This is a genomic window from Nonomuraea sp. NPDC001831 (genome assembly GCF_042892035.1).
GTDB lineage: Bacteria > Actinomycetota > Actinomycetes > Streptosporangiales > Streptosporangiaceae > Nonomuraea.
In genome coordinates this window covers 1-55,316 of the sequence record NZ_JBIATU010000013.1, presented here as the reverse complement: position 1 = coordinate 55,316, position 55,316 = coordinate 1, and the positions used below count along the sequence as shown (strand labels likewise).

Genomic DNA, 55,316 nt, shown 5'->3' with positions numbered 1-55,316 from the left:
CGGCGCCGCCAAGACCATGGGCAAGGTCTTCTTCAAGTTCGGCGCCAAGCAGTACTGGTGCTCGGCCAGCGCGGTCGCCGCCCGCAACCGCAGCGTCGTGGCCACGGCCGGCCACTGCGCGTACGACTCCCGCCAGGCCAAGGCCGCCGAATACTGGATCTTCGTCCCCAATCCCGGCCCCAACGGCGAGACGCCCGACGGGATCTACGTGGGCGCCGCGCTCAGCATGCACGAGGACTGGTCCGGCAAGGGCGACTACGACTTCGACTACGCGTTCGTGACCGTGCACCGCGGGTTCGTCTGGGAGCAGGCCAAGGACGGCACGTACACGATGAAGGACGTCGGTCGGCTCCAGGACAACGTGGGCGGCCAGGGGCTGGAGATCAACAGGAAGCCGGCGACCGCCCCCATGACGGCGTTCGGCTTCCCGGCCGGCGCGCAGCCCGACGGCTCCCATCCGTTCGACGGCAAGACGCTGCGGACGTGCCAGGGCAGCGTCACGTACTGGACCGTGGCTCCCGCGCGGGACCTGCAGAAGGGCGTGCGGCTCCAGCCATGCGGCTTCAGCCCCGGCGCCAGCGGCGGCCCCTGGCTGGTCGGCTACGACGCGGCTCGCGGGCTCGGCAGCATGAACGGCGTCAACAGCCTGACCTGGAACACCGACGCCAAGGGCGCCTACGACGCGGTGTCGTCGCCGTACTTCGACACGACCACCGCTGAGGTCTACCGACGCGCCGCCTCGCTCACCACCCCGGGAAATGTGGCGTAAGTCACATGCAACCAGGTGATCACAAGACGTGATCAGCCGATCCATTGATCTCGGTACGGTAACGGGGCCGCCTGGGAGCGCTGACACGATCTACCGAAAATTTCCAATCGCCCTGTCAGCGTTATAGGTTCCGGGTCGTCCGTTTGCTGAATTTCGGGGTGCAAGAGGCGCCTCCTGTCAGCGCAACCTGGAGTTACCTTGAAGCGAATCCTCCTCCCCGTCGGCGGCGCGGTCGTGGCGACCGGCCTTCTGGCCGCCGGGCTCTCCGCCACCGCCCAGGCCGACGGCGGTGTCTCCCACGACCCGATGGCCGGCAGCAACTCCCAGGCCGCCTCGATCGCCTCCTTCTGGATCGCCTCCAACGGCGCCGCCCTCCGCCAGGCCACGCAGTACACCTGGGACTCCAAGGAAGTGCGGAAGGTCGTCTCCAAGGGCGGCTACGACCCCGACGGCCGTCCCGGCATGACCGCGCCGACCGGCGCCCAGAAGGCCGGCGCGTCCCAGAACGTGAACCTGCCCAAGAGCATCGGCAAGGTCTTCTTCGTCGACGGCTCCGGCAAGTTCCGCTGGTGCTCGGCCACCTCCATCCAGTCGGGCAACCGCAACCTGGTCGCCACCGCCGGCCACTGCGTGTACGACACGGACAGCAACCGCGACACGCTGTCCAACTGGGTCTTCGTCCCGGGCTACTACCAGGGCAAGGCTCCCTGGGGCATCTACGTGGGCAAGCAGGCCTTCACCCACTACGACTTCGACAACTACGAGGACTACGACCGCGACTACGCGTTCGTCACCGTCTACAACGGCATCCAGTTCGACGGCGTGAAGCAGGTGGACCGCAAGGACTTCGAGCGCTTCAGCGGCCCGAAGCGCGCCTGGGGCGGCCACTACTACATCCTGCTGTCCAAGGACGCCGGCCGGCTCGGCGACGCCGTGGGCGGCCAGGGCTTCGCCTGGAACCAGCCGACGGGCAAGTTCGTCCGCACCTTCGGCTACCCGGCGGCCCCGCACCCCGACGGCAGCAAGCCGTACAGCGGTGTCACGCCGAAGCACTGCTACGGCAAGACGACGGCCAAGGCCGTGGGCGCGTCCTGGCTCAAGATCGAGGAGCACGTCGGCCTGAAGTGCGCCGTCACCCCCGGCTACGACGGCGGGCCGTGGCTGCTGAACTACAGCAACGCCAAGCGCCTCGGTTACGTGAACGGCGTCACCAGCACCTTCGCGGACCAGGACGGCAACGACCGCATCGACTACATCACCTCGCCGTACTTCGACGGCGAGACGGCGGCCGTGTACAAGGCGGCCACCAACTTCCCGTCGGGGAAGATCGTGGGGCCTAACGGAGAGCTCTACAAGTAAGCCCTCACCAGGGGAGAGAGGGCCCCGGCGTTGCTCCTTGCCGCCGGGGCCCTCACCTGTCCCCACCGGAAAGCCGCGGTTATCCCGCCAAGGACGCCATGGCCCATCTCCCGGCTCCGCGTTCTCGGCAAGAAGCCGTGACCCCCTGCGCCCGTTGTGCACCCCTCATGTGCCGGGCTTGCTGGGAGCCCATGCCCGACGAACCCGGATCTGGCCGCGACGGTCCGGGTAGCGCCTGTCGAATCTGCAGCGTTTCGGGGCGTGATTCGCCAGCCCTTGTGGCGCAAGATGTCGGTATGACCGAGGACCAGGACGAGCCCGCGACCGCTCCCGCCACGACGGCCCCGGAGGTCACGATCACCCTCGACCCCCACGTCAAGGCGTACGTCGACCGAGCGGTCGAGGACGGTGAGTTCGCATCCGTGTCCGCGGCCTTCAACGAGGCGATGCTGGAACGCATGCGCCGCCGCCCCCGCGCCCGCAGCTGGTGACCACCGAAGACAGAACGAGCGGGCCGGACGGCTCGCCGTCGCTCCCGTAGCGGGCGCCGCAGCGCCAGGCCCACCTACGCGGAGCCACGCGACACGAACGTCCCCCGCCCATGGACGACGACCAGCAGGCCGCGCTCCGCCAGATCCTTGACCGCGCGCCGGACCGTCACCCGGGAGACGCCGTACTGGCTCGCCAGCTCCAGCTCGGCGGGCAGCTTGGCGCCGGGAGCCAGCGCGCCGGAGGCGATGTCGTTCTCGACGTCCTCGGCCAGTTGCCGCCACACCAGGTTCGGTCCGACATGGTCGATGCGGTCGCTTTTGTCCACCAAGGCCATAGAAAAACGCTAAGGGACGCAGAACCTACAAGGACAAATGACGACCTCGTTCAAGGTATGGGGAGGTCTTATCATGTCTAGTGCTTGTATCTTCCAGGCGATCCCCCCGAGGGCCGCTGACGAGACGAAAGGAAGCACTCATGACAGACCTGTACGTCGGCAACCTCGATGACGTGCCCTTCACCCAGCTTCGCGGCGGCGGTCCACAGGGCGAGCACGTGGAGACCTGCGTCCTGATCGCGCAGATCCCCGGCATCGACGACGCCTACGCGCTACGCGACTCCAAGAACCCCGACGCCGGGACGCTCCGCTTCACCGGCACCGAACTGCGCGCCGCCGGAATCGCCACCATCTAGCCGAGACCGCGACAGCCGGCCCCTGCCCGAAACCCCGGCCCAAGGACCGAAACGAGCAGGGGCGGCCCCGCCGACCACAGGCAAGCGTGCTGCACTGGCACGCCCACCTGTGGACCGGCAACGGCGCCGAACGCGGCAGAGAGTCCGGCTCCTCACGATCGGCGCGATCCGCTGCCCATCCCTGCCCGATCTACCGCCCCACGGACAAAGACCCCCTTCAGCCCCATAGCGCCCGATGTCTAGCATGAGACCCATGCTGATCGACGCGGTGACCGAGATCCTTCGCGAGACCGCCGAGATCGCGATCCTCCCCCGGTTCCGCGCCCTGTCCGCCGGCGACGTCTCGGAGAAGACCCCGGGCGAAGTGGTCACCGTGGCCGACCGCGAGGCCGAGGAGCTCATCAGCCGCCGCCTCCGTGCCCTCCTGGACGCCCCCGTCGTCGGCGAGGAGGCGGCCTCCGCCGACCCGGCGCTCCTGTCCGCCCTGCACGACGCTCCCACCGCCTGGCTGGTCGTCCCCCTGGACGGCACGGCCAACTTCGTCGCGGGCCGCCCGGAGTATGCGGTGATGGCAGCCCTGGTCCGGTCGGGCCAGACGGTCGCGTCCTGGATCGTGCGGCCGGCCGAGGACGACGTCTACGTCGCCGAGCTCGGCTCCGGCGCCTGGCGGAACGGCATCCCCGTCCACCGCGCCGCGCCTCCCGCCGACCCCGCCCGGCTGCGCGGCGCCGTCCTCACCCGCTTCCTGGACGACGACGCCAAGGCCCGCGTGGCGGCGGCCGAACCCCGCTTCGCGGCCCTCACCCCGGGGACGAAGTGCGCCGGCGTGGACTATCCCCGCCTCCTGAACGGCGACCAGGACTTCCTGCTGTTCCACCGGACGCTCCCCTGGGACCACGCGCCGGGCGTCCTGCTGCTGACGGAGGCCGGCGGCGCCGCCCGCCACCTCGACGCCACCCCGTACAGCCCGTCCGCCCCCAAGCTGGGCCTGCTGAGCGCGGCCGACGCAGCCTCCTGGCGGACGGTCCGCACCATCCTTCTGCCCTGACCCTTCAGGTCCCCCAGCGCCACCCGCCCTGGCTTCGCCATGCCCAAAAGCGACAAACACCCCAAACGGCCATACACCACGCAGGGCAAGCAGGACCTCAGAGCCCTACGAAATCGGGCAGATTGTCGAAACCTGAAGGTTTCTGCGGCGAACCTGAAGATCACCTGTGAGCGGCGGGCCGATTTAGACGGATGGGGCCCCAATCTGGTTCCTGTGATCCGAGTCACATTCATCCGGTCACAGAGAGCAACAGATCCCTAACGGAACTTTCGTCCCAGTCCACAGATTCCCTCCAGGGCCAGCGGAAACATCTCTTTCCGGTAACATCACGCCAAAGCCTCTGACAGATAACAGCACGGTAACGGCGAAACGGGCCCTTACCGATCCCCTCAGAACGGCTTTCACCTGCGGAGATCACTGGCTATGTTCCTTGCTATCCCTTTACTGACGCATGGGACACCTGTTGCGTCCCACGACAGACCAAGGAGCAGTTCCCTTGAAGCGCATCCTCATCCCCGCCGGTGGCGCCATCCTGGCTACCGGCCTCCTGGCCGCCGGCCTCGCCGGTACGGCCTCGGCCGACAGCGACATCTCCACCGACGCGATGGCGGCGAGCGCGGCCAACGCGAAGGCCATCGCCCAGTTCTGGGCCGAGAGCAACGGTGCCGCCCTCCGGGCCGCCACCGAGTCCAACGTCTGGGACAAGGCGGACGTCGCCAAGCTGCAGAGCAAGGGCGGCTACAGCGCCGACACCAAGCCGGGCACCACTGCCCCGATTGGTGAGGAGAAGAAGACCACCGCCAAGACGCAGAACGTCAACATGCCGAAGACCATCGGCAAGGTGTTCTTCGTCAACGGCAAGGGCGAGAAGAAGTGGTGCTCCGCCACCTCGCTCCAGTCGAAGTACCGCAACCTGGTCGCCACGGCCGGTCACTGCGTCTACGACACCGGCGCCAACGCCGACGTCATGTCCAAGTGGGTCTTCGTCCCCGGTTACTACCAGGGCAAGGCTCCGTGGGGCATCTACGTGGGTAAGCAGGCCTTCACCCACTACGACTTCGACGTGTACGAGGACTTCGACCGCGACTACGCGTTCGTGACCGTGTACAACGGCGTCCAGCTCGGCAGCGGCACCTCCAAGCAGGTCTCCAAGGCCGAGTTCGACAAGTACCAGGGCGTCAAGGACGCCAAGGACGTCGAGATCAGCCGCGAGGAGTTCCGCAAGGGCAAGCTCGACCCGACCTCCACCGAGGCTTTCTGGGTCAAGCGGGGCACCGCGCCTGAGGCGACCGGCCCCGACTTCCCCGGCGCCGAGGCCGGCAAGGTCGAGGTCAGCGAGAGCACCTACCGGGCCGCTCGGGTCGGCAAGGGCAACGGTTTCAAGTTCGGTGAGCCCGTCACCGAGATCGTGACCGACTCGCAGGCTTCCACCTACCTGGAGAACCAGAAGAAGGACGCCGCGAAGTACCCGGCCAAGGTCGTCAAGGACGCCCGCGGCAACTGGACCATCACGCACTTCTACGTGCAGCAGTGGTACAAGCCGGGCTCGGACACCAAGTACTACAAGACCGTCTTCTTCATCGTCGAAGGCTTCGCCAAGGACGCCGGTCGCCTCGGCGACAACGTCGGCGGCCAGGGCTTCGCGTGGAACCAGCCCACCGGCAAGTACGTCCGCGTGTTCGGCTACCCGGCCGCGCCGCACCCCGACGGCCACAAGAACTACACCGGCATCACGCCGAAGTGGTGCTACGGCAAGACCACCAAGAAGCTGGTCGGTTCGGCCGCCAAGAAGATCGAGGAGCACGTGGCGCTCAAGTGCGCCATGACCGAGGGCGCCGACGGTGGTCCCTGGCTCCTCAAGTACAGCAACGCCAAGCGCCTGGGCTACCTGAACGGTGTCACCAGCACCTTCAACGACCAGGACGGCAACAACCGCGTGGACTACATCTCCTCGCCGTACTTCGACGGTGAGACGAACGTCGTCTACAAGGCTGCCGCCAACGTCTGGTCCGGCAAGATCGTCTGAATGACGGCTTCCGACGACCGGTCCTGACCGTTCGTAGGTACCGTCAGCGACCGAAGGGCCCGGCATCCGCCGGGCCCTTCGGCGTTTCCGGGCCGGAAAGTGAAGGCGTTTGGACGCATGCGACGCCGAATCGGTGCCATCAACCCAATGTGATCTGCGTCACACTGCCCGAGTGAACCGGATCAAGGGCAGCCGCCGGGCCCGCCGAACCGGCTCACACCGTCTTTATGTTGATCAGGGCAAACAGCCGGAAGCCCGACTTCTACCGACTCCTACGCACCAGGGACCTAAACATCACAGAACGATAACGCCCGGCTTGTCGCATCTTTTCCTCTCAAAGCGGCTACCCGAGTTCAAGATCGACACTGTATGTTCCTGGCTATCCCTTTACTGACGCATGGGACGCAAGAGGCGTTCCACGACAGCGCAAGGAGTTACCTTGAAGCGCATCCTCCTCCCCGCCGGTGGCGCCCTGCTGGCCACCGGTCTGCTGGCTGCCGGCCTCGCCGGTGCCGCCCAGGCCGACCCGGACGTCGACGCCGCCGCTCTCGCTGCCAGCGAGCAGAAGGCCGCTGAGGTCCTGGACTTCTGGACCAAGTCCGACAACGCTGCCCTGAAGGGCGCTACGGCGTACTACTGGGACAACAAGGACGTCAAGAAGATCGTTCAGAAGGGTGGGTACGTCGCTGACGGCAAGCCCGGCCAGTCTGAGCCGATCGGCGCCGAGAAGACCACCACGGTCAAGTCCCAGAACGTGAACCTGCCGAAGTCCATCGGCAAGGTGTTCTTCGAGGGCCGCGACGGCAAGCTGTACTGGTGCTCCGGCACCTCCATCCAGTCCCAGTACCGCAACCTGGTTGCGACCGCTGGTCACTGCGTGTACGACATCGCCGCCAACGACGAGGTCGTCTCCCGCTGGGTCTTCGTCCCGGGTTACTACCAGGGCAAGGCTCCCTGGGGCATCTACGTGGGCAAGCAGGCCTTCACGCACTACGACTTCTCGAACTACGAGGACTTCGACCGCGACTACGCGTTCGTCACCGTTTACAACGGTGTCGGCGGCGTCCTCAACAAGGCGAAGCAGGTCACCAAGGCCGAGTTCGACGCCTACAAGGGCGAGAAGGAGCCCAAGGTCACCCAGGTGACCCGGGAAGAGTACGTCAAGGGCAAGCTCGACCCGAAGACCACCGAGTACTACTCGGTCGACCCGGGCAGCCGCGCTGAGAAGGTCGGCCCCGACTTCCCCGGCGCTGTTGTCGAAAAGGTCGAGGTCAGCAAGTCCACCTGGTGGAGGGCTCCCGTTGGCAAGGCCAACGGCGCCAAGTACGGCGAGCCGGAGACCTCGCAGGTCACCAAGCACGAGTACCTGCAGTACCGTGGCCCGGGCGAGAAGAACGTGGACTCCGCCGGCAACTACACCATCACGCGTTACTACACGCAGCAGTGGTACAAGCCGGGCACCGAGTTCAAGTTCCTCCGCACCGACTTCTTCATCTACGTTCACGAGATCAAGGACGTCGGCCGCCTGGGCGACAACGTCGGTGGCCAGGGCTTCGCCTGGAACCAGCCGACCGGCAAGTACGTCCGTACCTTCGGCTACCCCTTCGCCAAGCACCCCGACGGTTCGAAGCCCTACTCCGGCGTGACGCCGAAGTGGTGCTACGGCAAGACCGGTGCGAAGGCCACCAAGGTTCCGAGCCTGAAGATCGAAGAGCACATCTCGCTGAAGTGCGCCGTCACCGGCGGCTACAACGGCGCCCCGTGGCTCCTCAAGTACAGCAACGCCAAGCGCATGGGCTACGTCAACGGCGTGACCAGCGTTCTGTACGACACGGACGGCAACGACCGCTGGGACTACATGTCCTCGCCGTACTTCGATGGTGAGACCAACGCGGTCTACTCCTCGGCGGCGAAGGTGTGGTCGGGCAGCCTCATCCCGAAGGCCGACAGCTGATCTTCGGTATGACACCGGGCTGAGGGTCCAAACCTCCGCTCAACCCCGCTTTACCCGAAGGGCTCGGCATCTGCCGGGCCCTTCGGCCTTTCCGGCGACAAACCGAGAAGAACCCTTACCAGAGTGACTTAAGGGTCGATAGGGTTTTGACGCCCTTCTTGACAACCCGTGTGGAGCCTCCCTTGAAGCGCCTGCTCATCCCCCTCGCTGCTGCCAGCTTGAGCGCCGCCGCGCTTGCCGTCCCCGCCGACGCCAACCCCCATTGGGTCACCGACGACCTCACCGCCAAGCCCTCGGACGCCTACAGCGCCGCGTACTTCTGGCTCGACGCCAACGGCGCCGCGCTGCGCAAGGCGACCGAGTACCAGTGGGACGCCAAAGACGTCACCAAGCTGGTCGCCGCCCGCGGCGAGGAGAACGCCGCGCCCGACGGCAAGCCCGGCCTGACCGCCCCCACCGGCGCTCCGAAGCCCAGCGCGAGCAAGAACGTCAACCTGCCCAAGACCATCGGCAAGGTCTTCTTCGTCGACAGCGCCGGCAAGTACCGCTGGTGCTCGGCGACCTCGATCCAGGCGCGCAACAGGAACCTGGTGGCGACCGCCGGCCACTGCGTCTACGAGACCGCCAAGGACGTCTACAGCAAGTGGGTGTTCGTACCCGGCTACTACCAGGGCAAGGCCCCCTGGGGCGTCTACGTCGGCGCCTACGCCTTCACCGCCTACGACCTCGACACCTACGACGACTACGACGGGGACTTCGCCTTCGTCGCCGTCCACAACGGTTTCGCCCTGGCCGGTGAGAAGCAGGTGGAGGCCAAGGAGTTCAAGGCGTGGGGCGGCGACAAGTGGATCAAGCCGCGCGAGATCGACGCCAAGGAGTTCGAGAAGTGCCTGCTGAACCTGGGCGACTGCTGGTCGGAGGGCGAGGACAAGCCGGCCGACGTCGTCGGGCCTGACTATCCGAACGCCGTGCTGGAGAAGGTCGAGGTCGGCGAGGAGGCGTACAAGGCCGCCAAGGTCGGCAAGGGGAACGGCTACAAGTTCGGCGAGCCGGTCGTCGAGCAGGTCACCAAGACCCAGCTGGACGCCTACAAGGGGCTCGGCAAGAAGGGCACCGACAAGTTCGGCAACTTCACGATCACCCACTTCTACACGCAGAAGTGGGTGAAGCCCGGCACGTCGCGCAAGTACTTCATGCCGGAGTACGTCATCGGCGTCGCCAAGGACATGGGCCGGCTCGGCGACGTCGTCGGCGGCCAGGGCTTCGCGTGGAACCAGCCGCGCGGCCAGAAGGTCACCGTCTTCGGCTACCCCGCCGCCCGCCACCCCGACGGCGACAAGCCCTACACCGGCGTGACCCCGAAGTGGTGCTCCGGCAAGACCGGCACCAAGACGTACCAGGTCAACACCTTCCGGGTCGAGGAGCACCAGGTGCTCAAGTGCTCCATGACCGGCGGCGCCGACGGCGGCCCCTGGCTCATGAAGTACGACAACGGCAAGCGCACCGGTTACGTCAACGGCGTGACGAGCCTGTTCCACGACCAGGACGGCAACGACCGGATCGACTTCATCAGCTCCGCCTACTTCGACGGCGAGGTGGCCGACGTCTACAACAAGGCCAACTACGCCGAGACCAAGAGCGTCGTCGGCCCGAACGGCGAACTGCTCAAGTAGGACCACCCGCGAAGCCCCGGACCGCCGCAGAGGCGGCCCGGGGCTTCGCCCGTCCCGAAGCGTCGCGAAGCCGTCCGGAAGCCCTCCGGGAAGCCGTCCGGGAGCTGTCCCGGGGCCGTCACACGGACGTGAGCTCGCGCGTACGCTCCCGCAGCGCCATGACGGCCCGCTCGTTCTTGTAGGGCTCCAGCCGCCGCCGCAGGTCGGCCGCGTACGACCGGGACCGCGCCGACTGCAGCTCCCCCGCCAGCGCCAGCGCGTTGCCCGCCGCCTGGCACGCCTCCTCCAGCTCGCCGCACTCCAGCAGCCCGGCAGCCAGCAGGGACAGGTTGAACATGCGCCCCCGCACGTACCGGGTGTCCATGTCGAGGGAGCGCCGCGCCAGCCGCACGGTGCGCTCCCCCTCCCCCAGGTCGCGGAAGCAGTGGGCGAACTTGGCCGACAGGTAGGCCTCGTCGAAGTAGCTGAGCCAGCGCGGCTCCTCGGTGGGCCTGCGGGCGTCGAAGGCCAGTTCGGCCTGGTGCAGGGAGGCCCCGCAGGACCTCGGGTCGCCGAGGCCCGCGTGCGCGTGGGCCTCCAGGACCTGCGCGGAGGCCAGCAGGGTCTGGACGCCGGCCCGCCGGGCCGCGAGCTGGGCGGCCCTGGCCAGGTCGAGGGCGTGGGCCGGCTGGCCCATGTAGATGGCCTGGTGGGCCATGCCGGCCAGGATCTCGCCGCCCAGGGTGTGGTCGTCGGCGCCCCTGGCCAGGCGGAGGGCCTGGATGAGGTAGCGCTGGGCCAGGCCGTGCTGCTCCATGTCGTAGGCCATCCAGCCGGCCAGACGGGTGAGCTCGGCGGCCGCGGCGGCCAGCTGCTTGCCGGTGGACTCCCCGTAGCTGCCGTCCTTGAGCAGCGGGGAGACGGCGGTGTCGAGGTACTTCACGACGGAAGAGCGGACGCGGCCGCTGCCGAAGCGGTTGTCGAGCTCGCCGAAGGACCGGGTCACCTCGTGGATCGCGGCGATGTCGGCCCTGCCCACCCGGCGCGCCCCGGTGCCGTTGGGACGCCCTTCGGGAGGCGCCGTCAGCCAGCGGATGGCTCCGACGGATCCTGCCCCGATCGCGAAGGTGGAGTCGATCAGAAACCTCCGTCGCTCCACGTCGGCCCGCCACAACGCCGTCACGGTCGCGACCCCCTCCTGCCACGTGTGGGTGAACTCCTGACCGAGATCGAGGGGCGTGAGGTTGGTCGGCATGCCCAGGTCCTCCGAGCTCACCGGGCGGCCGAGCCGCAGCGCGAATATCTCCGTGAGCAGGCACGGGACGGGATCCCGTGGCTTCTGACCCCCGATCCACCGCAGCACAGAGCTGTGGTCGTACTTCAGACCCGGGGTGCCGCGCGCGGCCCCCAGGTCGTTGAGGCGCCTGGCCAATCCCTTGTGGGAGAAACCCGCCTCCGCGATGAGCTGCTGGAGCAGTCGGTTAGGCTCGCGTTCCATCGCTCTCCTCGTCACAGGAGTCGGCGCCCACATCCTTACAGAGAGCTATTTTTATAGCACGTTGCGTAAAGGCTTTTCGGCAGTTCCCAAAGGTCACGCGAACTCCATCGCAATCCCTTCGCCGGTCCTGCTCGGGATCAGGACCTGGACCCGGCTCACCTGGACGGGGAACTCACCTACCCATGCCGCGGGCGGGAAACCGCAATGTCGTCCGACCTGGGCGGATGCCAGAAAAGAACGAGCGGGGGCCGATCGGCCCCCGCTCGTGACGGCGGATCAGGCGCGCGCGACGCCGTCGGCGCGGGCCTGGGCGGCCACGGCGGCGGTCACCGCGGGGGCCACCCGCCGGTCGAACGGGCTCGGGATGACGTACGTGGCCGACAGGTCGTCGCCGACGACGGCGGCCAGCGCCTCGGCGGCGGCCACCTTCATGTTCTCGGTGATCGTCGTGGCCCGCACGTCGAGGGCGCCGCGGAAGACCCCCGGGAAGGCCAGGACGTTGTTGATCTGGTTCGGGAAGTCGGAGCGCCCGGTGGCGACCACCCTGGCGTGCCTGGCGGCCACCTCGGGATGGACCTCCGGGGTGGGGTTGGACAGCGCGAAGACGATGGCGTCGGGCGCCATGGACGCGATGGCCGCCTCGGACACGGTCGAGCCGGACAGCCCGAGGAAGACGTCGGCGCCGGCCAGGGCCTCCTCGGTGGAGCCGGTGCGGCCGGCCCGGTTGGTCTCGCGGGCCAGGGCCTCCTTGACCGGGTTGAGCCCTTCGCGGCCCTCGTAGATCATGCCCTTGGAGTCGGCGACCGCGATGTCGCCGATGCCGGCGCCCAGCAGGATGCGGGTGACGGCGACGCCGGACGCGCCGGCGCCGGCCACGACGGCGCGCAGGTCGCCGAGCGCGCGGCCGGTCAGGCGGGCGGCGTTGCGCAGGGCGGCCAGGGCGACGATGGCGGTGCCGTGCTGGTCGTCGTGGAAGACCGGGATGTCGAGCAGGTCGCGCAGCCGGTCCTCCACCTCGAAGCAGCGCGGGGCGCTGATGTCCTCCAGGTTGACGCCGCCGAACGACGGCGCGAGGCGCACGACGGTCTCGACCAGCGCGTCGACGTCGGTGCAGTCGAGGCAGATCGGGACGGCGTCGACGTTGCCGAACTCCTTGAACAGCAGCGCCTTGCCCTCCATGACCGGCATGGCGGCCGACGGCCCGATGTCGCCCAGGCCGAGCACGGCGGTGCCGTCGGTGACGACGGCGACCACGTTGGAGACCCAGGTGTAGTCGTTGACCAGCGAAGGATTGTCGGCGATGGCGGTGCAGACCCGGGCGACGCCGGGCGTGTAGGCGAGCGACAGGTCGTCGGCGTCGCGGACCGGGATGGTCGAGCGGACCTCCAGCTTGCCCCCGCGGTGGAGCGCGAAGGCCGGATCGAGGTCGAGCGGTTCGACGGAAGCAGAAGCGGGCGTGGCAGACACAGCGACCCCTGTATTCATCGGAGCGGAAGAGACCTTCGGCGTACGAGCGCGAGTGGGCTGGCTTCGGTAGCTGCCAAGCTCCCCCTCGTCGGTCGTCTCTGAGGGGTTACGGGGGTCACCCGTCTCCCCATAGTGCCACATGGTGAGATGGTCGATGGTGTCGGAGCCGACGCCGTTCCGTTGACGCATCGTTAAACGCGGGATGACGGACCGCAGCTAAACCCCATTTAAACTGCACAAAACGCAAGTTACGTGGCATAACTCTCTCGAGGAGGCCGTACATGGCCCTCAGCCCCAAGGGCCGCCGTGGCTACGCTGTCGGCGCGCTCGCCCTGACCGCCGCTCTCGCCCTCAGCGCCTGTGGCAGCGACACCGGAGGCTCCTCCGGCAGCACGACCGGCGCGAGCGCCTCCGCGGCCGGCGGCGTGAAGCTCGTCCAGCCCGGCAAGCTCACGGTCTGCACGAACATCCCGTACGAGCCGTTCCAGTTCAAGGACGACAGCGGCAAGATCGTCGGGTTCGACGTGGACATCGTCGACCTCGCCGCGAAGAAGCTCGGCGTGACCCAGAACATCGTGGACATCGACTTCGCGGTGATCAAGAGCGGCGCCGCCATGGCCGCGGGCAAGTGCGACGTGGCCGCCGCCGGCATGACGATCACCGACGAGCGCAAGCAGAACATCGACTTCTCCGAGCCCTACTTCGACGCCACCCAGGCGCTGCTGGCCAAGAAGGGCTCGGGCGCCAAGTCCCTCGAGGACGTCAAGGCCAAGAACCTCAAGCTGGGCGCGCAGGCCAGCACGACCGGCCTCGACTACGTCAAGAAGCAGGGCTTCAACCCCACCGAGTACGCCGACTCGGCCAAGGAGCTGCTGGCCCTGCAGGCCGGGCAGGCCGACGTGATCGTCCAGGACCTTCCCGTGGTGCTGACCTGGCTGAAGAAGCCCGAGATCGCCGAGAAGTTCGAGCTGATCGCCAGCCTGGACACCGGCGAGCAGTACGGCATCGGCCTGAAGAAGGGCGCCGACCCGACCCTGCTCAAGACGATCAACGAAGAGATCACCAAGGCCAAGCAGGACGGCAACTACGAGAAGATCTACGTGAAGTGGTTCGGCAAGAAGCCCGGCGAGCTGGGCTGATCCATGGCCGACCAGCCGACGACCGCTGAGCCCGGCCGGGCCGGGCTCAGCCCTCGGAAGAAACAGCGCATCACGCGGGCCGTCCAGTACGTCGTGCTGGCCGCCGCGCTCGTCGCTGTCGTCCTGTACGCCGACTGGGCCAGCCTCGCCCAGAACTTCGCCAAGGCCGACGTGGCCAAGCAGGCGCTGCCCGACCTGTTCACGATCGCGCTGCGCAACACGATCATCTACACGGTGGGCGGTTTCGTCTTCGCGTTCGTGCTCGGGCTGCTGCTCGCGCTCATGCGGTTGTCGCAGGTGCGGCCGTACCGGTGGATCGCGACCGTCTACATCGAGATCTTCCGCGGCCTGCCGGCGCTGCTCATCTTCCTGATGATCACCTTCCTGCCGCTGGCGCTGCCCGGGTTCGAGGTGCCGTTCGGCACGTACGGACAGGGCATCCTGGGCCTCGGCCTGGTCGGCGCCGCCTACCAGGCGGAGGTCTTCCGGGCGGGCCTGCAGGCGGTCCCCAAGGGCCAGACGGAGGCCGCCAGGTCGCTCGGCATGTCCGCGACCCGGGCGCAGGTGACGGTGGTCATCCCGCAGGCCATCCGCATGGTGATCCCGCCGACCACCAACCAGTTCGTGTCCCTGCTCAAGGACTCCTCGCTGGTGCTGTTCCTGGGCGTCTCGGGCGAGTACGTCGAGCTGGCCAAGTTCGGCAACGACCTGGCCTCCCAGTACGCCAACGCCACGCCCATCATGGTCGCCGGCGTGACGTACCTGATCGTCACGATCCCGCTGGGCTACCTTGCGTCCCGGCTCGAGGGGCGTAAGCGGAGGAGCCAATGACGCACGCCATCGAGCTACGAGGGCTGCACAAGTACTTCGGCCGGAACGAGGTGCTCAAGGGCATCGACATGACGGTCGAGCCGGGCCAGGTGGTGTGTGTCATCGGCCCGTCCGGCTCGGGCAAGTCCACGCTGCTGCGCTGCGTGAACCTGCTGGAGGAGCCCACCAAGGGCAAGGTGTTCGTGCAGGGCGTGGAGGTGACCGACCCCGACGTGGACATCGACGCCGTACGACGCCGCATCGGGATGGTCTTCCAGCAGTTCAACCTGTTCCCGCACATGACCGCGCTGCAGAACGTCATGATCGCCCAGCAGCGCGTGCTGAAGCGCGGCAGGCGGGAGGCCGAGGTCGTGGCCCGGGAGAACCTGGAGAAGGTGGGCGTCGGCGCCAAGTGCGACTCCTACCCCACCCAGCTCTCCGGCGGGCAGCAGCAGCGGGTGGCCATCGCCAGGGCGCTGGCCATGAACCCCGACCTGATGCTGTTCGACGAGCCCACCTCGGCGCTCGACCCCGAGCTGGTCGGCGACGTGCTCACGGTCATGCGCAAGCTGGCCGAGGAGGGCATGACCATGCTCGTGGTCACCCACGAGATGGGCTTCGCCCGCCAGGTGGCCGACCGGGTGGTCTTCATGGACGGCGGCGTCGTCGTCGAGGACGGCGAGCCCGCCCAGGTGATCGGCGACCCGCGGCACGAGCGCACCCGCACGTTCCTGCACCGGGTGCTGCACCCGGAGGAGTGAGCCGTCCGGGCCCCCGGTGGTGCCGGGGGCCCGGCGACTCGTGTAATACTCCCGCATGGACCTGACCTCTTACGCAGAGTGGGCGGTCCGCCTGATCAACGATCCCGCCCCTCCCCCGGAGCTGACCGCCCTGCGCGCCGAGCTGGCCGCCGTGTTCGACGTCGCGGGCGACGCGCGCGCCGTGGCCGAGCGCCTCAACGCCCTGCTCGTGCGCTATCCGGTGCACCCGCGGCTGTCGGACCACGACGGCCAGGGCTGGCACCTCCACCTGGCCGAGGACTCCGCCGCCAGCGCGGTGATGGGCCTGGCCGCCGTCGTCGCCGAGGTGGGCGCCGACCGGCTGGGCCGCTGCCACGAGCCGCGCTGCGCCCGCGCCTTCCTCGACACCTCCTCCAACCGCTCCCGCCGCTACTGCTCCCCCCGCTGCGCCACGCGCGCCAACGTGGCGGCCTACCGGCGCCGCAGGAGCGCCCAGGAGGGCTGAGGGGGCCTCCGGGAGGTCACCTGCGGCGCACCAGCGGCCAGTACCGCAGGACGACGCGCCCGACGATCTCCTCGACCGGCCCGAAGTCCCAGCTGTCGCGGCGCCCGCCGGCGCGCTGGTTGTCGCTCTCCAGCCACCAGCCGCCCTCGCCGTGCCACTGGGCGCGTTTCACGATGAGCTGATCGGGGTCGCCGGGCAGCCGGGCCACGACGAGGTCACCCGGATGGACGGCGGCTCCCCGGCGGACGAGGAGCCAGTCGCCGGGAACCAGCGCCGGACGCATCGAATCGCCCTCGACACGCACTCTCATGGGCAGAGACCCCCTACTCCACAGGCGTTGGGACCCGAGTAAGGTCGGTTGTGGACCAAGCTGATTCAGCATCAAGGAAGGACTTTCTGATGCTCGCACGACTGCTACGACCCAAGCATGTCGCCTCCGCCCACTGCGACCTGCCCTGTGGGGTCTACGACCCCGCCCAGGCCCGGATCGAGGCCGAGTCGGTCAAGGCGATCATGGAGAAGTACGAGGCCAGCGACGACCCGGTCTTCCGCACCCGCGCGCTCATCATCAAGGAGCAGCGGGCCGAGCTGGTCAAGCACCACCTGTGGGTGCTCTGGACCGACTACTTCAAGCCGCCGCACCTGGAGCAGTACCCCCAGCTGCACCAGCTCTTCTGGGAGGCCACCAAGCTCGCGGGCGCCGCGGCCGCCAAGGGCACCGTCGACGGCGGCAAGGCCGACGAGCTGCTGGCCAAGATCGACGAGATCTCCAAGATCTTCTGGGAGACCAAGGCCGCCTAAACGGCATAAAAGGCTCTGTGCGGTCCAGACCGCACAGAGCCTTTTCCGTTGATGGCGAGTCTGAATCCGCCAAGGACCTCCCGGGGACGGTAAGTTGCAGTTGGCGTCGGAAACGCGAGGAGGAACGTGACCGAGGAAACCGAGACGCGTGCGGAGGGTGTGGCGGGCATCCGCGATGTGGTGAGCATCAGGCTCCCCGCCGCGAGTGCTTACCTGTCGGTGCTGCGCACGGCCACCGCCGGCCTGGCCGCCCGGCTTGACTTCACCCTGGACGAGATCGAAGATCTGCGCATCGCGGTCGACGAGGCGTGCGCCATGTTGCTGAGCGAGGCGGTTCCGGGCACCGACCTGACCGCCGAGTTCGAGCTGACCGGCGACGTGATGAAGGTCGGCGTCGAGGTGGCCACCGTCGGCAGCTCCGCCCCCAAGCGCGACGACTTCGCCTGGATGGTGCTGACCGCCCTGGCCGACGACGTCGACGCCGTGACCGACTCCCCCGACCGCATGGCGATCGTCCTGCGTAAGCGCCGAGGCGCAGCGAGGCCGGCGTGACGGAAAGGACTGGAGCCATGGCCACCAGCGAACACGCCGTACCCGACAGGGTTCGTGCCCGCTTGCTCTTCGCCGAGCTGGCCGAGCTGGGTCCCGAGGAACCGCGACGCCAGCGCATCAGGGACGAGCTGGTCGAGCTTCACCTTCCGCTGGTCGAATACCTGGCCCGCCGCTTCCGCAACCGGGGCGAGTGGCTCGACGACCTCACCCAGGTCGCCACGATCGGCCTGATCAAGTCGATCGACCGGTTCGATCTCAAGCGCGGGGTGGAGTTCTCCACCTACGCCACGCCCACCATCGTCGGCGAGATCAAGCGGCACTTCCGCGACAAGGGCTGGGCGGTCCGGGTGCCGCGCCGCCTGCAGGAGCTGAAGCTCTCGCTGACGAAGGCGATCAGCGACCTGTCGCAGCGCGAGGGCCGCGCGCCCACGGTCGCCGAGCTGGCCTCCTACCTCAAGATGACCGAGGAGGAGGTGCTGGAGGGCCTGGAGTCGGCCAACGCCTACTCCACGGTGTCCCTCGACGCGCCCGACTCCGGCGACGACGACGCCCCCGCGGTGTCCGACTCGCTGGGCATCGTGGACGAGTCGCTGGAGGGCGTCGAATACCGCGAGTCGCTCAAGCCGCTGCTCGAACGGCTGCCACCGCGCGAGAAGCGCATCCTGCTGCTGCGGTTCTTCGGGAACATGACGCAGTCGCAGATCGCGACCGAGCTGGGCATCTCGCAGATGCACGTGTCCCGGTTGCTGGCCCGTACCCTCGCCCAGTTGCGTGAGGGGCTGACCGCGGAGGACTAACCGTCCCCGTAGAGAGCATGGGTGGTGGGGGGCGCGAGCAGCGCCACCAGCCCGGTCAGGGCGACCACGATCAGCGGCACGCCGATCAGTGGCTGGTCCGACTGGATGAGCGTGACCCCGACGGGCAGCAGGAAGATCTGTGCCAGCACGCCCGGCGACCTCCCCCACCGCTCCGCCCGCAGCAGGCCGCCCCAGGCGACCCAGAGCAGCCCGGCTCCGATGAGCAGCCCGAAGACCGACTCCGCGATGGCCGTGGTGAGACTGTCAGGCGTGCTCACCACCGTCTCCACCGCGACGTAGACGCCGAGCCCGAGCGCGACGAGCCCCTCCAGGGCCACGACGACGGCGGCGACGAGCAAACTCCACGGACGCTTCGACACAGCCAAACCCTATCCGCCCCCGGGTCCGGTCCCGCCGGTGATGTTCCCCCACCCCGAACGGGTCGGCGATCAGCGACTACGCTGGCGATATGCGCGCAATGTTGCTGGTCAATCCCAAGGCCACCACCACCAACGCCCGCACGAGGGACGTGTTGATCCGCGCGCTGGGCGCGGCCGTGGAGCTGTCGGTGGAGGAGACCGGCTACCGGGGGCACGCCGCGACGCTGGCGGCCACGGCCCGCGCCAAGGGCTTCGACGTGGTCGCGGTGCTCGGCGGCGACGGCACGATCAACGAGACCGTCAACGGCCTGCTCAACCCGGTCAACGGCCACGACGTCCCGCCGGCCGACGATCCGAGCTCCGGCCGTCCCGGACTGATCGTGATCCCCGGCGGCAGCGCGAACGTGTTCGCCCGCTCCCTCGGCCTGCCGAACGAGCCGGTCGAGGCCACCGGCGCGGTCCTGGAGGCGCTGCGAGAGGGCCGGCGCCGGACCGTGGGCCTGGGCCAGGCGCTCTGGGAGGGAGAGAGCCGGTACTTCACGTTCTGCGCGGGCATGGGCTACGACGCCGAGGTCGTACGGGCCGTGGAGGGCCTGCGGGGCACGGGGCGGAAGGCCACTCCTGCCCGGTACGTGAACACCGCTCTGCGGCACTATCTGGCCACGGACAAACGGCACGCCCCGATGACCCTGACGGGGCCGGGCATCCCGGCGGCCGAGGGCGTGTTCATGGCGATCGTCTCCAACACCTCGCCGTGGACGTACCTGGGGGCCAAGCCGGTGACGCCGACGCCGTGGGCGAGCTTCGAGACCGGGCTCGACCTGCTCGGGCTGCGGCGGATGGGACCCGTCCAGATCGCCGGGCTGATCCGGCAGATCCTCACGGAGAGTGACGCCGTCCCGTCCGGCAAGCACCTCGTCCAGCTGCACGACGAGGCCGAGTTCACCCTCGCCGCCGACCGTCCCGTGGCCTTCCAGCTGGACGGGGACTACCTGGGAGAACGCGAATCCGTAACGTTCCGGTCTACCCCGAACGCGTTACAAGTTCTGGTCTAGCTGGTTACATTCGGTCATTGTGTGACGCATCCGACATCCATAACCGCCAAAACTTCGCCCCAACCCTCTTGCGTGCACTCTCCGTGGCTGGAAGGCTCAAGACTGACGTCGGAACGTAGGACCTTTAACAACCCCAAGGCCCTCCGGCCGTCAGGCGGACAACCCCGGTCCAACACCTGGATTCGGGTAATTGTTCGCGCGAGTTAGTGAAACTCTTCACAAAGTAGTAGCCGCACGGAGCCGACCAAAGGTTCCATCTACTAAGGAGTGGACGCATGGACTGGCGCCACCGAGCTGCCTGCCGTGACGTGGACCCCGAGCTGTTCTTCCCGATCGGCAACACCGGCCCTGCCCTGAGCCAGATCGACGAGGCCAAGCAGGTCTGCCGGTCCTGCCCGGCCGTCGACGCCTGCCTGAAGTGGGCGCTGGAGTCCGGACAGGACGCCGGCGTCTGGGGCGGCCTGAGCGAGGACGAGCGTCGCGCCCTCAAGCGCCGCACCGCCCGCGCCCGTGCCCGCGCCTCCGCCTGATCTGCTTCACGTGATCTGCCCCGCCTGATCCCCCTCCGATCGACCCTGCCTTCCCCGCAGGAGCCGCCCAGCTTGGCGTGATCGATGTGTCCGCCAAGACCCCGTCGCGACGCGTACGCGGCGGCCAGGCTCGTACGGACCGGGCGCCGCCCTCGACGACGGTCGCCCGGCCCGGCGGACTCTCAGGCGGACGGCAACGGGATCGACAACCCGACGTGCGTGCCGCCGCCCTCCCGCGGCTCGATCGTGAGCTTGCCCGACAGCTCCCCCTCCACCAGCGTGCGGACGATCTGCAGCCCCAGACTGGTGGACTTGTCGAGGTCGAAGTCCGCGGGAAGGCCGCGCCCGTCGTCCCAGACGGTGACGTTGAGCCGGTCGGGGGCGGGCTCGACCAGCACCTCCATCCGCCTGGGACGCCCGTGCTGCAACGCGTTCTGCAGCAGCTCGGTCAGCGCCATGGCCAGCGGCGTGGCGATGAGCGAGGGCAGCACGCCGAACGCGCCCACCCGGCGCGGCGTGACCGCCGCCTCGGCCGCCGACACCTCGCCCGCCATCGCGATCACCCGGTCGGCGATCTCGTCGAAGTCGACGAACTCCTCCGGCGCGTGCGACAACGTCTCGTGCACGATGGCGATCGAGCCGACGCGGCGCACGGCCTCCTCCAGGGCCTCGCGTCCTTCGGGCACCTGCAGGCGCCGGGCCTGGAGGCGCAGCAGCGCGGCGACCGTCTGGAGGTTGTTCTTCACGCGGTGGTGGATCTCGCGGATCGTGGCGTCCTTGGTCATCAGCTCGCGCTCGCGCCGCCGCAGCTCGGTGACGTCCCTGATGAGGACGAGCGCGCCGATGCGGCCGCCGCCGACGATCAGCGGGATGGCCCTGAGCTGCACGATCGTGCCGCCCGACTCGACCTCGGTCTCCTTGGCCGCGCGCCCGCTGGCCACGATCATCAGGTCTTCGTTGATCGGCTCGTCGGAGTAGCACAGCGTCGCCGTCACCCGGCCCAGCTCGGCGCCGACCAGGTCGGCGTGCAGGCCCAGCCGCCGGTAGGCCGACAGCGCGTTGGGCGAGGCGTAGGTGACCCGCCCGGCCCGGTCGAGCCGCAGCAGGCCGTCGCCGACGCGCGGCGAGCGGACCAGGATCGGCTCCTCGCCCGAGAACGGGAAACGCCCCTCGGCCACCATCTGCGCCAGGTCGGACGCGCTCTGCAGGTAGGTCAGCTCCAGCCGGGACGGGGTGCGGGCCGAGGACAGGTTCGTGGAGCGCTGGATCACCCCGAGGAAGCGGCCCTCGCCGTTGTCGACCGCCCGGCGCACCGGGATCGTCTCCTCGCGCACCGGGACGCCCGTGGACCAGTCGGGATCGCCCTCGCGGCAGATGCGGCGCTCGTTCCAGGCCGTGTCGATGAGGTGGCGCTCGCCCTTGGCGGCCACGCTGCCGACGATGTCGTCGTGGTAGACGGTGGGGCCGGTGGTGGGACGCATCTGGGCGATGGCGATCCAGCCGTTCTCACCGAGCAGCGGCGCCCACAGGATGAGGTCGGCGAAGGACAGGTCGGCCAGCAGCTGCCAGTCGGAGACCAGCGAGTGCAGCCAGTCGAGGTCCGCCTCGTCGAGTGCGGTGTGGCGGGCGACGAGGTCGCTGAGAGTCGGCACGAGTGCATCATGCGTGCTTTCGCCGCCAACAGCCAAACCGACCCCCTGATCGAATGCGCAGCTCCTGGCCGGGGAAGGACTCCGCACGGCGGGACACGGGCGCGGCACGGGTGCGTCGTCGTGCACCCGGTGCGACTTTCGGGGAATCTCATACTGTGAGAACCGTCACACGGCGGGATCGCTCGATCCCCATGACGGGGCTTCACGGGCATTGCCGGAGGTGATCGACACGGGCGGGGGGCTCCTCGACGACGCGGGCCTGACACCGGCCTCGGTTGCGATCGCGCACGCTGCTGTGGATATCCTTCACAATCAGTCTGAGCTGCCCGGATTCGCGCGTACTTGGCGGTGTGCGCGCTCCGTGCGGATATGCCGTCCTCCCAGGTGGTTGACCGCTCGGGCCGATATGAGTTCCGATGATCTCGCGGTGATCAGACACGCCCTCACCGCCGTGCCAGAAGTGAAGGTGAGAGCGTGACCGACGACGGCCCCCGCGTTCCCAAGTACTACGACGTGAAACGCAGTCTTCTGGAGCTCACCAAGAGCCTGCCCGCGGGCACCGCCCTGCCTCCCGAGCGCACGCTGGCCGTGCGGTTCGAGACCTCGCGCACCACCGTCCGCCAGGCGCTGACCGAGCTGGTCGTGGAGGGCAGGCTGCTGCGCATCCAGGGCAAGGGCACGTTCGTGGCCCAGCCGAAGGTGGCGCAGGTGCTCCAGCTCACCTCCTACATCGGCGACCTGCGCACGGCGGGCCTGGAGCCGGACACGAAGATCCTGGAGATCGGCTACATCACCGCGGACGAGGCCCTGGCGCGGCGGCTGGCCATCAACCCCGGCGGCCGGGTGCTGCGCATCCACCGGCTCCGGCTGGCCAACGGCGAGCCGGTCTCGATCGACACCACCCACCTGTCCGCGCGGCGCTTCCCCCGCCTGCGCCGGGAGCTGGAGGTGCACGCCTCCCTGTACGAGACGCTGCACAACGCCTACAACGTACGGCTCACGGACGCCGAGGAGATCATCGAGACCGTGCTCGCCACCCCGTACGACGCCAAGGCCCTGGGCGTGGACGTCGGCCTGCCGATGCTGCTGCTGACCCGCCACGCCTTCGACGCCGACGGCCACCCGGTGGAGTGGGCGCAGTCCCTCTACCGCGGCGACCGGTACAAGTTCGTCACGCGGCTGCGGCGTCCCTGACCGGGATGGCGGGCGGCGGCTTCTAGGCTGGGACGATGAGCGTTCTCGTCGTGTCCGGCACCGACTTCGGCGTGGGCAAGACCGTCGTGACGGCCGCGGTGGCCGCCCTGGCCAGGGAGCGGGGGGCGTCCGTCGCCGTGGTGAAGCCGGCGCAGACCGGCGGCGGGCACGACGTCGACGAGGTGATCCGGCTCTCCGGGGCGAGCACCACGTTCGAGCTGGCGCGCTTCGGCGAGCCGCTCTCCCCGGCCGCCGCGGCGCGGGTGGCCGGGGTGCCGCCGGTGTCGCTGACGGCCGCCGCGCGGTTCGTCGAGGAGCTGGCCGAGAGCAACCGGCTGGTCGTCGTGGAGGGCACCGGCGGCCTGCTGGTGCGCTTCGACGAGGACGGCACAACGATCGCCGACCTGGCCCGGCTGGTGGGCGCGCAGGTGCTGGTCGTGGCGGGGGCCGGGATCGGGGCGCTCAACCACACGGCGCTGACCCTGGAGGCGCTGGCGCACCGGGGGCTCGACCCGGCGGGCGTGGTGATCGGGCGCTGGCCGCGGGAGGCCGGGATCGCCGAGCGCAGCAACGTCGCCGACCTGGAGATGCTGGCCGCGCGGCCGCTGGCGGGAGTGCTGCCCGAAGGGGCCGGGCGACTCGGCCGCGAGGCGTTCGCCCAGCTGGCGCGCGAGGGACTGGGCGCCACGCTGGGCGGTTCCTTCGACCCGTCCGCCTTCAAGCGGCGGGTGGGGGTGCTCTAGCAGGCGGCCTCGGGCAGCCGGCAGACCTTGACGGTCATCCGGCGCGCCTGGTCGATCAGCCCGCGGAAGCCCTTGAGCGGCAGGCTCTTCGTGGGCCAGGCCGACTCGCCGGCGATGTAGAGCGCCGCGCCGCGCCTGACCGCGATCGCGTGCTCGCCGCTCTCGAAGAACCGGCCGCCGGCGCGCAGGCCGTCGTCGCCGACGTCCAGGGGCTTGGTGAAGTAACGGTGACGGTTGACGCCCTTGCCCACGTCGGCGCAGCGCCTGAGGTCCGCGCGCAGGACGCGCATGGCGGCCTCTGCGTGCCGGACGCTCCGGTAGACGACGAGCTGCTCGTACTTCATCTCGTCCTCGCTGGAGTACAGGACGGCCCGCGCCGTCAGCCGGCCGCCGTCCCGCCGCCGGTGCGACAGGCACGGGTCGAGCTGGAGCGGCAGCGTGGCGGAGTTCTTGACGGTGTAGGTCTCCCACTGCTTGGCGGGCGGGTGCTTCTCCAGGAACAACATGCCGTGCGGTAAGCCGCCCAGGACCGTGGACGCGGCCGCCAGCGCGGCGACCCCTGCTGCGAACATCCGAACCTCCCCTTGGTCTGTTGGGGAGTGAGATGTTCGGTTTGCGGCAATTGTTCGAGGGTGGGGTTAGCTCTACCGTCCACCGGCACACCAGGCCCATTTCGTGGGGGTCTGGTGGGTCAATACCTTTGACGCATGAAAGTCCCCCGTCCCTGGTCGGCGCGTGCCTGGCTCGACACGTCCCACGTGATGATCGGGCTGCCGGTCGCCGTGGTGCTCGGCGGGCTCACGCTGCTGCTGGCCGTGGCCCCGCCGGTGCTGCGGCGCGGCATCCCGGTGTTCACCCGGGTGCAGCGGTCCAGGTTCGCGGCCTTCCTCGGCGTCCACATCCCGCCGCCGGTGGCGCCGGTCGGCTGGCGCAGGGCGGCCACCTGGCGGCAGATCGCCTACCACCTGCTGTCGCCCTTCGTGGGCGCGGCGGCGGCCGTCCTCGTCGCGCTGGCGTGGGGCGGGGCCGTGGTGGGGCTGCTGTCGTTCGTGCCGCCGCGGGTGCAGGCGCCGCCGCTGGTCTTCCTCGTCGATCTGCGCGATCCGGTCATCATGGGGATCACCACGGCGGCCGGCCTGGCGCTGCTGCTGCTCGCCCCGGTCCTGGCCAGGGGCATGGCGGCGCTCGACCTGTCGGTGGCGCGCACGCTGCTCGGGCCCAGCCGCACCGAGCTGGGGCAGCGCATCGAGACGCTGACCGAGAGCCGGGCCGGCGTGATCGACGCCGCCGACGCCGAGCGCCGCAGGATCGAGCGCGACCTGCACGACGGCGCCCAGCAGCGCCTGGTCTCGCTCGCCATGAACCTCGGCCTGGCCAGGGCCACCCTCACCGACCTGCCCGAGCCCGCCCGTGAGGCGATCGAGCGGGCCCACGAGGAGGCCAAGCAGGCGCTCAAGGAACTGCGCGACTTCGTCCGCGGCCTGCATCCGGCCGTGCTCAACGACCAGGGGCTCGACGCGGCGCTGTCCGGCGTCGCGGCCCGCGCCCCGCTCCCCGTACGCCTGCGCGTCGACATCGACCGGCGCGCCTCCCCGACCATCGAGGCGGTGGCCTTCTTCATCGTGTCCGAAGCACTGACCAACATCGCCAAACACGCCGCCGCGACCAGGGCCGAGGTGACGGTCCGGCGCGAGCGCGACCGCCTGCACGTGCTCGTCCACGACGACGGCTGCGGCGGCGCCCGGCTCGACGGCGGCACCGGCCTGCGCGGCCTGGCCCAGCGCATCGACTCCGTGGACGGGACGCTGCGCCTGTCCAGCCCGTTCGGCGGGCCGACCACGATCGAGGTGGAGCTGCCGTGCGAGTAGTGCTGGCCGAGGACTCCGTCCTGCTGCGCGAGGGGCTGGTCAGGCTGCTCGACGCGTCCGGCATGCGGGTGGTGGCGGCCGTGGACGAGGCCGAGGGCCTGCTGCGGGCCGTCGAGGAGCACCGGCCGGAGCTGGTGATCACCGACGTCCGGATGCCGCCCACGCACACCGACGAGGGGCTGCGCGCGGCTCTCGTGCTGCGCCGCCAGCATCCCGGGCTGGCCGTGCTGGTGCTCTCCCAGTACGTCGAGGAACGCTACGCCGCCCGGCTGCTGTCCACGGCGGCCGGCGGCGTCGGCTACCTGCTCAAGGACCGGGTGGCCGACGTGGCCGAGTTCATCGACGCCCTGCGCAGGGTCGCCGGCGGCGGCACCGCCCTCGACCCGGAGGTGGTCGCCCAGCTCCTGCTGCGCGGCGACAGCGACCCGCTGGAACGGCTGACGCCCCGCGAGCACGAGGTGCTCAAGCTCATGGCCGAGGGCCGCTCGAACGCCGGCATCGGCCAGGCCCTCGTGCTCAGCGAGGGAGCCGTGGGCAAGCACATCGGCAACATCTTCACCAAGCTCGACCTGTCCCCCGCGGAGGGCGATCACCGCCGGGTCCTCGCCGTCCTGCAGTTCCTCAAGATCAGGAGCATGCCGTGAGGACCATCTGGCTGACGGCGGGAGCCGTGACGACGGTGGCCGCCCTGCTGCTGTCCGTCCTGCTGGTCTGGGACGGGTTCGCCCGCGCCACCGCGCCGCAGGAGACACGGGCCAGGACGGTCCCGTTCGCGCTGGACACGCTGAAGGTCACCACGGGCAGCGGCGAGGTGAGCGTCGAGATCGTGCCGGGCCCCGCGGGAGAGCTGACGATCGCCCGGTCCGTGGCCTGGACCTCGATCGACCGGCCGGTGATCACCGAGGACTGGACCGGCGACACCCTGCGGCTGGACATCCGCTGCGGGACCGCGCGGCAGCCGGACGGTCCGGTGTGCCGGGCGGACTACACGCTGCTGGTGCCCTTCGAAACCGGCGTCGAGGCCCGGACGACCGTCGGCGCCCTCGGGGTCAGCAACGTGGTCGGCGACGTGCGGCTGACGACCGTGTCGGGGAACGTGCGGGCCGACGGCGTCACCGGCGAGGTGTGGGCCAGGTCCGGTTCCGGGTCCGTCTCCGGCAACGCGATACTCGGCGGCAAGGCCGACGTCGAGACCGGCTCGGGCGACGTACGGCTCGACTTCGCCAACCCGCCGCTCACGGTGAGGGCCGTCGCGCGGGCCACCGGCGACGTCGACCTGCGGCTGCCGCCGGAGACCTACGACGTGACGACCGAGGGCCGCCGCACCGAGGTGACGGTCGACGCGGTGAAGGGCGCGCCCCGGAAGGTCGAGGCGCGGTCGCCGCTCGGCTCGGTCCGCGTCTGCTGCGCGTAGGTCCAGGACAAGGCCGGACGCAAGCCTTGAGATCTGTTTACTCTTGTCACTGGTTGGTAAGTTCCCGGCATGGAGTCTGCGAAGCACGCCGGTGACGTCGCCGTCGCCGTGTCCAAGGCCTACGGCGTCGAGACCATGTTCACGCTCTCGGGAGGCCACGTCTTCCCGCTGTACGACGGCGCGGTCCACGAGGGCATGCGCATCCTCGACGTGCGCCACGAACAGAGCGCGGTCTTCGCCGCCGAGGCGACGGCCCGGCTGACCAGGAAGCCCGGCCTGGCCGTGCTGACCGCCGGGCCGGGCATCACCAACGGCGTCAGCGGCATCGCGACCGCGCACTTCAACGGCTCGCCGGTGGTCGTCATGGGCGGCCGCGCCCCGCAGTCGCGCTGGGGCAGCGGCGCCCTCCAGGAGATGGACCACCCGCCGCTGCTCGGCCCGATCACCAAGCTGTCGTTCACCGCCTCCGGCGCCGACTCGATCGGCCAGGACGTCGAGTCCGCCTTCCGCACCGCCGTCGCGCCCCAGCGCGGCCCGGTCTTCCTCGACTTCTACATGGACCACCTGTTCGCCCCCTCGCCCGCCCACGAGGTGCACACGCAGTCGCCCTCGCCGCTGGAGCCCGACCCCGACGACCTGGCCGCCATCGCCCGGCTGCTGTCCGAGGCCGAGCGTCCGGTGCTGGTCTACGGCTCCGACGTGTGGATGGACCGGGCCGAGGAGGCCGCGCGCGACTTCGCCGAGACCTGGCGGCTGCCGGTCATCCCCAACGGCCAGGGCCGCGGCATCCTGCCCGCCGGGCACGAACTGCTCGTCACCCGCGCCCGCAGCGTGGCCTTCTCCCAGGCCGACCTGGTCATCGTGATCGGCACCCCGCTCGACTTCCGGCTCGGCTACGGCCTGTTCGGCGGCAAGGACGGCGCGCCGGCCCGCGTCGTGCACATCGCCGACGCGCCCTCGCAGCTCGCCACCCACCTGCAGCCCGCCGCCAAGGCCGCGGGGGACCTGTCGGTGGTGCTCTGGAGCCTCGGCGCGGCCTGCGGCGACGCCGGGGTCAAGCCCAGCTCGTACGCCTCCTGGCTGTCCACGCTGTCCGAGGCCGCCGCCGCCGCGATCGAGGGCGACGCCGAACTGCTGGCCGCCGACACCGACCCGATCCACCCCATGCGCATCTACGGCGAGCTGGGCAAGGTCCTGGCCGACGACGCCGTGGTGATCGGCGACGGCGGCGACTTCGTCTCCTACGCCGGCAAGTACGTCGAGCCCAGGCAGCCGGGCAACTGGCTCGACCCCGGCCCGTACGGGTGCCTCGGCACCGGGCTCGGCTACTCCATCGCCGCCCGCCTGGCCCGCCCGTCCTCGCAGGTCGTGCTCCTGCTCGGCGACGGCGCCGCCGGCTTCTCCCTGATGGACGTCGACACCCTCGTCCGCCACCGGCTGCCGGTCGTCATGATCTGCGGCAACAACGGCATGTGGGGCCTGGAGAAGCACCCCATGCAGTTCCTGTACGGCTACGACGTGGCGGCCGACCTCCAGCCGCAGTGCCGCTACGACCAGGTCGTGACCGCGCTGGGCGGCGGCGGCGAGCTGGTCACCAAGCCGTCGGAGATCGGGCCGGCGCTGCGCAGGGCGTTCGACTCCGGCATCCCGTACATGGTGAACATCGCCACCGACCCGCAGATCGCCTACCCGCGCAACACCACCGGGATCTGACCCCCTACGACTTCGGCGTGGCCGTGGGGGACGGCGTCGGCGTCGGCGTCGTGCAGATGCCGTCGATGATGTAGAGCGTGACCACCTTCGTCTCCGGGACGACCGTGCCGCCCGCGGGCACCGTCTTGGTGATCCTGCGGCAGGCGGGGTCGTCGGTGGTCACGGACGTGTCACGGACGCGCACCAGCAGCCCCGCCGCCTCGACCATCTCCTGACCCTTGAGGAAGGGCAGCCCGGCGACCTTGGGCACCGTGATGTGCTTGACCGTCGGCGTCGGCGTGCTCGACGGCGACTTGGTCGGTCCCTTCGTGCTGGTCGGGGTGGTGGTGGGCGTGGTCGTCGGCTCCGCCGTCTCCGTCGGCTCCTCGGTCTCGGGGTGCGTGGGCGGCCTGGTGGCAGGCGGCACGGCCGTCTTCGTGGGAGGCCTCGTCGGGGGCTTGGACTTCGTGGGACCGGCCTTCGTCGGGCCGGGGATGTCGTCGCTGTCGCCATCGTTGGAGGCCGTGACGGTCGGCGTCGGCGCGCCGGGCACCATGCCCGTCAGCGCGACCGCACCCGCGCCCACGCCGAGCACCACCGCGACCGCGAGGCCGACGACCAGGCCGGTCCTGCGCGGCGCCTTGGCGGCGCGGCGGCCGCCCGGGCGGCGCTCGCCGACCGCGGCGGTGGTCTCCTCCGACGACGCGGGCAGGTGCGCCCCGGTCTGGAACGCGCCGGCCCCGCCCGGCGGCTGCCCTCCCGGGTAGGCGGGCGGCTGGCCCGGCTGGTGGGCGCCCGTCGGCTGCGAGTGGCCCGCCTGGTAGGCGCCGGTCTGGTACGACTCGGGCGGAGCGGCCATCGTGGCGCCCGTGGCCGGCGGCGCGATCTCGGCCACCGGCGTGATCGGCTGGCCCTGGCCGGCCGCGCGGGCCGCCTCGCTCATGGCCTTCGCCGTCGGGAAACGCCGGGCGGGGTCCTTCGACAGGGCCACCTCCACCAGCGTCCGGATCTGCGGCGGGATGTCGGCGGGCAGCGGCGGCGGGGCCTCGCGGATGTGCTTGAGCGCGATCGTGACCGCGCTGTCACCGTCGAACGGCCGCTGTCCCACCAGGCATTCGTAGGCGACCACGCCGAGCGCGTAGATGTCCACGGCGGGCGTGACGGGCTCGCCCTCGGCCTGCTCGGGCGCGCAGTAGGCGGCCGTGCCGAGCACCATGCCGGCGTCGGTCAGCCGGTTGGCCAGGTCGGAACGGGCGATGCCGAAGTCGGTGAGCACCAGCGTGCCGTCGCGCTGCACGAGCAGGTTGCCCGGTTTCACGTCTCGGTGCACGATTCCCTGGTCGTGCACCGCCTGCAGGGCCGAGGCGGCCTGCGCGATGAGTTCCATGGCCGCCTGTGGCGGGATCCGGCCGAGCCGGGCCAGCAGCCGGTCGAGCGGCTCCCCGTCCACGAACTTCATCACGAGGTAGACGGTGTCGCCGCTCACCCCGTAGTCGTAGACGTCGACCACGCCGGAATGGTTGATCGTGGCCATCGCCCTGGCTTCCCCCTGGAACCTGGCGACGAATCCGCGATCATCCATGCGGCCTGGGAGCAGCACTTTGACGGCGACGGTGCGGGCGAGCACGATGTCCTCGCCTCGCCACACCTCGCCCATGCCGCCGGCGCCGATGCGGGTATCCAGTCGATACCGCCCCGCCAGCGTCGTGCCTTGGGCCACCATGACTCCCCCGCTACCCCCCTACATCGGTAACCTCGCCCACCCCGCGGTTCTCCAACAAAGCGAACTTTTGTCGCGGTGAGGTAACACAGTGGTCACGGAAACTCCGAGAGTGTACCTGTCTCAGCAGTCCCATATGCCACTCATATGCCGCAAGCCGTACAAACCCTATCCTGGAGCCTTATGGGCGGTGTTGTCCGCGTTTCCTGGAGATCAGGACCGCCCTCGGTAGGCTGACCCCCATGACGCTCTCACCTGGCCTCCGCTCGCAACTGCTCACCATGGTCGAGAGATCGGACACAGCCGAGCGAGCCGGCAGCGGCGACGTTCCCGTGCTGGCCACGCCCAGGCTGCTCGCGCTGGCCGAACGGGCCACCGTCGAGGCCGTGCGCCCGCACCTGGCCGAGGGCGAGACGTCCGTCGGCACCCGGGTCGAGCTCGAACACCTGGCCGCCAGCGCCGTCGGCGACCACGTCCAGCTCACCGCCGAGCTCACCGGCGTGGACGGCCGCCGCCTGGTCTTCGCCTTCGAGGCCCGCGACCTGAAGGGCACGCTCGTGGGCCGCGGCACGGTCGAGCGGACGGTCGTCGACCGCGCCAGGTTCCTGGCCCGCCTCAGTCGATGACGGCGATCAGGTCGCCCTCCTGGATCACGTCGCCCTCGGCCACCTTGAGCTGGGACACCACGCCCCCGTCCTCGGCGAGCACGGGGATCTCCATCTTCATCGACTCGAGGATGACCAGCGTGTCCCCCTCGGACACCGCCTCGCCCTCCCGGACGACCACTTTCCACACGTTCGCCACCATCTCGGCGCGTACCTCGGCCACCGGCGCTCTCCTCTTCCGACGTCACCAACAATGTCGACCGGGTCAGGGCCGCATTCGCCCGACCAGACCCGTGTCGTAGTCTCCCGCGACGAATGCCGGGTTCTCCAGCAGCTCGGCGCAGAAGGGCAGATTGCTCTTCGGCCCCTCGACGACGAACTCCGCGACCGCCTTGCGGCCCAGCTCCAGCGCCTCGGTACGGTCGGCCCCGAGCACGCACAGCTTGGCCATCAGCGGGTCGTAGAACATGGTCACCGTGTCGCCCGCCGCGTAGCCGGAGTCGACGCGGATGCCGTCGCCGGCGGGCTCGTCCCAGGTGGTGATCCGGCCGGGGCCGGGCAGGAAACGTCTGGGGTCCTCGGCGTAGACCCGGAACTCGATCGCGTGCCCCTCGGGCGCCACCGTGATCTCCGGGCTCTCCCCGGCGGCCACGCGAAGCTGCAACTCCACCAGGTCGAGGCCGGTGACCAGCTCCGTGACCGGGTGCTCGACCTGGAGCCTGGTGTTCATCTCCAGGAACACGAAGTCCTGGGCGTCGGCGTCGACCAGGCACTCGACCGTGCCCGCGCCGAGATAGCCGACGGCCTCGCCGGCCCGCACGGCCGCGGCCAGCATGCGTTCGCGCAGCTCGGGGCCGATGCCGGGGGACGGCGACTCCTCGACGACCTTCTGGTGGCGGCGCTGCACCGAGCAGTCGCGCTCGCCCAGGGCCAGCACCCGGCCGCCGGGCAGGCCGAGGATCTGCACCTCGACGTGGCGGGCACGTTCGACGTAGCGCTCCAGCAGGACCGCGGGCCCGGCCAGCGCGTCGCCCGCGCCGCCCGCCGCGGCCGCCGCGGCGAACCTGGCCGCCGCCCTGGCCGCCTGCTCGAACGCCTTGGCCAGCCCGGCGTCGTCACGGGCCACGCTCATGCCGATCCCGCCACCGCCGCCCGCGGTCTTGACCATGACCGGATAGCCGATCAGCTCGGCCGCGTCGAGCGCCGCGACCAGGTCGGTGACCGGTTCCCTGGTGCCCGCGGCGACGGGCACGCCCGCCCGCTCCATGAGGTTCCTGGCGTTGATCTTGTCGCCCATGCGGTCGATGGACTCCGGCGACGGCCCGATCCACACGAGCCCGGCCTCGATCACCGCCCGCGCGAACGCGGCGTTCTCCGACAGGAAGCCGTAACCGGGATGGACCGCGCCCGCTCCCGTGGCGCGGGCCGCGTCCAGCACCCTGGCGGGGTCGAGATAGCTCCGCGCGGGGTCGGCCGGGCCGATCAGCACCGCCTCGTCGGCCTCGCGCACGAACGGCAGCCCGGCGTCGGCCTCGGAATGCACGGCGACGGCACGCAGTCCCATCCGCCTGACCGTACGGATGATCCGCCGGGCGATCTCACCACGGTTGGCGATCAGAACGGGTCCGAGCGTCTCAGCAATCACGCGGACAACCCTATGACCGGCGGCGGCTCGTCCCTTTTCCCGTGAAGTACCGATCAGCGGAGAATGATCTGTAGGAACCCCACAAAGGCGGACAATCAGTTACACGCGGCCTCTGCCGACCACCCGGGTCAGGGCGTCGAGCGCGGCGGCGTCGTACGCGCTGCCCGCCGTGAGCCTGATGCGCTCCAGCGCCGCCCCCGATCGGTCGCGGTCGGTGGACGGGCCGACCAGGTCGTCGTAGGCGTTGGCGACCCTGATGATGCGGCTGGACAGCGGCGGGTCGTCGGCGATCTCGTCGCACTGCCGGCGGACCACCTCGGCCACCCGGTCGAGCACGCCCGTCTGCCTGATCACCTCGGCCCCCAGCTCGGCGATGCGCCGCGCCTGCTCCGGGTCGGCCAGCACGGTGGCGCCGCCCGGGATGGGGTCGCGCAGCGAGAGCTGGCCGATGTCGTGCATGAGGGCCGCGTACTCCAGCTCCAGCAGCTCGGGCTCGGCCATGCCCAGCTCCCGGCCGACCGCCACGGCCAGCCGGGACACCCGGCGCGAGTGGCCGGGCTCGACGTAGCCGCCGACCTCGGTGACCCGCGACAGGGCGCGGACGGTCTGCAGGTAGGTGGCGCGGATGCCGGCGTACTTGCGGAAGGCCACCTGCGTGACCAGCAGCGGCGCGGCGAACACCAGCAACGCCACCAGGTCCATGCTGTGCGTGGCGAGCGCCAGCAGCACGCCGGAGGCCGCCACCGCGGCGCCCAGCGGGAACGCCATGTTGATCTCGTCGCGCACCGCCACCCGGAACGCCGTGCGCAGCCGCTCGGCCCGCAGCAGCGCCGCGATCAGCACGTCGACCAGCAGCGTCACCGTGATCAGCGAGACCATCACCACGAGCGCCGGCCACCAGGTGTGGGCGCCCGGCGGCGGCTTGGTGAGCTGGTAGAGCGGGTCGGCCAGCGGGCGGAAGGCGAAGGCCAGCAGCGCGCCGGTCAGCAGGCGGCGGGCCATCGCGTCGAGCCGCGGCGGCCGGCCGACGGCCAGGTGGGGCAGCGCGCCCGCGATCATCCCGGCCGCGATCACGGCCACGACCTGCAGCGCGGAGTGGCGCAACTGGTTCTGGCTGAGGTCGAGCAGCAGGGTGTAGCCGAGCGCCGCGGCGGCGCCGATGGGCGCGACCTCCCGGTTGCCCGGCATGGTCAGCCGGGCCAGCTCGCCGACCGCGATCAACGCGCCGAACCCGATGGCGATCTCGGGACGGTCGAGCCCCACGGCCGCCGTGTGCGCCACGCCCGCGACGGCGACCAGCCCGGCCGCGCAGATCAGCAACAACTGGCCGGAGTCGAGCCGGCGCAGGACGGTGGCCGGTGCCCGGTCGGCGCGCCGGACGCGCTCTGTGGTGGTCATGGCCCGCTCACGACCTGGATCGGCATCGTCGGGTCGTCGTGGTCCTTGATCGTCGCCTCGGCGGCGTCGGGCGGCGGCGCCTCGACCCGGCGCGGCGGCTGCCAGGGAGTGCGTTCCAGCGCCCGGATGAACGCGGCCACCATGACCGGGTCGAAGTGCGTGCCGGCGCACTTGCGCAGCTCCTCCACGGCCACCTCGACCGGGCGCGCCCCCCGGTAGGAACGGTCGGAGGTCATCGAGTCGAACGCGTCGGCCACCGCGATCACCTTGGCGAACTCGGGGATCTCGTCGCCGGCCAGGCCCATCGGGTAGCCGGTGCCGTCGTGGCGCTCGTGGTGGTGCATGATCCCGGCGTAGGCCTCGTCGAGGAAGCCGATGCCGCGGACGATCTCCAGCCCGCGCATCGGATGGAGCTGGATCGCGGCGAGCTCCCCCTCGGTGAGCGGGCCGTCCTTCTGCAGCACCTTGGTGGGCACGCCCAGCTTGCCGACGTCGTGCAGCATGCCGGCGTAGCGGATGGCGCGCAGGCGTTCGAGCCTCATGCCGATCTCCTCGGCGATCATGCTGGAGGCGAGCGAGACGCGGGTGCAGTGGCCCCGGGTGTAGTAGTCCTTGGTCTCGACGGCCTGGCAGAGCGCGGCGATGGTGGCGTCGTAGGAGCGCTGCTGGGCGTGGTACTGGCCGAACGCCCACCGCGCCACGAACAGCGGCATCAGCACCAGCACCGCCGAGATCGACTGCACGGTCGCCCACAACCCGGCCACCAGCAGCCCGAACGTGCCGTAACCGAGGTAGGACAGCAGGAACTGGACCATTCCGCGCAGCGGCACCTCCGTGGCCCGCACGCTGGTCGCCAGGCTGATCATGGTCAGCGTGAGCACGATGTTGAGCGGCACGAACACGGCGGTCGCGGCGGCGTAGGGGCCGATGAGGCTGTCGAACTCGTTGACCCGCGGCACCCCGACCGTGCCGTGCAGCCACTCGTAGACCCAGCCGGAGGCGTAGCCGCAGATGGCGAACTGCGCGCCGTTGAACAGCCGCTTGATCAGCGGCAGCCCCGGGCGCACGCTGACCGCGGCGGTGAGCCCCACCAGCGCCGCGCCCTCCGGCCCGATCAGCACGACCGCGGCCAGCGACGCCGAGAAGCTCACCGACACCGCGAACTGCTCCACGTTGAGCAGCGTCGGCATCGACTCGCACACCAGGAAGAGCAGCGCGAGCACCAGCAGGATGTCGAGATTCTCCGGCGCCACGAGCGGGCCGGAGACGATCGCGCTGTGCCCGATGAGAGCGGCCGCCGCCGCGATCACGGCGACCAGGTAGACCCTCGCGGGCCAGGGCAGGTCACGCATTGCGGCCCCCTACGGCGGTCAGGTCCAGGAAACCCCTGGCGGAAGCGCGCCGATGCCGGCCAGGACCACCGTCGAGGTGACCACGATGACGGCGGCGAGCGACCGGGTGAACCTGTCCTTCAACATCCCACATGCCTCCACGTCGACTTCTGGAGCTCACGCTACAGAACAGGACGTCACCGTACGGGCCGAGCGGGAAATCGCAAGCAAAGTGTAATCAAGCAACTACCTGGCGCGACTCCGCGCCCAGGCCACGGTGCTCTTCACGCCGGTCGGCAGGTCGGTGCGCGGCTCCCAGCGAAGCCCCTCGTGGGCGGGCACCGGATCGACGGCCATCGCCGGCAGGTCGCCGAGGCGCGGCTGCGCGAAGCCCGGCTTGTCCGGGGCCCCGGCCGCGTCGGCGATCAGCGAGTGCAGGCGCCTGTCGGTGGTCTGGATGCCGGTGCCGAGGTTGAAGCGGCGGCCGTTGCCCTCACTGCCGCAGGCCCGGACGAAGCCGTCGACCACGTCGTCGACGTAGACGTAGTCGCGGGTCTGGGTGCCGTCGCCGTAGAGGACGGTGGGGGTGCCGTTGAGCAGGGCGTCGGTGAAGATCGACACGACGCCGGCCTCCCCGTCGGGCGACTGGCGCGGGCCGTAGACGTTGGAGAGCACCAGCGTGGTGTACTCCAGGCCGTAGAGGGCGCGGAAGGTCGCCAGATAGATCTCGGCGCTCAGCTTGGAGGCCGCGTACGGCGAGCGCGGGTCGGTGGGCGCGTCGCCGGGCACGGGGATCGTGGCGGGCCGGCCGTAGACCGCCACCGACGAGGCGAACACCACCTTGCGCGTGGTGCCCTCCTTGGCCGCCGTCAGCACCGACGCGGTGCCCTCGACGTTGAGCCGGGCGTCGTGCACGGGGTCCGCGACGCTCCTGCGTACGCTGATCTGGGCGGCCAGGTGGCAGATGACCTCGGGCCGCAGCTCGGCCGCCAGCCCGATGATCGCCGGGTCTCGCACGTCGAGGACGTGCAGGCTGAAACGGTCGCTCTCGGCGGCGTTGACCAGGTTGTCCCTGCTGCCGGAGGACAGGTCGTCTACGGCCACGACCTCGTGTCCGTCCGCGAGCAGGCGGTCGACGAGGTTCGACCCGATGAAACCGGCACCACCGGTGACTAGGACGCGCATGGCGTGAATCCTAGTCGGCCAGCTCCGACCTCACCTGCTCGATGCGAGCCAGCACCTTGGAACGCAGATCGGCGGGGACGGGGTCGCAGCCGCAGTGCTTGGCCACGAGCGCCTTGACCGCCTTGTCGAGGTCGTACTCCTTCAGGCACGGGCTGCACTCGTCGAGATGCACGCGGATGTCGGAGACGTCACCGTCGGTCAGCTCGCCGTCGAGATAGGCGTAGACCTTGTCCAGCACCTCGCGACAGTCGGTGTCGTGCGGGTTGCCACAGCTCATTTCGATCCCTCCGAGGGGACCAGGCCGCGCTCGCGGGCGTAGTCCTCTAGGAGGCCCCGGAGCTGCCTGCGTCCCCGATGCAGCCTGGACATCACGGTGCCGATGGGAGTGCCCATGATGTCGGCGATCTCCTTGTAGGGGAAGCCTTCGACGTCGGCGAGGTAGACGGCGATCCTGAACTCTTCCGGCAGCGCCGCGAGCGCCTGCTTGATGTCGCCGTCGGGGAGGTGCTCCAGCGCCTCGACCTCGGCCGACTTCAGCCCGCTTGAGGTGTGGGACTCGGCGCGCGCGAGCTGCCAGTCCTCGATCTCCTCGGTGCCGGACTGCTTGGGCTCACGCTGCTTCTTGCGGTAGCTGTTGATGAACGTGTTCGTCAGGATCCGGTAGAGCCACGCCTTGAGGTTCGTGCCCTCCTGGAACTGGTGGAACGACGCGAACGCCTTGGCGAAGGTCTCCTGAAGCAGGTCCTCCGCGTCCGCTGGATTCCGGGTCATCCGGAGCGCGGCGGAGTAGAGCTGTTCGAGATACGGCATGACGTCGCGCTCGAACCGCTCGCTGCGCTGCTCCAGAGTCTCCGCGCCTGTCGCGGGCACCGGACCCACCCCCCTAAGATCACCGGTGGCCGGCTGTGGCGGTACACCGTACTCAGGGGAGAATACCCGCTGGCCGATGACCTCCTGGTCATCGGGGCGCGGTCTTTCCAATGTGAGCATGCTCGTCGCAACACGCCCGCGCCCTTGTCTGTTCCCGCAAGATAGAAGGTACAGAGGACCCGGTGCGGGGAACGTCCATACGTACCGGCTGGTAGCCCTTTTTCCGGAACTCAGGAGTCGCGTGTGCTGCCCATTCCGGCCGAGGAACTGAACGGCTCTGGGACGCTCGGGCCGTACTGGACCTTCTACCGCGCCGTCGCCGCCGAGCAACTGAACCGCTGGCTCCCCGGCGAACCGTCGGTGATCCTCGATCTGTCCGGCGGCCGCGGACGCTGGTCCGGCCAGGCCGCGAGGGCGGGACACCGGGTGATCGAAGTGCTCGACTTCCGCCGGACCGTGGACACGCAGTCCCGTTTGCGGGACGCCGACCGGGTTCGGCACGTACGCGCCGACGATCTGGCGTTTCTTCCCGATGAGAGTGTTGACGCGGTGGTCGCCGAGGAACGCGCGATGTCGATCGAGCTCATGGCCGAGTCGGCGATGAGCGACGTGGCCAGGGTGCTGCGTCCGGGCGGGCGGGCGCTGGTGTGCGTCGACTCGCTGGTGCTCGGCATGGCGATCCTGGCCGAGCAGGAGCAGTGGCAGCACCTGCGGCAGACCGGCGAGGTCATGCTGGTGCCCTGGCCCGACGGCAGCATCACGCGCTGCTTCAGCAGCGGCCAGCTCCGTGAGCTGCTGATGGGGGCGGGGCTCGAGGTGGAGTGGATGCGGCCGCGCACGGTGTTGTCGCCGTCCACGGTGGACCATGTGCTCGGGTCCGACGGGCGGGCCCTGACCTGGCTCGTGCGCACCGAGCTCGACGCCCATCCCGACGACGACGACACGGTGGGCATCCACCTGGTGGCCAGCGCGCGCAAGAGCTGAGCCGCCTCCCGGCGGCCGCCGGCTTCCGCGCGGGTGTCAGCGGCGGCGTTCGCGTCTTCCCTGGCACTGCACGCAGCGGGCGGCCTCCGGCCGGGCCTCCAGCCGGCCCTCGGGCACCGGCTCGTCGCAGTCGACGCACCTGCCGTACGCGCCTTCGTCCAGGCGCTTGATCGCCTCGGTCACCGCGCGGCGTTGCGCGGTCGCCACGGTGAGCATGGCCTGGGCGCGGTCGGCGTCGGTGAGGTCGGAGCCCGCGTCGGCCGCCGAGTACTCGCGGATCGCGACGGGGTCGCCCTGGAGCACCCCGATCGAGCGGTCCAGCTCCGCGAGCATGTCTTCGAGCCGCTGACGAGCGGTCGTGACGTCCACGAATCCGCACCTCCGGGTGAAAAGGGGGAAGCCCGCGGCCAGGACTCCCCGGTTGTCCCGCCCGGCGCAATTAGGGGCATGTTGTGGCGGTGACACCGAGTGAACGGTCGCATCGCTTTCCTCACCGAATGCCCACTTACCATGCTTCTTACACCTTTAGAAAAGGCCGGCTTCCTCCTCGTCGGGAAGCGGTTTGATGAGATCCGGCCCATTGTTCCGGACATTATTGACATCAGTAGAAACGGGATATGCCGCCAGCCTCCCGGCCTCCGCGGGCACCAGGAGTCGTGAGGCGCGCTCGGTGTCGGTGAGGCCCGGGTCGAGCCAGTCGGCCCAGCGGTCGCGTTCGATCATCATGGGCATCCTGTCGTGGATGCGGCCGAGCTGGTCCTCGGCGTCCGTGGTGATGACCGTGCAGGTCACCAGCCACTTGAGCGGATCGTCGTCGTCGCGGGTGCGGTCCTTCCAGAACTCGTACAGGCCGGCCATGGCCAGCACGCCGCCGTCGGCCGGGTGGATGAAGTACGGCTGCTTCTTCTTCTCGCCCTCGACGGCCATCCACTCGAAGTAGCCGTCGGCCGGGATCAGGCACCTGCGCTTGGCGAACGCCTGCCGGAACGACGGCTTCTCGGCCAGCGTCTCGGCCCTGGCGTTGATCAGCCGGGAGCCGATCGACGGGTCCTTGGCCCAGACCGGCACCAGGCCCCATTTGACGATCCGCAGCTGCCGGACCGGGTGCTCGTCCTCCTTGGAGGACCGGCTCATGACCGCGTAGACGTTCTTGGTGGGGGCGACGTTGAAGTCGGCGCCCAGCTCCTTGTCGGGCTCGCCGTCGAGCTCGACCTGGAACTCCTCCAGCAGCTCGTGCTTTTTGCGCGCCGAGGCGTATCTACCGCACATGTCCCCACATTGCCATACGTCCGGGTCTGCGCTCGCGGCTTCGCCTCCGGCCGGGGCGGTCCGGCCCGGCTCGGCGGGAGGGCGGCGCGTCCGGCCGGGGCGGATCGGCCCGGCGGGAGGGCGGCGCGTCGTCCACAGGCCGTGAACGGGCCGTACCAGGGCCAGTAGGCTTTGGAACATGCCCGCTCAGCACTGGCCCGCGCCGACGGCCGACACGCCCGTCAACGCCTCCGTCCGCCTGCCCGGCTCCAAGTCCGTCACCAACCGGGCGCTGCTGCTCGCCGCGCTGGCCGACGGTCCGGGCGTCGTCCGCCAGGCGCTGCGCAGCCGCGACGCCGACCTCATGGTGGCGGCCCTGCGCGCGCTCGGCGCCACGCTGACGGCCGTGCGCGAGACCACCGACGCGGTCGACTGGGAGGTGCGGCCGGGCCCGGTCCGCGGCGGCGCGCGCATCGACGCGGGGCTGGCGGGCACGGTCATGCGGTTCGTCCCGCCGATGGCCGCGCTGGCCGACGGGCCGGTCTTCTTCGACGGCGACCCCTACGCCCGCAGGCGTCCGATGGGCCCGATCCTCGACGCCCTGCGCACACTCGGGGCCCGCCTCGACAACGACGCGCTCCCGTTCACCATCACCGGGCCGCTGACCGGCGGCGAGGTCACGATCGACGCCTCCGGCTCCTCGCAGTTCGTCTCGGGGCTGATGCTGACGGCGGCGCGCTTCGCCAAGGGCGTGACGATCCGGCACGTCGGCCCGCCGGTGCCCTCCCAGCCGCACATCGAGATGACCGTCCACATGCTGCGGGAGGCCGGGGTCACGGTCGACGACACCGAGCGCGACGTGTGGCGGGTCGAGCCGGGCCCGATCGCGGCCAGGGACATGACGGTCGAGCCCGACCTGTCCAACGCGGCGCCGTTCCTGGCCGCCGCGCTGGTCACGGGCGGCACGGTCACCGTCCCGGGCTGGCCGGCGGAGACCACCCAGCCGGGCGACGCGCTGCGCGGCCTGCTCACCACCATGGGCGCCACGGTGACCCGCGACGGCGCCGACCTGGTCGTCACCGGCACGGGCGAGGTCAAGGGCCTCGACGCCGACCTTCATGAGGTGGGCGAGCTGACCCCCACGATCGCCGCGCTGGCCGCCCTGGCCACCACGCCGAGCCGCCTCCGCGGGGTCGGCCACCTGCGCGGCCACGAGACCGACCGGCTGGCCGCGCTGGCCGCCGAGATCAACGCCCTCGGCGGCGACGCGGAGGAGACGGCCGACGGCCTGCTCATCCGTCCCCGCCCGCTGCACGGCGGCGTGTTCCACAGCTACGACGACCACCGCATGGCCACGGCCGGGGCCGTGATCGGCCTCGCCGTGCCGGGCGTGGAGGTGGAGAACATCGCGACGACCGCCAAGACGTTGCCCGAGTTCGTCCAGATGTGGGCGGCGATGCTGGAGTCCCGATGAGCGGCGATGGTCGCGCGTTTCGCGGCAGGCGGCGGGGGCACTTCGCAGGAGGGTCCGGCGTGAGAGGAAGCGAGCGCATGGGAGCGGACCGCTGAGAAAGCGGGAGTACGACGAGGACGACGTACGGGTCAGGCCGGGCAAGGGCTCGCGCCCGCGCACCCGCATCCGTCCCGCGCACGAGGACGCCGTGGAGGGCTTCGTGGTCGCCGTCGACCGGGGCCGCTACACCACCCTGGTCGAGCCCGACCGCGGCCACAAGCGCAAGCAGCAGCAGCGCCGGCTCGTCGTCGCCATGAAGGCCCGCGAGCTCGGCCGCAAGGGCATCGTGGTCGGCGACCGGGTGGCCCTGGTCGGCGACGTGTCGGGCCGCCCCGACACGCTGGCCAGGGTGGTCCGCGTGGAGCCGCGCACCTCGATGTTGCGCCGCTCGGCCGACGACACCGACGACACCGACGGCATCGAGCGCCCGGTCGTGGCCAACGCCGACCAGCTCGTGATCGTCACGGCGCTGGCTGACCCGCCGCCCCGGCCCCGGATGATCGACCGGATCCTGGTGGCGGCGTTCGACGCCGAGATCGACGCCCTGCTCTGCCTGACCAAGTCCGACCTCGCCCCACCCGACGAGCTGGTCGCCCTGTACGAGCCGCTGGGCGTGCCGCACATCGTGGTCCACAAGGGCGGCTCGCTCGACGAGCTGCGCGACCACCTGGCCGGCCGCATCAGCGTGCTGGTGGGCCATTCGGGCGTGGGCAAGTCCACCCTGGTCAACGCCCTGGTCCCCGACGCCAACCGCGCGGTCTCGCACGTCAACGCGGTCACCGGCCGCGGCCGGCACACCTCCACCTCGGCCGTCGCGCTGGAGCTGCCCGAGGGCGGCTGGATCATCGACACGCCGGGGGTGCGCAGCTTCGGCCTGGCCCACGTGTCGGTCGAGACCGTGCTGGCCGCCTTCCCCGACCTGGTGGAGGGCACGGTCACCTGCCCGAAGGGCTGCACCCACCTCGGCGACGGCTGCGCGCTCGACGCCTGGGCGGCAGCGGGCAACGCCGACCCGGCCCGTCTGGAGTCGCTGCGCCGCCTGCTGTCCAGCCGCGAGGGCGCCCCCGACGAGCCCGCCGCCTGATCGTCGGCCGGTCAGGGGCGGTTGGGGCGCAGCGTCCAGGTGACGGTGAGGCTGGAGACCAGGGTGCCGGCCGCGTCGCGCACGTCGACCAGCACGTCGAAGACCGGCCGCTCGCCGGCGTCCAGCTTGCCGACGACCTCCTCTCTTGAGGCGGCCACGCGCGCCTGCGCCCGCACCTCCCCCAGGGCCACCTTCCGGAACTCGATGGTCGCCGTCGTGGGCAGCGGCACGCTGCGGCTGAGCTGGTCGCCGAACCTGGACAGCACCGCCGCGCCCGACGCCGACTCGGCCAGGGTGAACAGCGTGCCCGCGTGCGGCCCGGCCACGTGGTTGTGCAGCTCGGGCCGGTCGGGCAGCCGGCATTCCGCCCGGCCGTCCTCGACCGAGTCGAACACGATCCCCAACGTCCGGGCGAATGGAACGGTTTCGAGAAGGAAGGCACCTACATCAGTGGACATAGGAGACATGTTACTGGTCAGTAGGTGAAAAGGGAGTTACCAGAAAAGGGTCGCCGGTGACTGATGTCCGGCACGACCGACGCGATAGCGTGGCTGACCGTGCAGGGTTACAACGACGATCTACGCCTCGCTCACGTCATGGCGGACGCCGCCGACGACCTGACCATGCGGCGCTTCAAGGCGGTCGACCTCAAGGTCGAGACCAAGCCCGACCTGACGCCGGTCAGCGACGCCGACCGGGCCGTCGAGGAGGCCATCCGCGGCACGCTGCGCCGGGCCCGGCCGCGCGACGCGGTGGTGGGCGAGGAGTTCGGCAGGACCGGGTGGGGAGCCCGGTCGTGGATCATCGACCCCATCGACGGCACCAAGAACTACGTGCGCGGCGTGCCCGTCTGGGCCACGCTGATCGCGCTCATGGAGTACGGCAAGGTCGTCGTCGGCCTGGTGTCGGCCCCCGCGCTCGGCCGTCGCTGGTGGGCGGCGACCGGCGGCGGCGCCTGGACCGGCAGGAGCCTGGCCAAGGCCACCAGGATGAGCGTCTCCTCGGTCACCGCGCTGGAGGACGCCTCCTTCTCCTACTCCAGCTTCGGCGGCTGGGAGGAGCTCGGCAAGCTGGACAACTTCCTCGACCTCGGCCGCGCCTGCTGGCGCACCCGCGCGTACGGCGACTTCTGGTCGCACATGATGGTCGCCGAGGGCTCGGTCGACGTGTCCGCCGAGCCGGAGCTGTCGCCCTGGGACATGGCGGCCCTGACCGTGATCGTCGAGGAGGCCGGCGGCGTCTGGACCGACCTCGCCGGCGTGCGCGGCCTGGAGGGCGGCAGCCTGGTCTGCACGAACGGCGCCCTCCACGACGAGGTGCTCAACCGGCTCAACGGCACCACGATCACCTCCTGAGCCCGCTTCAGGCCGTCTCGAAGTCGGTGCACAACCAGCGGTGGCCGTGCCGCTCCAGCCGTACGGCCAGGACGTGGCTGCGCTCGCCGCAGTGCACCAGCACGCACATCTCGACGGCCCCGTCCCTCGGCTCCTTGACGTGCGGGCTCCCGACGAACGGCGGCCGATCGGCGGAGATCATCCGCCCGGCCCTGACGAGGTCGCGGTAGGCCCCGCCGGTGAGCCGGTCGGCCACCGACTCCGGCGGGCGGCGACCTGTCAGCACCTCGGCCAGCGCCTGCCCGAGCTGGCGCAGCCTGCGTTCGTCGGGCCGGGCTCCGGGCGGGCCCCAGACCAGCGGGGTCAGGGCCAGTGCGCCGTGCGTGGGGTCGTCCGCCATGCGCCCTCCAATTGACTCAGGGGGAAGAAGGAAACGCCTTAATGAGTTTTCGGCCGGGGCCGCCGGATACGAAATCCGCCAACTTTACCCGGCCGCCGTCCTCTTTTCTCCCCTTGGGCGGAGAAATGCTTACCGTGGCTGGATCCCCTATTTCTTTATCGGTTGTTCAGAGCGACAACACCCGGGCGACCGCATCCAGCAACGAGTCGCGGTAGGAGGCTCCGTACAGCACCACGTGCACCAGCAGCGGATGGAGCTGGTGCAGCGGCACCCGCGCCCGCCACCCCGGCGCGAGCGGGAACTCCTCCTGGTAGGCCCCCATCACCCGATCCAGGTACGGCAGCCCGAACAGGGCGAGCATGGCCAGATCCGTCTCCCGGTGCCCGCCGTGGGCCGCCGGATCGATCAGCACCCCGGTGCCGCCGGACCACAACACGTTCCCGCTCCACAGATCCCCATGGAGGCGGGCGGGCGGCTCCGGCGGCCCGGCCACCTCGGCGAACCGGGCCACGGCCCGCTCGACCAGCGTCACGTCCGCGGCCGGCAGCCGCGCCCTGCGCAGGAACGGCAACACCCGCCGGGAGGCGTAGAAGGACGGCCAGTCACCGTCGGGCGAGTTGTCCATGGGCAGCTCGGCGATGAACCCCGGCCAGGGCGCGCCGAACCCGGCCGCCCCGGCGCGGTGCAGACGGGCCAGGTCACGGCCGAACCGCAGGGCCGCCTCGGCGGTGGGCGCCTCCTGCGGCACCCACGACAACACCAGCCGGTCGGAACCGGCCTCCACGACCTCGGGCACGGTGATCGCCTCACCCAGCCAGCGCAACCCGGCGGCCTCGGAGGCGAACACGCCGGAGGCAGGCCCGATCTTGGCGAACACCTGCCGCCCGTCCTCCAGGACGCCGCGCTGCAGCCGCCATCCGTGGGAGGAGCCGAGGTCCTCAGTCGATCTCATCGGCGATGTGCGCGGCCACGCCCTTGGCGGCCGTCTCCAGCATGGTCAGCACCTCCTCGAAACCCTCGCGGCCACCGTAATAGGGGTCGGGCACCTCGGCGCCGTCCGGCGCGCCGGGGTCGAACGAGCGGAACAGGCGCACCTCGACGCCGGCGGGCGCCAGGCGGCGCAGGTTGGCCGCGTTGTCCCGGTCCATCGCCAGCACCAGGTCGTAGCGGTCGAACCAGTCCTGCGTGAACTGCCTGGCGCGGTGGGCGGCGCCGTCGTAGCCGTGCTCGGCCAGGATGCCCAGCGCCCGCTCGTCCATCGGATCGCCGGCGTGCCAGCCGCCGGTGCCCGCGCTCTCGACGACCACCCGGCCGCCGAGCCCGCGCTCCTCCAGGGTCCGGCGGAGCACCGCCTCCGCCATCGGGGAACGGCAGATGTTGCCCATGCACACGAGACACACGCGATAGCTCATGTATCCCATCTTCGCTGGTCAAATTGATGGAGAGGACCAGGCGCGTTCACCGAACGTTCACCCTTGTTGGGGGGTCTGAGTCACTTTGCCTGCATAACTTCATGGACGACTAAGGACCAAGTGAGGGGAACCAACCGTGAAGTATGCAGGCCGGCTCGCCGCCGTCGCCGTCGTCGGCGCGCTCTCGCTCGCTGCGTGCGGCACAGACAACAACAGCTCCGGGAGCACGACCGCCACCAGCTCCGCCGGCGCTCCCGCCGCGGGCAACGACAACGGCCTGAGCGGCACCATCAACGCCGCCGGCTCGTCGGCCCAGGCCAACGCGATCGACCAGTGGAAGAAGGACTTCCAGGCCAAGAACTCGGGCGTGAGCCTGAACTACCAGCCGAGCGGTTCGGGTGCCGGTGTGCAGTCGTTCATCGCGGGCACGGTCGACTTCGCGGGTTCGGACTCCGCTCTCAAGGACGACAAGGGCGAGCCCGCCCAGGCCGACGCCCGGTGCAAGACCGGCAAGGCCATCAACATCCCGATGGTGACCGGCCCGGTCGCGGTGGTCTACAACCTCCCTGGCGTGGACGGCCTGCAGCTGTCGCCCAAGACCATCGGCGGCATCTTCGACAGCAAGATCACCAAGTGGGACGACGCGGCCATCAAGGCCGACAACCCCGACGCCAAGCTCCCGTCCACGCCGATCTCGGCCTTCCACCGCTCGGACGAGTCGGGCACCAGCGACAACTTCACCAAGTTCCTCAAGGCGACCGCCGGCTGGCCGTACGAGCCCGCCAAGGCGTGGCCCGCCGAGGCCAAGGGCCAGGGCGCCAAGGGCTCGGACCAGGTCGCGGCCAGCGTCAAGAGCACCGAGGGCTCCATCGGCTACGTCGAGCTCTCCTTCGCCGAGAACTCCCAGCTCAGCAAGGCCAAGGTGGCCAACGGCTCCGGCGAGTTCGTCGAGCTGACCGCCGACAGCGCGGCCAAGACGGTCGAGACCGCCGAGATCACCGGCACCGGCAACGACCTGAAGCTGAGCATCGACTACGCCACCAAGACGGCGGGCGCGTACCCGATCGTGCTGGTGACGTACGAGATCACCTGCGAGAAGGGCCTCGCGCCCGAGCAGGCCAAGCTCGTCAAGGAGTTCCTCACCTACACCTCCAGCGACGAGGGCCAGGCCGCGCTGAAGGAGCTCGGCTACGCCCCGCTCGCGGGCGAGCTGCTGACCAAGGTCCGCACCGCCGTCGGCGCGATCTCCTAGCAGAACATGACGACCAACGTTCGTACCCGTGGGGGCGGGCCGGCCACGCGCCGGTCCGCCTCGCGGCGCAGCCATGGTGAAGGCCCGTTCAAGTTCGTCTCCACCGGCGCCGGCGTCCTGCTGCTGGGCATCATGGCGGCCATCGCCGTGTTCCTCATCAGCGAGGCCGTCCCGGCCCTGCAGGCGAACAAGGGCAACTTCTTCACCGACCTGATCTGGGAGCCCAACGGCAGCCAGGTCTTCGGCATCGGCGCGCTGGCCTTCGGCACCGTACTCAGCTCGGCGATCGCGCTGGTCATCGCCACCCCCATCGCGGTGGGCGTGGCGCTGTTCATCTCCCACTACGCGCCCCGCCGCCTGGCCGGGCCGCTCGGCTACCTGGTCGACCTGCTGGCCGCCGTGCCCAGCGTCGTCTACGGCCTGTGGGGCGTGACGTTCCTGGTGCCGCTGCTGCGCACGCCGTCGCAGTGGCTCAACGAGCACCTCGGCTGGTTCCCGCTGTTCTCCGGCGAGGGGGCCATCGGCGGCAAGACCATGCTCGCCGGCGGCATCGTCCTGGCGATCATGATCCTGCCGATCATCGCGGCCATCTCGCGCGAGGTCTTCCTCCAGGCCCCGAAGATGAACGAGGAGGCGGCCCTGGCGCTCGGCGCCACCCGCTGGGAGATGATCAGGATGGCCGTGCTGCCGTTCGGCCGGCCCGGCGTCATCAGCGCCGCCATGCTCGGCCTCGGCCGCGCGATGGGCGAGACCATCGCGGTCGCGCTGATCTTCCCCGCCACCTTCGACATCAGCTTCGAGATCCTCACCCCGCACGCCAACAGCATCGCGGCCAACATCGCCAACGGCTTCGGCGAGGCCACGCAGGTCGGCCGGGGCGCGCTGATCGCCTCCGGTCTGGTGCTGTTCGTCATCACGCTGCTGGTCAACATGGGCGCACGCATGGTGATCAACCGGCGCAAGGAGTTCAGGGCGGTGGGGGCATGACCATCCAGCACATCTCGACCGGCCGCCGGATCAAGGACAGGTTCGTCCAGGGGCTGGTCTACCTGGCGTTCGCGCTGGCCGTGGTGCCGCTCGTGTCGGTCCTCTGGCTGGTGATCTCGAACGGCCTGGCCCGCTTCGACCTGGAGTTCCTCACCCACTCGATGCGGAACATCGGCGCCCGCGACGTCGGCGGCGGCGCCTACCACGCCATCGTCGGCACGTTGGAGCAGGTCCTGCTGGCCTCGCTCATCTCGGTCCCGATCGGCCTGTTCACCGCCATCTACCTGGTCGAGTACGGCCACGGCGGCCGCCTGAGCCGGGCCATCAGCTTCTTCGTGGACGTCATGACCGGCGTCCCTTCAGTCGTTTCCGGCCTGTTCATCCTCGCCTTCTGGGTGCTCTTCCTGGGCAACCCGTTCTCCGGCTTCGCCGGCGCGCTGGCGCTGTCGATCCTGATGATGCCGACCGTGGTCAGATCGGCCGAGGAAATGCTCCGGCTGGTGCCTAACGACCTGCGCGAAGCCTCGTACGCGCTGGGCGTGGCCAAGTGGCGCACGATCCTGAAGGTCGTGCTGCCGACCGCGTTCACCGGCATCGTCACCGGCGTCATGCTGGCCGTCGCCCGCGTGGCCGGCGAGACCGCGCCGCTGCTGCTCACGGTGTTCTTCACCGACTCCATCAACAACGATCCGTTCAGCGGGCCGCAGATGGGCCTTCCGCTCTTCGTCTTCGACCAGGCGGCCCGTCCCAACGACACCGCCATCGACCGCGCCTGGGCCGGAGCCCTCACGCTGATCCTGATCGTCATGCTGCTCAACCTGGTGGCGCGCCTGATCGCCTGGTGGCGCAGGCCCGCCAGGGGCCGATAGGGGGTAACCGCCACAATGTCCAAGCAGATCCAGGTCTCGGGCCTCGACGCGTACTACGGGTCGCACAAGGCGATCGAGGACGTGTCGATGACCATCGAGCCGCGCTCGATCACCGCGTTCATCGGCCCGTCCGGATGCGGCAAGTCGACGTTCCTGCGCACGCTCAACCGCATGCACGAGGTGATCCCCGGCGCCCGCGTCGAGGGCAAGGTCATGCTCGACGGCGAGGACCTGTACGCCCCCACCGTCGAGCCCGTGTCGGTCCGGCGCATGGTCGGCATGGTCTTCCAGCGCCCCAACCCGTTCCCCACGATGTCGATCTACGAGAACGTGGCCGCCGGGCTCCGCCTCAACGGCCGGGTCGGCAAGTCCACCCTCGACGGCATCGTGGAGGAGTCGCTGAAGGGCGCCAACCTCTGGAACGAGGTCAAGGACCGGCTGAACAAGCCCGGCGCCGGCCTGTCCGGCGGTCAGCAGCAGCGTCTGTGCATCGCCCGCGCGATCGCGGTCAAGCCGCAGGTCCTGCTCATGGACGAGCCGTGCTCGGCGCTCGACCCGATCTCGACGCTGGCCATCGAGGACCTGATGGCCCAGCTCAAGGAAGAGTTCACGATCGTGATCGTGACCCACAACATGCAGCAGGCCGCCCGGGTCAGCGACCGGACCGCGTTCTTCAACCTGGCCGCCCAGGGCAAGCCCGGCAAGGTCATCGAGATGGACGAGACCTCCCGCATGTTCACCAACCCTTCAGAGAAGGCGACAGAGGACTACATCACGGGACGCTTCGGCTGATGACCCCACAGCAGGCGGCATCCACGATGAACGGGGACACGCGGACCAAGCCCGTACTGCTCATCGCCGACCCCGACGACGCCGTGGTCGGTGACCTGGCCACGGCGCTGGAACGCGAGGGCGTGGCCGTCACCGGCGCGCCGGACGGCGCCCAAGGGCTGCTGCAGGCGGGGGCGCTGCAGCCGGACGTGGTGCTCGTCTCGGCCACGCTCCCGGTCATCGACGCGGTCGACTTCGTCCGCGCGGTACGGCTCGCGCGAGCCGTGCCCGTCCTGCTCGGCGTCGGCGAGGGGAACGCCGAACAGGCCGTACGCGCGCTCGCGGCGGGGGCGGCGGCCTGCGTGGCCCGGCCCTACCGGGTGCCGGAACTGCTGCCGTTCATCCAGGCGGCCTCCCCCGAGTCCCGCAAGGTCCTGGCCGTCGGCGGCGTCGAACTGGACGTCCAGGCCTACCAGGTACGCGTCGGCGGCCGCGCCGTGCACCTCCCGCTGCGCGAGTTCGAGCTGCTGCAGTACCTGATGCGCAACGCCGACCGCACGGTCACCCGCGAGCAGATCATGCGGCACGTGTGGCACGCCGCCGCGACCACGTCGACGAACACGATCGCGGTGCACGTCAAACGGCTGCGCGCGCGCCTCGGTGACAACGACGACCAGCTCATCCAGACCGTGCGCGGCGTCGGCTACCGGCTGGTCACGCCGGGCACCTCCGGAACTCCCGCATGATCCGCGCGGCGACGCCCTCGACGGTCGCGATGCCGTCCCCCACCTCGGCGCTGCCCTCGGTGAGGACGGCGACCGCGTAGTCGTGGCCGCGGCCCCGGATCAGCCCCACGCTGACCGTGGCCCAGCGCCCGTTGGAGACGCGCTTCAGCCAGCCGTTCTTCAGGCGCACCCGCTCGCCCGCGCAGGCCGCGGCGGACAGGCCCCAGTCCTGGCCGCGGACGACCGCGCCCATCAGCCTGAGCACCTGCGCGCGCTCCTTCGACTTGAGCGGGCTCTTCCCGGACACCAGCGCCTTCATCAGGCGAACCTGGTCGTCCACCGACGTCTCGGTGATGCCCCAGCAGTAGAGGTCGACGCAGTCCCCCGGCACGCCCCTGGTGTGCTTGAGGCCGAACCTCCGGCCGGCCTCGGTGAAGCCCGCCGCGCCGCCGATCCGCAACCAGAGGCGGTCGGCCGCGTGGTTGTCGCTGTAGCGGATCATGAGCTCGGCGTCGCGCCTGACGGACTCCGGCAGCTTGCGCCACCGTTTCCCGAGCAGCAGCGCCATCAGGATCTGGACCTTGGCCGTGCTGGCGGTGATCAGCCGTTCGCCCGGGTGGTAGCGGTAGACGCGGCCGGTCGTCAGATCCCTGACCATGGCCGTGACCGGGCCCGGCCGGCCCGCCAGGAAGCGGTCCAGCCGCTCGGTGATCTTCTTGGCCGGGACGGGTTTCACGGCCTTCGGCTTCTTTGCCGGGACCTTTCCGGCGATCGCCGGGGGGCCGAGGCGGTGCGGCATGCGTACCGGCCCGGGCGCGGCGCGCACGGTCACCTGCTCCGGGACCGCGTGCGTACTCGCCGTCCCCGGCGCCACCGCCCGCGCGCTCACGGTCCCGCGCGCCGCGTGGGTGGTCAGCGCCGCGCCCGCGGCCGTGTCCGGGGCGAGCAGCGGCGGCGGCAGGAGGGCGAGCGCGATGGCCAGCCGTGGAAGCGTCCTCAGGCTGCCCGCGATCATGCGGTGAATTATCACGAAAAATGGCAACACCGCGCTACGAGTCGCCGGAAATCATCTTCACCTACTCACCGCTCCACAAAGACCCCCACCACCCCGAAGACGCGCGATGTGGCCACTGGTACGATTCCCCTCTTTCGGGGTTTGTCAGCACTCTCGGGGCAAAAGTGACAACGGGGCCGACTTTTCCGCAGTATCAGGGGCAACAGCAGCAGCAACAGTGGCCGGCCATGCAGCCGCCGCCTCCACCACCTCCATCCAGTCCTCCTTCTCCACCCAGGCGCCGGACCGGCTTCTGGGTCACCATGGGCATCGTCTCGCTCGTGGTGGCGGTCGCCGTGGGCGCCGGCGTCGGTCTCGTCCTGCGCGTCCGCATCAACGGCGCCCAGGACCCGCTGCGCCACCAGGAGGCGTCCGGCAAGAGCGACCCGAACGCCGTGATCGTCACCGACCAGGAGATCGAGAAGCTGGTCTACGAGCACGGCAAGGCGCTGAGCAGCGGGAACGCCGACGCGTTCACCTCGATCTTCGACAAGGGCAACGCGGCCCTCGTCCGCGACCAGCGCAAGGTGTTCACGAACCTGCGCAAGGTGCCGCTCAGCGAGGCGTCGTACAAGGTGATGCGCCGCGAGGGCCGCGCCGAGGACAGCTTCGGGCGAGCCCTGAAGTTCACCCAGGACGTCGCGTTCGTCCACCGGTTCGCCGGCATCGACCTGCGGCCGGTCTCGGAGTGGTACCGCTGGACGCTGGAGAAGGCGTCCAAGGACGCGCCACTGGTCGTCACCAAGGTGGACGGCGCGCCGCCGCCCATGGTGACCGAGGGCAGCAAGTCCGTGTACTACCCGGGCCCCTGGGACATCTGGCCCGACATCACCGTGGTCCGCGCGGGCGCCAGCATCGTCCTGTCCCGTCCCCAGGACGCGGCCATGGCCAGGCGCGTCGCCCCGGTGGTCGCCAGTGCGGCGAAGAAGAACCTGGACTTCTGGAAGCGCAACGGCGACGCCACCGCACCCGTGCCGGCCGGGTTCGCGGTCGCGCTGGTCGAGGGGCAGAACCAGCTCGGCAACCTGTTCCGCAAGGAGAAGGCGCACGAAGCGGGCGTGTCCATCCCCATGCTCGCCTGGGCCTCCCTGGGCGACGACGTCAAGGTCGGCGGCACCCGGGTGGTCATGGACACCACCACGTCCTTCTTCCGGTCGTCCGAGGGCATCCTGGAGATCAGCACGCACGAGCTGGCCCACTCCCTGCTGGCCGGGCTGGACAGCGCCGACTTCTCCCTCTTCGGCAAGCCCAACTGGGTCATCGAGGGCTTCGCCGAGTACTCCGCCAACCGCGGCCACCCGATCAACCAGAACATCCGCTTCCAGGAAGGTCGCGCCTACCTGGCCGGCCGCCTCAGCACCCGCTTCTCGGGCCAGCTCCCCGACAACCCGTCGTGGGACTCCAACGGCATGACGAACGTGCACTACCTGATGGGACACCTGGCCATGCGCTACATCGCCCAGCGGTACGGCGAGCAGAAGCTGACCAGCGCGGTGATCGCGGCCTACCGGGCCAAGGGCGACGACAGCGAGGCGGCACTGTTCAAGGTGCTGGGCGTGAGCAAGGCGGACTTCGAACGGCAGTGGGCGTCCTACGTCCGCGGGCAGCTGGCCTGAACGGGGAACAACCATGACCGACCACTCCAACACCCCATCCGGCCCGTACGGCTCCCCACCCCCCAATCCGTACGGCCAGCCGGCTCCCAACCCCGGCGCCTACCCTCCGCCCGCGCAGCCGTGGCCCCAGAACCCGGCCGCGTACCCCCCGCAAGGCACGGGACCGGCCGCCTACCCACCCGCTGGCTACCCGCAACCGCCCGCCACCCCGTACGCCCCTTCTCCTGGCGCGTACGCCCCGCCAACGGGCAACCCAGCCGCATACCCACCGCCACCAGGCAACCAACCCCCCTACTCACCACCACCGGGCAACCAACCCCCATATCCGCCCCCCATGGGCAATCAGCCCACCTACCCGCCGAGCCCTCCCTCCCCCGGCGCACCCTCGCCCTACGGCCAACCCCCGCAGCCCCCCGCACCCGGCAGCGGCACCCCGTACGGCAGCGCGCCCACGCCCACGCAGCAGAGCCCCCGGCCCAAATGGAAGACCGCCCTGCTGGCCACCGGCGCGGCCGTGGTCCTCCTCTCCGTCAGCACGGGCACCGCCTGGTTCGTCGCCACCACCGGAACGCCCGGCGGCGGCATCACCGCGTTCGGCGACGGAGGCGGCGACGGGGCAGAATGGGACGTCCCCCTCCCCAACGCCGGAAGCTGGGACTTCACCACCGCCCTGGCCTTCGGCAGCTGGCTGACCGACAAGGTCGTCATCCGCGCCCAGAAGGACGGCGTCCTCGCCTACGACCTGACGTCCGGAAAACGCTCCTGGGGCATCCCCTCGCCGGGCGCCCAGCTCTGCGGCGCCACCCCGGACCTGTCCGGCGGCAAGGCCGCCATCGCCTACGGCAGCAGCAACTCCTGCGACCACCTGGCCGGCATCGACGCCACCACGGGCAAGCTCACCTGGAAGATCAAAATCCCGGCCGAGAAGTCCAATCTCGCGAACTCCATCAACGTCCCCCGCATCATGAGCGCCGAAGGCGTGGCCGTCACCGAGCTGGACGACGCGGTGGTCGCCTACCGCCTCTCCGACGGCCACAAACTGTGGAGCGCCGCCGCGTCCGCCGACGACGGCTGCCACATCAAGGACATCAACACCGCCGCCACCCGGGTCGCCGTCATCCTCGACTGCACCTTCCGAGGCGGCACCCGCCTCCAGTACATCGACCCCAAGACCGGCAAGATCACCAAGCAGGCCACGCTGGGCCAGCTCAGCCTCATGACCAGCCTCCTGTCAGCCTCTCCCGCCATCATCCGCAGCGAGTCCGGCGGCCAGAACAACTTCACGGTCTACTCCGACGCCGCCACCAAGGTGACCGAGTTCAAGACCCCCGAGGTGGACATGCTCGCCATGAACACCGTGGCGATGGTCAACGGCCTGTTCGAACAACGCCGCTACACCATCCACGGCGACCGCCTCTACCTGGCCACGTTCCCGGAGAACGTCCCGCAGAGCATGCGCTCCCGCAACAAGGCCCTCGCCTACGACCTCAAGACCGGCAAGCAGCTGTGGGAGTCGTCCGGCACCCACGACACGATCCTCACCTACGTACGTGCCGACGACCAGGGCCTGCTGGCCGTCGAAACCGGCGACCGCCGCGACCTGGCCCCCCGCCTCATCCGCCTGGACGCCGCCACCGGCAAGGCCACCGAACTCGCCACCCTCCCCCAGAAGTACGGCACCGAGGCCGAGAAGGCCCGCGTCTTCGAACGCAACGGCGTAGTGATCACCGTCCCCTGGACCTCCGTAGCCACCAGATACGCCGTCACCTACGTCAACACCAAATCCTGACCCCCACAACAAAAGGGCCCCACGCACCCAGCGTGAGGCCCTTCTCCCATCTCCCCACCTCCACCCCCACAGCCCCCAGCCCTGCACCGCGTGAGGTGGCGGGTTACGTGTGCGCGCTAGGTGGGCCTGTGAGCGACTCTCCTGGGGACAACGCCCCAGGACGCTCCAACCCACTGTTCCCACCAGCAGAGCCACCCAGCGCCACTCCATAAATCGACGGAGCATCGAGGCCAGCCAGCCTCCTCACCGGGCACCTGGCCAGGAGGTCGAGAGGCCCCGAGAGCCCGTAGAAGCCTCAGAGTGAGGTGGACAGTCCGGGGATGCGGTGGGAGCCCGGGGATGCGGTGGACAGTCCCGGGTGTGCGGCGACAGTCTGCGGGGATGCGGTGACAGTCCAGGGATGCGTGGTGTATGCCGGGGATACATCAAGTGCCGAAGGGCACGCCGCACCCCCACTCGTCCCCAACGCCTCCGTCGGGTCCCATCGGCCTGCGTAGGCGGGGACCAGCCTCGAAACGCAAAGATGCGCCGCGCGTCTGCGGGCCGATGACACCTGAAGTCTGTCTACGGTCGCGGAATTAGCGCCACCGCACGCAGGCGGCTAAGGGCCGACACTCAGCGGAGGCGTAGGGCCGCCCCCAAGGACGGCCCTGAAGGAACATCGGACCAGAGGCCGGATACGAACCCCACGGCTCTC

General features: G+C 70.1%; 57 protein-coding genes (1 of these 57 running past the window's edge). 35 read left to right on the top strand and 22 right to left on the bottom strand.

Annotated features, from left to right (window positions below; all coding sequences use genetic code 11):
- The 3 genes from ACFYYW_RS34145 to ACFYYW_RS34135 all read left to right on the top strand — a co-directional run.
- Positions 1-769: the 3' portion of a trypsin-like serine peptidase gene (locus tag ACFYYW_RS34145; RefSeq protein WP_387654970.1), read on the top strand. Its footprint begins 329 nt before the window's first position; the window shows 769 of its 1,098 coding nt (coding positions 330-1,098); its start codon lies off the left edge, out of view; its stop codon occupies positions 767-769.
- Positions 770-967: 198 nt separating this feature from the next.
- A complete protein-coding gene (locus ACFYYW_RS34140; RefSeq protein WP_387654968.1) occupies positions 968-2,128 on the top strand; it encodes a trypsin-like serine peptidase in 1,161 nt (386 codons plus the stop codon).
- A 296-nt stretch (positions 2,129-2,424) separates the two neighbouring features.
- Positions 2,425-2,619 carry a hypothetical protein gene (locus ACFYYW_RS34135; protein WP_387654965.1) on the top strand — a complete coding sequence of 65 codons (195 nt, stop codon included), beginning with the start codon at positions 2,425-2,427 and terminating at the stop codon, positions 2,617-2,619.
- Positions 2,620-2,693: 74 nt separating this feature from the next.
- On the opposite strand, the gene ACFYYW_RS34130 is transcribed toward ACFYYW_RS34135, so the two are convergent.
- Positions 2,694-2,954: a GntR family transcriptional regulator gene (locus ACFYYW_RS34130; protein ID WP_352323544.1), complete on the bottom strand. Its 261-nt coding sequence runs from the start codon at positions 2,952-2,954 to the stop codon at positions 2,694-2,696.
- 140 nt (positions 2,955-3,094) lie between these two features.
- On the opposite strand from ACFYYW_RS34130, the gene ACFYYW_RS34125 reads away from it, so the two are divergent.
- The 5 genes from ACFYYW_RS34125 to ACFYYW_RS34105 all read left to right on the top strand — a co-directional run bounded on the left by ACFYYW_RS34125 (position 3,095) and on the right by ACFYYW_RS34105 (position 10,011).
- Positions 3,095-3,310: a DUF397 domain-containing protein gene (locus tag ACFYYW_RS34125; RefSeq protein ID WP_352323545.1), complete on the top strand. Its 216-nt coding sequence runs from the start codon at positions 3,095-3,097 to the stop codon at positions 3,308-3,310.
- Positions 3,311-3,563: 253 nt separating this feature from the next.
- Positions 3,564-4,358 (top strand): inositol monophosphatase family protein, encoded by a 795-nt coding sequence (locus tag ACFYYW_RS34120; protein WP_387654962.1) that lies wholly within the window; start codon positions 3,564-3,566, stop codon positions 4,356-4,358.
- 496 nt (positions 4,359-4,854) lie between these two features.
- Positions 4,855-6,384, top strand: coding sequence for a hypothetical protein (locus tag ACFYYW_RS34115; protein WP_364391401.1), 1,530 nt, complete (start codon positions 4,855-4,857; stop codon positions 6,382-6,384).
- 439 nt (positions 6,385-6,823) lie between these two features.
- Positions 6,824-8,338 carry a hypothetical protein gene (locus ACFYYW_RS34110; protein ID WP_352327503.1) on the top strand — a complete coding sequence of 505 codons (1,515 nt, stop codon included), beginning with the start codon at positions 6,824-6,826 and terminating at the stop codon, positions 8,336-8,338.
- 182 nt (positions 8,339-8,520) lie between these two features.
- Positions 8,521-10,011, top strand: coding sequence for a hypothetical protein (locus tag ACFYYW_RS34105; RefSeq protein ID WP_352327502.1), 1,491 nt, complete (start codon positions 8,521-8,523; stop codon positions 10,009-10,011).
- A 118-nt stretch (positions 10,012-10,129) separates the two neighbouring features.
- Here ACFYYW_RS34105 and ACFYYW_RS34100 read toward each other — a convergent pair whose 3' ends face one another.
- Positions 10,130-11,488 carry a hypothetical protein gene (locus ACFYYW_RS34100; protein WP_352327501.1) on the bottom strand — a complete coding sequence of 453 codons (1,359 nt, stop codon included), beginning with the start codon at positions 11,486-11,488 and terminating at the stop codon, positions 10,130-10,132.
- Between the two features lie 276 nt (positions 11,489-11,764).
- Entirely contained in the window at positions 11,765-12,973 is a 1,209-nt protein-coding gene (locus tag ACFYYW_RS34095; protein ID WP_387654957.1) for an NADP-dependent malic enzyme, read from the bottom strand.
- Between the two features lie 263 nt (positions 12,974-13,236).
- Between ACFYYW_RS34095 and ACFYYW_RS34090 the strand changes: the two genes are divergently transcribed.
- Genes ACFYYW_RS34090 through ACFYYW_RS34075 form a run of 4 tightly spaced genes read left to right on the top strand, consistent with a single transcriptional unit; the run spans position 13,237 to position 16,149 of the window.
- Positions 13,237-14,094 carry an ABC transporter substrate-binding protein gene (locus ACFYYW_RS34090; RefSeq protein WP_364391396.1) on the top strand — a complete coding sequence of 286 codons (858 nt, stop codon included), beginning with the start codon at positions 13,237-13,239 and terminating at the stop codon, positions 14,092-14,094.
- Between the two features lie 3 nt (positions 14,095-14,097).
- On the top strand, positions 14,098-14,925 hold the full coding sequence (locus ACFYYW_RS34085) for an amino acid ABC transporter permease (RefSeq protein ID WP_364416411.1): 828 nt from the start codon (positions 14,098-14,100) through the stop codon (positions 14,923-14,925).
- Positions 14,922-15,665, top strand: a complete 744-nt coding sequence (locus tag ACFYYW_RS34080; protein WP_364391392.1) for an amino acid ABC transporter ATP-binding protein — start codon at positions 14,922-14,924, stop codon at positions 15,663-15,665. The genes ACFYYW_RS34085 and ACFYYW_RS34080 overlap by 4 nt, the downstream gene beginning before the upstream one ends.
- A 55-nt stretch (positions 15,666-15,720) precedes the next feature.
- Positions 15,721-16,149 (top strand): CGNR zinc finger domain-containing protein, encoded by a 429-nt coding sequence (locus tag ACFYYW_RS34075; RefSeq protein WP_352331380.1) that lies wholly within the window; start codon positions 15,721-15,723, stop codon positions 16,147-16,149.
- Positions 16,150-16,165: 16 nt separating this feature from the next.
- Here ACFYYW_RS34075 and ACFYYW_RS34070 read toward each other — a convergent pair whose 3' ends face one another.
- Positions 16,166-16,459: a S24 family peptidase gene (locus ACFYYW_RS34070; RefSeq protein ID WP_352331378.1), complete on the bottom strand. Its 294-nt coding sequence runs from the start codon at positions 16,457-16,459 to the stop codon at positions 16,166-16,168.
- A gap of 89 nt (positions 16,460-16,548) precedes the next feature.
- On the opposite strand from ACFYYW_RS34070, the gene sodN reads away from it, so the two are divergent.
- The 3 genes from sodN to ACFYYW_RS34055 all read left to right on the top strand — a co-directional run bounded on the left by sodN (position 16,549) and on the right by ACFYYW_RS34055 (position 18,299).
- On the top strand, positions 16,549-16,950 hold the full coding sequence (gene sodN, locus ACFYYW_RS34065) for a superoxide dismutase, Ni (protein WP_352331376.1): 402 nt from the start codon (positions 16,549-16,551) through the stop codon (positions 16,948-16,950).
- Positions 16,951-17,076: 126 nt separating this feature from the next.
- Positions 17,077-17,502 carry an anti-sigma factor gene (locus tag ACFYYW_RS34060; protein WP_352322897.1) on the top strand — a complete coding sequence of 142 codons (426 nt, stop codon included), beginning with the start codon at positions 17,077-17,079 and terminating at the stop codon, positions 17,500-17,502.
- Between the two features lie 17 nt (positions 17,503-17,519).
- Positions 17,520-18,299: an RNA polymerase sigma factor SigF gene (locus ACFYYW_RS34055; RefSeq protein WP_352322896.1), complete on the top strand. Its 780-nt coding sequence runs from the start codon at positions 17,520-17,522 to the stop codon at positions 18,297-18,299.
- Here the strand turns inward: ACFYYW_RS34055 and ACFYYW_RS34050 are convergent.
- Positions 18,296-18,679, bottom strand: a complete 384-nt coding sequence (locus ACFYYW_RS34050; protein ID WP_352322895.1) for a hypothetical protein — start codon at positions 18,677-18,679, stop codon at positions 18,296-18,298. The two genes, ACFYYW_RS34055 and ACFYYW_RS34050, sit on opposite strands and share 4 nt — an antisense overlap.
- 89 nt (positions 18,680-18,768) lie before the next feature.
- On the opposite strand from ACFYYW_RS34050, the gene ACFYYW_RS34045 reads away from it, so the two are divergent.
- Both ACFYYW_RS34045 and ACFYYW_RS34040 read left to right on the top strand, forming a co-directional pair.
- Entirely contained in the window at positions 18,769-19,734 is a 966-nt protein-coding gene (locus ACFYYW_RS34045; protein WP_387654951.1) for a diacylglycerol/lipid kinase family protein, read from the top strand.
- A gap of 275 nt (positions 19,735-20,009) precedes the next feature.
- On the top strand, positions 20,010-20,264 hold the full coding sequence (locus ACFYYW_RS34040; RefSeq protein WP_352322893.1) for a WhiB family transcriptional regulator: 255 nt from the start codon (positions 20,010-20,012) through the stop codon (positions 20,262-20,264).
- Positions 20,265-20,446: 182 nt separating this feature from the next.
- Here ACFYYW_RS34040 and ACFYYW_RS34035 read toward each other — a convergent pair whose 3' ends face one another.
- Positions 20,447-21,916 (bottom strand): histidine kinase N-terminal domain-containing protein, encoded by a 1,470-nt coding sequence (locus ACFYYW_RS34035; RefSeq protein WP_352322892.1) that lies wholly within the window; start codon positions 21,914-21,916, stop codon positions 20,447-20,449.
- Positions 21,917-22,390: 474 nt separating this feature from the next.
- On the opposite strand from ACFYYW_RS34035, the gene ACFYYW_RS34030 reads away from it, so the two are divergent.
- Positions 22,391-23,110, top strand: a complete 720-nt coding sequence (locus tag ACFYYW_RS34030) for a GntR family transcriptional regulator (RefSeq protein WP_125648113.1) — start codon at positions 22,391-22,393, stop codon at positions 23,108-23,110.
- Positions 23,111-23,145: 35 nt separating this feature from the next.
- The gene (gene bioD, locus ACFYYW_RS34025) at positions 23,146-23,853 is read left to right on the top strand and encodes a dethiobiotin synthase (RefSeq protein ID WP_387654946.1); all 708 of its coding nucleotides are present in this window, start codon (positions 23,146-23,148) and stop codon (positions 23,851-23,853) included.
- Here the strand turns inward: bioD and ACFYYW_RS34020 are convergent.
- Entirely contained in the window at positions 23,850-24,425 is a 576-nt protein-coding gene (locus ACFYYW_RS34020; protein ID WP_352322890.1) for a hypothetical protein, read from the bottom strand. The two genes, bioD and ACFYYW_RS34020, sit on opposite strands and share 4 nt — an antisense overlap.
- Positions 24,426-24,560: 135 nt before the next feature.
- On the opposite strand from ACFYYW_RS34020, the gene ACFYYW_RS34015 reads away from it, so the two are divergent.
- The 4 genes from ACFYYW_RS34015 to ACFYYW_RS34000 all read left to right on the top strand — a co-directional run bounded on the left by ACFYYW_RS34015 (position 24,561) and on the right by ACFYYW_RS34000 (position 28,848).
- Positions 24,561-25,721 (top strand): sensor histidine kinase, encoded by a 1,161-nt coding sequence (locus ACFYYW_RS34015; protein ID WP_387654943.1) that lies wholly within the window; start codon positions 24,561-24,563, stop codon positions 25,719-25,721.
- Complete coding sequence (locus ACFYYW_RS34010) at positions 25,712-26,365, top strand: response regulator transcription factor (RefSeq protein WP_352322888.1); 654 nt, start codon at positions 25,712-25,714, stop codon at positions 26,363-26,365. Before ACFYYW_RS34015 ends, ACFYYW_RS34010 begins: the two co-directional genes overlap by 10 nt.
- Positions 26,362-27,135: a DUF4097 family beta strand repeat-containing protein gene (locus tag ACFYYW_RS34005; protein ID WP_387654939.1), complete on the top strand. Its 774-nt coding sequence runs from the start codon at positions 26,362-26,364 to the stop codon at positions 27,133-27,135. The genes ACFYYW_RS34010 and ACFYYW_RS34005 overlap by 4 nt, the downstream gene beginning before the upstream one ends.
- A gap of 69 nt (positions 27,136-27,204) precedes the next feature.
- Complete coding sequence (locus tag ACFYYW_RS34000) at positions 27,205-28,848, top strand: acetolactate synthase (RefSeq protein WP_387654937.1); 1,644 nt, start codon at positions 27,205-27,207, stop codon at positions 28,846-28,848.
- Between the two features lie 4 nt (positions 28,849-28,852).
- On the opposite strand, the gene ACFYYW_RS33995 is transcribed toward ACFYYW_RS34000, so the two are convergent.
- A complete protein-coding gene (locus tag ACFYYW_RS33995; RefSeq protein ID WP_387654935.1) occupies positions 28,853-30,550 on the bottom strand; it encodes a serine/threonine-protein kinase in 1,698 nt (565 codons plus the stop codon).
- Between the two features lie 239 nt (positions 30,551-30,789).
- Between ACFYYW_RS33995 and ACFYYW_RS33990 the strand changes: the two genes are divergently transcribed.
- Positions 30,790-31,173, top strand: a complete 384-nt coding sequence (locus ACFYYW_RS33990) for a thioesterase family protein (RefSeq protein ID WP_352322884.1) — start codon at positions 30,790-30,792, stop codon at positions 31,171-31,173.
- On the opposite strand, the gene ACFYYW_RS33985 is transcribed toward ACFYYW_RS33990, so the two are convergent.
- The 7 genes from ACFYYW_RS33985 to ACFYYW_RS33955 all read right to left on the bottom strand — a co-directional run bounded on the left by ACFYYW_RS33985 (position 31,163) and on the right by ACFYYW_RS33955 (position 37,701).
- Positions 31,163-31,375, bottom strand: a complete 213-nt coding sequence (locus ACFYYW_RS33985; RefSeq protein WP_352322883.1) for a biotin/lipoyl-binding carrier protein — start codon at positions 31,373-31,375, stop codon at positions 31,163-31,165. The two genes, ACFYYW_RS33990 and ACFYYW_RS33985, sit on opposite strands and share 11 nt — an antisense overlap.
- 42 nt (positions 31,376-31,417) lie before the next feature.
- Positions 31,418-32,797, bottom strand: a complete 1,380-nt coding sequence (locus tag ACFYYW_RS33980) for an acetyl/propionyl/methylcrotonyl-CoA carboxylase subunit alpha (RefSeq protein ID WP_387654931.1) — start codon at positions 32,795-32,797, stop codon at positions 31,418-31,420.
- Between the two features lie 99 nt (positions 32,798-32,896).
- A complete protein-coding gene (locus tag ACFYYW_RS33975; protein WP_352322881.1) occupies positions 32,897-34,195 on the bottom strand; it encodes an HD domain-containing phosphohydrolase in 1,299 nt (432 codons plus the stop codon).
- Entirely contained in the window at positions 34,192-35,547 is a 1,356-nt protein-coding gene (locus tag ACFYYW_RS33970) for an HD-GYP domain-containing protein (protein WP_364416419.1), read from the bottom strand. Before ACFYYW_RS33970 ends, ACFYYW_RS33975 begins: the two co-directional genes overlap by 4 nt.
- 225 nt (positions 35,548-35,772) lie before the next feature.
- Entirely contained in the window at positions 35,773-36,711 is a 939-nt protein-coding gene (locus ACFYYW_RS33965; RefSeq protein WP_387654927.1) for an NAD-dependent epimerase/dehydratase family protein, read from the bottom strand.
- Positions 36,712-36,721: 10 nt separating this feature from the next.
- Complete coding sequence (gene rsrA, locus ACFYYW_RS33960) at positions 36,722-36,988, bottom strand: mycothiol system anti-sigma-R factor (protein ID WP_352322878.1); 267 nt, start codon at positions 36,986-36,988, stop codon at positions 36,722-36,724.
- Entirely contained in the window at positions 36,985-37,701 is a 717-nt protein-coding gene (locus tag ACFYYW_RS33955; RefSeq protein ID WP_387654924.1) for a sigma-70 family RNA polymerase sigma factor, read from the bottom strand. Before ACFYYW_RS33955 ends, rsrA begins: the two co-directional genes overlap by 4 nt.
- 123 nt (positions 37,702-37,824) lie before the next feature.
- Here ACFYYW_RS33955 and ACFYYW_RS33950 point away from each other — a divergent pair, with 123 nt between their 5' ends.
- Positions 37,825-38,565, top strand: a complete 741-nt coding sequence (locus ACFYYW_RS33950) for a class I SAM-dependent methyltransferase (RefSeq protein ID WP_387654921.1) — start codon at positions 37,825-37,827, stop codon at positions 38,563-38,565.
- 36 nt (positions 38,566-38,601) lie between these two features.
- On the opposite strand, the gene ACFYYW_RS33945 is transcribed toward ACFYYW_RS33950, so the two are convergent.
- Together ACFYYW_RS33945 and ACFYYW_RS33940 are read right to left on the bottom strand one after the other, a co-directional pair.
- Positions 38,602-38,934 (bottom strand): TraR/DksA family transcriptional regulator, encoded by a 333-nt coding sequence (locus ACFYYW_RS33945; RefSeq protein WP_387654918.1) that lies wholly within the window; start codon positions 38,932-38,934, stop codon positions 38,602-38,604.
- A gap of 156 nt (positions 38,935-39,090) precedes the next feature.
- Entirely contained in the window at positions 39,091-39,834 is a 744-nt protein-coding gene (locus tag ACFYYW_RS33940; protein ID WP_387654916.1) for an SOS response-associated peptidase, read from the bottom strand.
- A 178-nt stretch (positions 39,835-40,012) separates the two neighbouring features.
- Between ACFYYW_RS33940 and aroA the strand changes: the two genes are divergently transcribed.
- Entirely contained in the window at positions 40,013-41,287 is a 1,275-nt protein-coding gene (aroA, locus tag ACFYYW_RS33935) for a 3-phosphoshikimate 1-carboxyvinyltransferase (RefSeq protein WP_387654913.1), read from the top strand.
- A gap of 91 nt (positions 41,288-41,378) precedes the next feature.
- Complete coding sequence (rsgA, locus tag ACFYYW_RS33930; protein WP_387655346.1) at positions 41,379-42,410, top strand: ribosome small subunit-dependent GTPase A; 1,032 nt, start codon at positions 41,379-41,381, stop codon at positions 42,408-42,410.
- An 11-nt stretch (positions 42,411-42,421) separates the two neighbouring features.
- Here rsgA and ACFYYW_RS33925 read toward each other — a convergent pair whose 3' ends face one another.
- Complete coding sequence (locus ACFYYW_RS33925) at positions 42,422-42,877, bottom strand: DUF4442 domain-containing protein (protein ID WP_387654910.1); 456 nt, start codon at positions 42,875-42,877, stop codon at positions 42,422-42,424.
- Between the two features lie 54 nt (positions 42,878-42,931).
- Between ACFYYW_RS33925 and hisN the strand changes: the two genes are divergently transcribed.
- Positions 42,932-43,765, top strand: coding sequence for a histidinol-phosphatase (gene hisN / locus ACFYYW_RS33920; protein ID WP_387654907.1), 834 nt, complete (start codon positions 42,932-42,934; stop codon positions 43,763-43,765).
- Positions 43,766-43,772: 7 nt separating this feature from the next.
- On the opposite strand, the gene ACFYYW_RS33915 is transcribed toward hisN, so the two are convergent.
- The 3 genes from ACFYYW_RS33915 to ACFYYW_RS33905 all read right to left on the bottom strand — a co-directional run bounded on the left by ACFYYW_RS33915 (position 43,773) and on the right by ACFYYW_RS33905 (position 45,556).
- Entirely contained in the window at positions 43,773-44,144 is a 372-nt protein-coding gene (locus ACFYYW_RS33915) for an Rv3235 family protein (RefSeq protein ID WP_387654904.1), read from the bottom strand.
- A 166-nt stretch (positions 44,145-44,310) separates the two neighbouring features.
- Positions 44,311-45,096: a fructosamine kinase family protein gene (locus ACFYYW_RS33910; RefSeq protein ID WP_387654901.1), complete on the bottom strand. Its 786-nt coding sequence runs from the start codon at positions 45,094-45,096 to the stop codon at positions 44,311-44,313.
- Complete coding sequence (locus ACFYYW_RS33905; protein WP_387654898.1) at positions 45,083-45,556, bottom strand: low molecular weight protein-tyrosine-phosphatase; 474 nt, start codon at positions 45,554-45,556, stop codon at positions 45,083-45,085. The genes ACFYYW_RS33910 and ACFYYW_RS33905 overlap by 14 nt, the downstream gene beginning before the upstream one ends.
- Before the next feature lie 136 nt (positions 45,557-45,692).
- Between ACFYYW_RS33905 and pstS the strand changes: the two genes are divergently transcribed.
- From pstS to ACFYYW_RS33880, 5 genes are read left to right on the top strand one after another with little or no spacing between them, the layout of a single operon-like run.
- Positions 45,693-46,808 (top strand): phosphate ABC transporter substrate-binding protein PstS, encoded by a 1,116-nt coding sequence (pstS, locus tag ACFYYW_RS33900; RefSeq protein ID WP_387654895.1) that lies wholly within the window; start codon positions 45,693-45,695, stop codon positions 46,806-46,808.
- Between the two features lie 6 nt (positions 46,809-46,814).
- Positions 46,815-47,795 carry a phosphate ABC transporter permease subunit PstC gene (gene pstC, locus ACFYYW_RS33895; protein ID WP_352322868.1) on the top strand — a complete coding sequence of 327 codons (981 nt, stop codon included), beginning with the start codon at positions 46,815-46,817 and terminating at the stop codon, positions 47,793-47,795.
- Positions 47,792-48,664 carry a phosphate ABC transporter permease PstA gene (gene pstA / locus ACFYYW_RS33890; RefSeq protein WP_352322867.1) on the top strand — a complete coding sequence of 291 codons (873 nt, stop codon included), beginning with the start codon at positions 47,792-47,794 and terminating at the stop codon, positions 48,662-48,664. The genes pstC and pstA overlap by 4 nt, the downstream gene beginning before the upstream one ends.
- A gap of 15 nt (positions 48,665-48,679) precedes the next feature.
- The gene (gene pstB, locus ACFYYW_RS33885) at positions 48,680-49,456 is read left to right on the top strand and encodes a phosphate ABC transporter ATP-binding protein PstB (protein WP_352322866.1); all 777 of its coding nucleotides are present in this window, start codon (positions 48,680-48,682) and stop codon (positions 49,454-49,456) included.
- On the top strand, positions 49,456-50,181 hold the full coding sequence (locus ACFYYW_RS33880; protein ID WP_387654891.1) for a response regulator transcription factor: 726 nt from the start codon (positions 49,456-49,458) through the stop codon (positions 50,179-50,181). The genes pstB and ACFYYW_RS33880 overlap by 1 nt, the downstream gene beginning before the upstream one ends.
- On the opposite strand, the gene ACFYYW_RS33875 is transcribed toward ACFYYW_RS33880, so the two are convergent.
- Positions 50,150-51,175: a serine hydrolase gene (locus ACFYYW_RS33875; protein ID WP_387654888.1), complete on the bottom strand. Its 1,026-nt coding sequence runs from the start codon at positions 51,173-51,175 to the stop codon at positions 50,150-50,152. The two genes, ACFYYW_RS33880 and ACFYYW_RS33875, sit on opposite strands and share 32 nt — an antisense overlap.
- 302 nt (positions 51,176-51,477) lie before the next feature.
- On the opposite strand from ACFYYW_RS33875, the gene ACFYYW_RS33870 reads away from it, so the two are divergent.
- Together ACFYYW_RS33870 and ACFYYW_RS33865 are read left to right on the top strand one after the other, a co-directional pair.
- Positions 51,478-52,830, top strand: a complete 1,353-nt coding sequence (locus ACFYYW_RS33870) for a hypothetical protein (RefSeq protein WP_387654885.1) — start codon at positions 51,478-51,480, stop codon at positions 52,828-52,830.
- Between the two features lie 334 nt (positions 52,831-53,164).
- Positions 53,165-54,619 carry a PQQ-binding-like beta-propeller repeat protein gene (locus ACFYYW_RS33865; protein WP_387654883.1) on the top strand — a complete coding sequence of 485 codons (1,455 nt, stop codon included), beginning with the start codon at positions 53,165-53,167 and terminating at the stop codon, positions 54,617-54,619.
- Positions 54,620-55,316 lie beyond the last annotated feature (697 nt).

Bases quoted from the DNA above. Each gene is read 5' to 3' on its own strand.
- ACFYYW_RS34130 (WP_352323544.1), bottom strand. From the start codon at position 2,954: ATGGCCTTGGTGGACAAAAGCGACCGCATCGACCATGTCGGACCGAAC.
- ACFYYW_RS34080 (WP_364391392.1), top strand. From the start codon at position 14,922: ATGACGCACGCCATCGAGCTACGAGGGCTGCACAAGTACTTCGGCCGG.
- ACFYYW_RS33880 (WP_387654891.1), top strand. From the start codon at position 49,456: ATGACCCCACAGCAGGCGGCATCCACGATGAACGGGGACACGCGGACC.
- ACFYYW_RS33870 (WP_387654885.1), top strand. From the start codon at position 51,478: ATGGGCATCGTCTCGCTCGTGGTGGCGGTCGCCGTGGGCGCCGGCGTC.
- sodN (WP_352331376.1), top strand. From the start codon at position 16,549: ATGCTCGCACGACTGCTACGACCCAAGCATGTCGCCTCCGCCCACTGC.
- ACFYYW_RS34120 (WP_387654962.1), top strand. From the start codon at position 3,564: ATGCTGATCGACGCGGTGACCGAGATCCTTCGCGAGACCGCCGAGATC.
- ACFYYW_RS34020 (WP_352322890.1), bottom strand. From the start codon at position 24,425: ATGTTCGCAGCAGGGGTCGCCGCGCTGGCGGCCGCGTCCACGGTCCTG.
- ACFYYW_RS33970 (WP_364416419.1), bottom strand. From the start codon at position 35,547: ATGCGTGACCTGCCCTGGCCCGCGAGGGTCTACCTGGTCGCCGTGATC.
- pstB (WP_352322866.1), top strand. From the start codon at position 48,680: ATGTCCAAGCAGATCCAGGTCTCGGGCCTCGACGCGTACTACGGGTCG.
- ACFYYW_RS33975 (WP_352322881.1), bottom strand. From the start codon at position 34,195: ATGACCACCACAGAGCGCGTCCGGCGCGCCGACCGGGCACCGGCCACC.
- ACFYYW_RS33940 (WP_387654916.1), bottom strand. From the start codon at position 39,834: ATGTGCGGTAGATACGCCTCGGCGCGCAAAAAGCACGAGCTGCTGGAG.
- ACFYYW_RS34090 (WP_364391396.1), top strand. From the start codon at position 13,237: ATGGCCCTCAGCCCCAAGGGCCGCCGTGGCTACGCTGTCGGCGCGCTC.
- ACFYYW_RS33910 (WP_387654901.1), bottom strand. From the start codon at position 45,096: ATGAGATCGACTGAGGACCTCGGCTCCTCCCACGGATGGCGGCTGCAG.
- ACFYYW_RS34085 (WP_364416411.1), top strand. From the start codon at position 14,098: ATGGCCGACCAGCCGACGACCGCTGAGCCCGGCCGGGCCGGGCTCAGC.
- ACFYYW_RS34070 (WP_352331378.1), bottom strand. From the start codon at position 16,459: ATGAGAGTGCGTGTCGAGGGCGATTCGATGCGTCCGGCGCTGGTTCCC.
- ACFYYW_RS33915 (WP_387654904.1), bottom strand. From the start codon at position 44,144: ATGGCGGACGACCCCACGCACGGCGCACTGGCCCTGACCCCGCTGGTC.
- rsrA (WP_352322878.1), bottom strand. From the start codon at position 36,988: ATGAGCTGTGGCAACCCGCACGACACCGACTGTCGCGAGGTGCTGGAC.
- ACFYYW_RS34125 (WP_352323545.1), top strand. From the start codon at position 3,095: ATGACAGACCTGTACGTCGGCAACCTCGATGACGTGCCCTTCACCCAG.
- ACFYYW_RS34000 (WP_387654937.1), top strand. From the start codon at position 27,205: ATGGAGTCTGCGAAGCACGCCGGTGACGTCGCCGTCGCCGTGTCCAAG.
- ACFYYW_RS34135 (WP_387654965.1), top strand. From the start codon at position 2,425: ATGACCGAGGACCAGGACGAGCCCGCGACCGCTCCCGCCACGACGGCC.
- ACFYYW_RS33925 (WP_387654910.1), bottom strand. From the start codon at position 42,877: ATGTCTCCTATGTCCACTGATGTAGGTGCCTTCCTTCTCGAAACCGTT.
- ACFYYW_RS34100 (WP_352327501.1), bottom strand. From the start codon at position 11,488: ATGGAACGCGAGCCTAACCGACTGCTCCAGCAGCTCATCGCGGAGGCG.
- ACFYYW_RS34055 (WP_352322896.1), top strand. From the start codon at position 17,520: ATGGCCACCAGCGAACACGCCGTACCCGACAGGGTTCGTGCCCGCTTG.
- ACFYYW_RS34045 (WP_387654951.1), top strand. From the start codon at position 18,769: ATGCGCGCAATGTTGCTGGTCAATCCCAAGGCCACCACCACCAACGCC.
- ACFYYW_RS33865 (WP_387654883.1), top strand. From the start codon at position 53,165: ATGGGCAATCAGCCCACCTACCCGCCGAGCCCTCCCTCCCCCGGCGCA.
- aroA (WP_387654913.1), top strand. From the start codon at position 40,013: ATGCCCGCTCAGCACTGGCCCGCGCCGACGGCCGACACGCCCGTCAAC.
- ACFYYW_RS33875 (WP_387654888.1), bottom strand. From the start codon at position 51,175: ATGATCGCGGGCAGCCTGAGGACGCTTCCACGGCTGGCCATCGCGCTC.
- ACFYYW_RS34015 (WP_387654943.1), top strand. From the start codon at position 24,561: ATGAAAGTCCCCCGTCCCTGGTCGGCGCGTGCCTGGCTCGACACGTCC.
- ACFYYW_RS34075 (WP_352331380.1), top strand. From the start codon at position 15,721: ATGGACCTGACCTCTTACGCAGAGTGGGCGGTCCGCCTGATCAACGAT.
- ACFYYW_RS33965 (WP_387654927.1), bottom strand. From the start codon at position 36,711: ATGCGCGTCCTAGTCACCGGTGGTGCCGGTTTCATCGGGTCGAACCTC.
- hisN (WP_387654907.1), top strand. From the start codon at position 42,932: ATGTCCGGCACGACCGACGCGATAGCGTGGCTGACCGTGCAGGGTTAC.
- pstA (WP_352322867.1), top strand. From the start codon at position 47,792: ATGACCATCCAGCACATCTCGACCGGCCGCCGGATCAAGGACAGGTTC.
- bioD (WP_387654946.1), top strand. From the start codon at position 23,146: ATGAGCGTTCTCGTCGTGTCCGGCACCGACTTCGGCGTGGGCAAGACC.
- ACFYYW_RS33990 (WP_352322884.1), top strand. From the start codon at position 30,790: ATGACGCTCTCACCTGGCCTCCGCTCGCAACTGCTCACCATGGTCGAG.
- pstC (WP_352322868.1), top strand. From the start codon at position 46,815: ATGACGACCAACGTTCGTACCCGTGGGGGCGGGCCGGCCACGCGCCGG.
- ACFYYW_RS33955 (WP_387654924.1), bottom strand. From the start codon at position 37,701: ATGCTCACATTGGAAAGACCGCGCCCCGATGACCAGGAGGTCATCGGC.
- ACFYYW_RS34040 (WP_352322893.1), top strand. From the start codon at position 20,010: ATGGACTGGCGCCACCGAGCTGCCTGCCGTGACGTGGACCCCGAGCTG.
- ACFYYW_RS33905 (WP_387654898.1), bottom strand. From the start codon at position 45,556: ATGAGCTATCGCGTGTGTCTCGTGTGCATGGGCAACATCTGCCGTTCC.
- ACFYYW_RS34095 (WP_387654957.1), bottom strand. From the start codon at position 12,973: ATGAATACAGGGGTCGCTGTGTCTGCCACGCCCGCTTCTGCTTCCGTC.
- ACFYYW_RS33995 (WP_387654935.1), bottom strand. From the start codon at position 30,550: ATGGTGGCCCAAGGCACGACGCTGGCGGGGCGGTATCGACTGGATACC.